This window comes from Promicromonospora sp. NPDC090134 (assembly GCF_044746965.1).
Lineage (GTDB): Bacteria > Actinomycetota > Actinomycetes > Actinomycetales > Cellulomonadaceae > Promicromonospora.
The window spans coordinates 226522-282123 of sequence record NZ_JBIVCZ010000008.1; the positions used below are offsets into that span (position 1 = coordinate 226522).

General features: G+C 72.8%; 55 protein-coding genes (2 of these 55 cut by a window edge). 39 read left to right on the forward strand and 16 right to left on the reverse strand.

The genetic code is table 11. From position 1 onward, the window contains the following. Positions 1-1688: the 5' portion of a DUF349 domain-containing protein gene (locus ACIPN7_RS21560; RefSeq protein WP_400547002.1), read on the reverse strand. The gene continues 421 nt to the left of window position 1, outside the view; 1688 of the gene's 2109 nt are visible here — the first part of the coding sequence; it begins with the start codon at positions 1686-1688; its stop codon lies beyond the left edge, outside the window. Beyond that, on the reverse strand, positions 1685-2479 hold the full coding sequence (locus ACIPN7_RS21565) for a peptidylprolyl isomerase (RefSeq protein WP_400547004.1): 795 nt from the start codon (positions 2477-2479) through the stop codon (positions 1685-1687). The genes ACIPN7_RS21560 and ACIPN7_RS21565 overlap by 4 nt, the downstream gene beginning before the upstream one ends. Positions 2480-2683: 204 nt before the next feature. Here ACIPN7_RS21565 and ACIPN7_RS21570 point away from each other — a divergent pair, with 204 nt between their 5' ends. The 3 genes from ACIPN7_RS21570 to hisS are packed head-to-tail and all read left to right on the forward strand — an operon-like array spanning position 2684 to position 5433. Further along, a complete protein-coding gene (locus tag ACIPN7_RS21570) occupies positions 2684-3346 on the forward strand; it encodes an MBL fold metallo-hydrolase (RefSeq protein WP_400547006.1) in 663 nt (220 codons plus the stop codon). Continuing rightward, positions 3343-4023: a hypothetical protein gene (locus ACIPN7_RS21575; RefSeq protein ID WP_400547009.1), complete on the forward strand. Its 681-nt coding sequence runs from the start codon at positions 3343-3345 to the stop codon at positions 4021-4023. The genes ACIPN7_RS21570 and ACIPN7_RS21575 overlap by 4 nt, the downstream gene beginning before the upstream one ends. A 30-nt stretch (positions 4024-4053) precedes the next feature. Continuing rightward, positions 4054-5433, forward strand: coding sequence for a histidine--tRNA ligase (hisS, locus tag ACIPN7_RS21580; RefSeq protein WP_400547011.1), 1380 nt, complete (start codon positions 4054-4056; stop codon positions 5431-5433). 82 nt (positions 5434-5515) lie between these two features. Here the strand turns inward: hisS and ACIPN7_RS21585 are convergent, their stop codons facing one another. Together ACIPN7_RS21585 and ACIPN7_RS21590 are read right to left on the reverse strand one after the other, a co-directional pair. Then, the gene (locus ACIPN7_RS21585) at positions 5516-6667 is read right to left on the reverse strand and encodes an endonuclease (protein ID WP_400547014.1); all 1152 of its coding nucleotides are present in this window, start codon (positions 6665-6667) and stop codon (positions 5516-5518) included. A 73-nt stretch (positions 6668-6740) separates the two neighbouring features. After that, positions 6741-8129, reverse strand: a complete 1389-nt coding sequence (locus tag ACIPN7_RS21590; protein WP_400547017.1) for an SMI1/KNR4 family protein — start codon at positions 8127-8129, stop codon at positions 6741-6743. Between the two features lie 425 nt (positions 8130-8554). On the opposite strand from ACIPN7_RS21590, the gene ACIPN7_RS21595 reads away from it, so the two are divergent. The 4 genes from ACIPN7_RS21595 (at position 8555) to ACIPN7_RS21610 (ending at position 12023) form a co-directional block, all read left to right on the forward strand. Beyond that, entirely contained in the window at positions 8555-9184 is a 630-nt protein-coding gene (locus ACIPN7_RS21595; protein ID WP_400547020.1) for a hypothetical protein, read from the forward strand. A gap of 65 nt (positions 9185-9249) precedes the next feature. Beyond that, entirely contained in the window at positions 9250-10374 is a 1125-nt protein-coding gene (locus ACIPN7_RS21600) for an Rv2578c family radical SAM protein (protein ID WP_400547023.1), read from the forward strand. Further along, on the forward strand, positions 10374-11333 hold the full coding sequence (locus ACIPN7_RS21605) for a phosphotransferase family protein (RefSeq protein ID WP_400547026.1): 960 nt from the start codon (positions 10374-10376) through the stop codon (positions 11331-11333). Before ACIPN7_RS21600 ends, ACIPN7_RS21605 begins: the two co-directional genes overlap by 1 nt. Positions 11334-11384: 51 nt before the next feature. Continuing rightward, positions 11385-12023, forward strand: a complete 639-nt coding sequence (locus ACIPN7_RS21610) for a GNAT family N-acetyltransferase (RefSeq protein ID WP_400547029.1) — start codon at positions 11385-11387, stop codon at positions 12021-12023. A gap of 29 nt (positions 12024-12052) precedes the next feature. Here the strand turns inward: ACIPN7_RS21610 and ACIPN7_RS21615 are convergent, their stop codons facing one another. After that, the gene (locus tag ACIPN7_RS21615; protein ID WP_400547032.1) at positions 12053-13267 is read right to left on the reverse strand and encodes a pyridoxal phosphate-dependent aminotransferase; all 1215 of its coding nucleotides are present in this window, start codon (positions 13265-13267) and stop codon (positions 12053-12055) included. A 189-nt stretch (positions 13268-13456) separates the two neighbouring features. Here ACIPN7_RS21615 and ACIPN7_RS21620 point away from each other — a divergent pair, with 189 nt between their 5' ends. The 3 genes from ACIPN7_RS21620 to ACIPN7_RS21630 are packed head-to-tail and all read left to right on the forward strand — an operon-like array spanning position 13457 to position 17915. After that, positions 13457-14425: a hypothetical protein gene (locus tag ACIPN7_RS21620; RefSeq protein WP_400547035.1), complete on the forward strand. Its 969-nt coding sequence runs from the start codon at positions 13457-13459 to the stop codon at positions 14423-14425. Next, on the forward strand, positions 14422-16158 hold the full coding sequence (locus ACIPN7_RS21625) for a hypothetical protein (RefSeq protein ID WP_400547037.1): 1737 nt from the start codon (positions 14422-14424) through the stop codon (positions 16156-16158). Before ACIPN7_RS21620 ends, ACIPN7_RS21625 begins: the two co-directional genes overlap by 4 nt. Then, a complete protein-coding gene (locus ACIPN7_RS21630; protein ID WP_400547040.1) occupies positions 16155-17915 on the forward strand; it encodes a M16 family metallopeptidase in 1761 nt (586 codons plus the stop codon). The genes ACIPN7_RS21625 and ACIPN7_RS21630 overlap by 4 nt, the downstream gene beginning before the upstream one ends. A gap of 21 nt (positions 17916-17936) precedes the next feature. On the opposite strand, the gene ACIPN7_RS21635 is transcribed toward ACIPN7_RS21630, so the two are convergent. Further along, on the reverse strand, positions 17937-18407 hold the full coding sequence (locus ACIPN7_RS21635) for a PPOX class F420-dependent oxidoreductase (RefSeq protein WP_400547043.1): 471 nt from the start codon (positions 18405-18407) through the stop codon (positions 17937-17939). Between the two features lie 109 nt (positions 18408-18516). On the opposite strand from ACIPN7_RS21635, the gene aspS reads away from it, so the two are divergent. The 6 genes from aspS to ACIPN7_RS21665 all read left to right on the forward strand — a co-directional run bounded on the left by aspS (position 18517) and on the right by ACIPN7_RS21665 (position 23989). Continuing rightward, entirely contained in the window at positions 18517-20316 is a 1800-nt protein-coding gene (gene aspS, locus ACIPN7_RS21640) for an aspartate--tRNA ligase (protein WP_400547236.1), read from the forward strand. Beyond that, entirely contained in the window at positions 20313-21089 is a 777-nt protein-coding gene (locus ACIPN7_RS21645) for a GNAT family N-acetyltransferase (protein ID WP_400547046.1), read from the forward strand. The genes aspS and ACIPN7_RS21645 overlap by 4 nt, the downstream gene beginning before the upstream one ends. A gap of 101 nt (positions 21090-21190) precedes the next feature. Further along, positions 21191-21817 carry a DUF4190 domain-containing protein gene (locus tag ACIPN7_RS21650; protein WP_400547049.1) on the forward strand — a complete coding sequence of 209 codons (627 nt, stop codon included), beginning with the start codon at positions 21191-21193 and terminating at the stop codon, positions 21815-21817. Positions 21818-21949: 132 nt separating this feature from the next. Next, entirely contained in the window at positions 21950-22516 is a 567-nt protein-coding gene (locus ACIPN7_RS21655) for a DUF4190 domain-containing protein (protein WP_400547052.1), read from the forward strand. Positions 22517-22641: 125 nt separating this feature from the next. Beyond that, positions 22642-23331, forward strand: a complete 690-nt coding sequence (locus tag ACIPN7_RS21660) for a DUF4190 domain-containing protein (protein ID WP_400547054.1) — start codon at positions 22642-22644, stop codon at positions 23329-23331. 61 nt (positions 23332-23392) lie between these two features. Continuing rightward, entirely contained in the window at positions 23393-23989 is a 597-nt protein-coding gene (locus ACIPN7_RS21665; RefSeq protein ID WP_400547057.1) for a DUF4190 domain-containing protein, read from the forward strand. A 26-nt stretch (positions 23990-24015) separates the two neighbouring features. Here ACIPN7_RS21665 and ACIPN7_RS21670 read toward each other — a convergent pair whose 3' ends face one another. Next, positions 24016-25422, reverse strand: a complete 1407-nt coding sequence (locus tag ACIPN7_RS21670; RefSeq protein ID WP_400547060.1) for an FAD-dependent monooxygenase — start codon at positions 25420-25422, stop codon at positions 24016-24018. A gap of 107 nt (positions 25423-25529) precedes the next feature. On the opposite strand from ACIPN7_RS21670, the gene ACIPN7_RS21675 reads away from it, so the two are divergent. The 6 genes from ACIPN7_RS21675 (at position 25530) to ACIPN7_RS21700 (ending at position 32431) form a co-directional block, all read left to right on the forward strand. After that, complete coding sequence (locus ACIPN7_RS21675) at positions 25530-26102, forward strand: TetR family transcriptional regulator (RefSeq protein WP_400547063.1); 573 nt, start codon at positions 25530-25532, stop codon at positions 26100-26102. A gap of 115 nt (positions 26103-26217) precedes the next feature. After that, entirely contained in the window at positions 26218-26685 is a 468-nt protein-coding gene (locus ACIPN7_RS21680) for a DoxX family protein (RefSeq protein ID WP_400547066.1), read from the forward strand. Between the two features lie 234 nt (positions 26686-26919). Next, a complete protein-coding gene (locus ACIPN7_RS21685) occupies positions 26920-28509 on the forward strand; it encodes an ABC-F family ATP-binding cassette domain-containing protein (RefSeq protein ID WP_400547069.1) in 1590 nt (529 codons plus the stop codon). Positions 28510-28596: 87 nt separating this feature from the next. Further along, positions 28597-29610 carry a chitinase gene (locus ACIPN7_RS21690; protein ID WP_400547072.1) on the forward strand — a complete coding sequence of 338 codons (1014 nt, stop codon included), beginning with the start codon at positions 28597-28599 and terminating at the stop codon, positions 29608-29610. A 194-nt stretch (positions 29611-29804) separates the two neighbouring features. Then, positions 29805-31136, forward strand: coding sequence for a ricin-type beta-trefoil lectin domain protein (locus ACIPN7_RS21695; protein WP_400547074.1), 1332 nt, complete (start codon positions 29805-29807; stop codon positions 31134-31136). Further along, a complete protein-coding gene (locus tag ACIPN7_RS21700) occupies positions 31136-32431 on the forward strand; it encodes an alginate lyase family protein (RefSeq protein WP_400547077.1) in 1296 nt (431 codons plus the stop codon). Before ACIPN7_RS21695 ends, ACIPN7_RS21700 begins: the two co-directional genes overlap by 1 nt. Before the next feature lie 35 nt (positions 32432-32466). On the opposite strand, the gene ACIPN7_RS21705 is transcribed toward ACIPN7_RS21700, so the two are convergent. Next, positions 32467-32937 carry a DUF6314 family protein gene (locus ACIPN7_RS21705; protein ID WP_400547080.1) on the reverse strand — a complete coding sequence of 157 codons (471 nt, stop codon included), beginning with the start codon at positions 32935-32937 and terminating at the stop codon, positions 32467-32469. Positions 32938-33027: 90 nt separating this feature from the next. Between ACIPN7_RS21705 and ACIPN7_RS21710 the strand changes: the two genes are divergently transcribed. Then, on the forward strand, positions 33028-35142 hold the full coding sequence (locus tag ACIPN7_RS21710; RefSeq protein ID WP_400547083.1) for a M3 family metallopeptidase: 2115 nt from the start codon (positions 33028-33030) through the stop codon (positions 35140-35142). 60 nt (positions 35143-35202) lie between these two features. Further along, on the forward strand, positions 35203-36552 hold the full coding sequence (locus ACIPN7_RS21715) for a M20/M25/M40 family metallo-hydrolase (protein WP_400547086.1): 1350 nt from the start codon (positions 35203-35205) through the stop codon (positions 36550-36552). A 63-nt stretch (positions 36553-36615) separates the two neighbouring features. On the opposite strand, the gene ACIPN7_RS21720 is transcribed toward ACIPN7_RS21715, so the two are convergent. Further along, positions 36616-36831: a DUF5703 family protein gene (locus tag ACIPN7_RS21720; RefSeq protein ID WP_400547089.1), complete on the reverse strand. Its 216-nt coding sequence runs from the start codon at positions 36829-36831 to the stop codon at positions 36616-36618. A gap of 117 nt (positions 36832-36948) precedes the next feature. Here ACIPN7_RS21720 and ACIPN7_RS21725 point away from each other — a divergent pair, with 117 nt between their 5' ends. Then, positions 36949-37281 (forward strand): primosomal protein, encoded by a 333-nt coding sequence (locus ACIPN7_RS21725; RefSeq protein ID WP_400547092.1) that lies wholly within the window; start codon positions 36949-36951, stop codon positions 37279-37281. A 34-nt stretch (positions 37282-37315) separates the two neighbouring features. On the opposite strand, the gene ACIPN7_RS21730 is transcribed toward ACIPN7_RS21725, so the two are convergent. Beyond that, a complete protein-coding gene (locus tag ACIPN7_RS21730) occupies positions 37316-38290 on the reverse strand; it encodes an aldo/keto reductase (protein WP_400547095.1) in 975 nt (324 codons plus the stop codon). 68 nt (positions 38291-38358) lie between these two features. Between ACIPN7_RS21730 and ACIPN7_RS21735 the strand changes: the two genes are divergently transcribed. The 3 genes from ACIPN7_RS21735 to ACIPN7_RS21745 all read left to right on the forward strand — a co-directional run bounded on the left by ACIPN7_RS21735 (position 38359) and on the right by ACIPN7_RS21745 (position 40992). Further along, positions 38359-39279: an undecaprenyl-diphosphate phosphatase gene (locus ACIPN7_RS21735; RefSeq protein ID WP_400547098.1), complete on the forward strand. Its 921-nt coding sequence runs from the start codon at positions 38359-38361 to the stop codon at positions 39277-39279. A gap of 64 nt (positions 39280-39343) precedes the next feature. Beyond that, a complete protein-coding gene (mshC, locus tag ACIPN7_RS21740; protein ID WP_400547100.1) occupies positions 39344-40654 on the forward strand; it encodes a cysteine--1-D-myo-inosityl 2-amino-2-deoxy-alpha-D-glucopyranoside ligase in 1311 nt (436 codons plus the stop codon). 122 nt (positions 40655-40776) lie between these two features. Beyond that, complete coding sequence (locus tag ACIPN7_RS21745; RefSeq protein ID WP_285102381.1) at positions 40777-40992, forward strand: hypothetical protein; 216 nt, start codon at positions 40777-40779, stop codon at positions 40990-40992. A gap of 77 nt (positions 40993-41069) precedes the next feature. Here the strand turns inward: ACIPN7_RS21745 and ACIPN7_RS21750 are convergent, their stop codons facing one another. Both ACIPN7_RS21750 and ACIPN7_RS21755 read right to left on the reverse strand, forming a co-directional pair. Then, positions 41070-41948 carry a PAC2 family protein gene (locus tag ACIPN7_RS21750; RefSeq protein ID WP_285102380.1) on the reverse strand — a complete coding sequence of 293 codons (879 nt, stop codon included), beginning with the start codon at positions 41946-41948 and terminating at the stop codon, positions 41070-41072. Positions 41949-42053: 105 nt separating this feature from the next. After that, the gene (locus ACIPN7_RS21755; RefSeq protein ID WP_397396417.1) at positions 42054-42341 is read right to left on the reverse strand and encodes a hypothetical protein; all 288 of its coding nucleotides are present in this window, start codon (positions 42339-42341) and stop codon (positions 42054-42056) included. 132 nt (positions 42342-42473) lie between these two features. Here ACIPN7_RS21755 and ACIPN7_RS21760 point away from each other — a divergent pair, with 132 nt between their 5' ends. Both ACIPN7_RS21760 and ACIPN7_RS21765 read left to right on the forward strand, forming a co-directional pair. Further along, positions 42474-43235 carry a helix-turn-helix domain-containing protein gene (locus ACIPN7_RS21760; RefSeq protein WP_400547105.1) on the forward strand — a complete coding sequence of 254 codons (762 nt, stop codon included), beginning with the start codon at positions 42474-42476 and terminating at the stop codon, positions 43233-43235. Continuing rightward, entirely contained in the window at positions 43235-43708 is a 474-nt protein-coding gene (locus tag ACIPN7_RS21765) for an NUDIX hydrolase (protein ID WP_400547108.1), read from the forward strand. The genes ACIPN7_RS21760 and ACIPN7_RS21765 overlap by 1 nt, the downstream gene beginning before the upstream one ends. A gap of 15 nt (positions 43709-43723) precedes the next feature. On the opposite strand, the gene ACIPN7_RS21770 is transcribed toward ACIPN7_RS21765, so the two are convergent. Next, positions 43724-44284: an HD domain-containing protein gene (locus ACIPN7_RS21770; protein WP_400547111.1), complete on the reverse strand. Its 561-nt coding sequence runs from the start codon at positions 44282-44284 to the stop codon at positions 43724-43726. Positions 44285-44414: 130 nt separating this feature from the next. Next, complete coding sequence (locus ACIPN7_RS21775; RefSeq protein ID WP_400547114.1) at positions 44415-44816, reverse strand: hypothetical protein; 402 nt, start codon at positions 44814-44816, stop codon at positions 44415-44417. A gap of 583 nt (positions 44817-45399) precedes the next feature. Between ACIPN7_RS21775 and ACIPN7_RS21780 the strand changes: the two genes are divergently transcribed. Next, positions 45400-45942 carry a hypothetical protein gene (locus ACIPN7_RS21780; protein ID WP_400547116.1) on the forward strand — a complete coding sequence of 181 codons (543 nt, stop codon included), beginning with the start codon at positions 45400-45402 and terminating at the stop codon, positions 45940-45942. Between the two features lie 48 nt (positions 45943-45990). Here the strand turns inward: ACIPN7_RS21780 and ACIPN7_RS21785 are convergent, their stop codons facing one another. Then, positions 45991-46551: an HD family hydrolase gene (locus ACIPN7_RS21785; protein WP_400547119.1), complete on the reverse strand. Its 561-nt coding sequence runs from the start codon at positions 46549-46551 to the stop codon at positions 45991-45993. A 92-nt stretch (positions 46552-46643) separates the two neighbouring features. Between ACIPN7_RS21785 and ACIPN7_RS21790 the strand changes: the two genes are divergently transcribed. Continuing rightward, positions 46644-47348, forward strand: coding sequence for an HAD family hydrolase (locus ACIPN7_RS21790; RefSeq protein WP_400547122.1), 705 nt, complete (start codon positions 46644-46646; stop codon positions 47346-47348). 56 nt (positions 47349-47404) lie between these two features. On the opposite strand, the gene ACIPN7_RS21795 is transcribed toward ACIPN7_RS21790, so the two are convergent. Beyond that, positions 47405-48322, reverse strand: coding sequence for a RecB family exonuclease (locus ACIPN7_RS21795; RefSeq protein WP_400547125.1), 918 nt, complete (start codon positions 48320-48322; stop codon positions 47405-47407). Between the two features lie 92 nt (positions 48323-48414). Between ACIPN7_RS21795 and ACIPN7_RS21800 the strand changes: the two genes are divergently transcribed. The 7 genes from ACIPN7_RS21800 to prcA form a co-directional block, all read left to right on the forward strand. Beyond that, positions 48415-49608 (forward strand): site-2 protease family protein, encoded by a 1194-nt coding sequence (locus ACIPN7_RS21800; protein WP_400547128.1) that lies wholly within the window; start codon positions 48415-48417, stop codon positions 49606-49608. Positions 49609-49666: 58 nt separating this feature from the next. Further along, a complete protein-coding gene (locus ACIPN7_RS21805; RefSeq protein ID WP_400547130.1) occupies positions 49667-50680 on the forward strand; it encodes a tRNA (adenine-N1)-methyltransferase in 1014 nt (337 codons plus the stop codon). A 141-nt stretch (positions 50681-50821) separates the two neighbouring features. Next, positions 50822-52483 carry a proteasome ATPase gene (gene arc, locus ACIPN7_RS21810; RefSeq protein ID WP_400547132.1) on the forward strand — a complete coding sequence of 554 codons (1662 nt, stop codon included), beginning with the start codon at positions 50822-50824 and terminating at the stop codon, positions 52481-52483. A 105-nt stretch (positions 52484-52588) separates the two neighbouring features. Then, complete coding sequence (gene dop / locus ACIPN7_RS21815; RefSeq protein ID WP_400547239.1) at positions 52589-54250, forward strand: depupylase/deamidase Dop; 1662 nt, start codon at positions 52589-52591, stop codon at positions 54248-54250. 109 nt (positions 54251-54359) lie between these two features. Further along, positions 54360-54557 (forward strand): ubiquitin-like protein Pup, encoded by a 198-nt coding sequence (locus tag ACIPN7_RS21820; RefSeq protein WP_400547134.1) that lies wholly within the window; start codon positions 54360-54362, stop codon positions 54555-54557. Then, complete coding sequence (gene prcB, locus ACIPN7_RS21825; protein ID WP_400547136.1) at positions 54554-55393, forward strand: proteasome subunit beta; 840 nt, start codon at positions 54554-54556, stop codon at positions 55391-55393. Before ACIPN7_RS21820 ends, prcB begins: the two co-directional genes overlap by 4 nt. Further along, positions 55390-55602, forward strand: partial view of a proteasome subunit alpha gene (gene prcA / locus ACIPN7_RS21830; RefSeq protein ID WP_400547138.1) — the 5' portion only. Its footprint extends 687 nt past the window's final position; the window shows 213 of its 900 coding nt (coding positions 1-213); it begins with the start codon at positions 55390-55392; the stop codon falls past the right edge of the window. Before prcB ends, prcA begins: the two co-directional genes overlap by 4 nt.

Genomic DNA, 55602 nt, shown 5'->3' on the forward strand with positions numbered 1-55602 from the left:
GCGTCGATGACGGCGTTCTCGGCGTCCCGGGCCTGGAAGAACCGGTCCTGCGCGGCCCGGAACCGGGCCCACAGCGCGTCGTCGTCCTTGCGGGACGCCCGGCCCGCCGCCTTCCAGCGCGTCATCAGGTCGCGGTACGCACCCGCGGTGTAGCCCCAGTCGGTGCTGTTCGACAGCGCCTCCGCCTCGGAGACCAGCTTCTCCTTCTCCGTCTTCGCGGCGCTGTTGCGCTGCTCCAGGTCGGCGAAGAAGTGCCGGCGCTCGCGGTCGAACGCCGTGCGGGCGTGGCTGAACCGCTTCCAGAGCGACTCCTCCGTGGGGCGGTCGATACGCGGCCCGGAGCGCTGGGCGTCCTTCCACCGGTCCAGGAGCGCGCGCAGCTCCTCGCCCGCCGGGCGCCACTGCATCTTGCTCGGGTCGGTCGCCGCGATCTTCTCGGCGGCCTCCACGATCGAGGTACGCGACGCGACGGCCTCGGCCTTGGCGGCGGAGCGTGCCTGCTCCAGGGCGGCGCGGCGCTCCGCGGCGCGACCCCGCAGGTCCTCGACCCGGGTCCGCAGGCCCGCCAGGTCGCCGACGGCGGCGGGCTCGGCGGTCTCCTCGCCGAGCTTCTGCAGCGTCTGGTCGATCTCGCGCACCGACAGGTCCGCGCTCTCCAGCCGGGCCTCGAACAGGCCCACCTTCGCGCTCAGGTCGAGGTAGCGGCGCACGTACAGCGCGAGCGCCTCCTCGGTGGTGACACCGGGGAACTGGCCCACGACGCGCTCGCCGTCGCCGTCGTTGACGTAGACGTTGCCCTCGTCGTCGACGCGGCCGAACTTCTCCGCCTCGGCGTGCGCGACCGCGTCGGCGGCGGCAGGCACCACGGGTGCGGGCGCCGTCGCCGGGGCGGACTGCGCCACGGGGGCCGACGGCGTGCCCGGCTTGGGTGCACGCGGCCGGGCGAGCGCGGCCGGCGAGGGGATCGCCGACGGCTTCGGGGTCGCGGGCTTCGGGGCGGGGGCAGCAGCCGCGGCGGGGGCCTCGGCCTCGGCGGCCGGAGCCTCCTCGGCGGGTGCCTCGGTCTCGGAGGGTGCCTCGGTCTCGGAGGGTGCCTCGTCCGCGGCGGCCTCTTCGGCGGGGGCCTCAGCCTCCGCGGCCGGAGCCTCTTCGCCGGCCGGAGCCTCTTCGCCGGCCGGGGCTTCCTCGGCAGCGGCCTCGGCCTCGGCAGCCGGAGCCTCCTCGGCGGGAGCGTCCTCGGCGGGCGCCTCGGCCTCGGGGGCAGGAGTCTCCTCGGCAGGAGCCTCGGTCGGAGCGGCGTCCTCCGCGGGTGCCTCGGCCTCCGCGGCGGGCGTCTCCGCGGCGGGAGCGTCCTCAGCGGGAGTCTCGGCCTCCGCGGCGGGCGTCTCCTCGGCGGGAGCGTCCTCCGCGGGAGCTTCAGCCTCCGCGGCGGGCGTCTCCTCGGCGGGAGCGTCCTCCGCGGGAACCTCGGCCTCGGCCACGGGAGCCTCCTCGGCGGCCGGCTCCGTCGCGGGGGCCTCGGGGGTCGCCTCGGCGGCGTCCTCCGTCGCGTCCGCCCCGGCGGCTGCCTCGGTCGCCTCGCTGACCGCCTCGGCGGGTGCCTCGGCTGCGGTCGGAGTCTCGGCCACGGGCTCGACGGGCGCGTCCTGCTGGACGGGCTCGGTCGAGCGAGAAGTGGGTTCGCTCACTGGGTCTCAACTCCTTCGATGGTGACCGGGGTGGCAGGCTCACCGTCTGGTGCACCGTCTACCGCGCCCGTGTCAGCGACTGCTTGGACAAAGTCCAGGCCGGATGTGATCTTGCCGAAGACCGTGTACCCGCCGGCTGTGTCGGAGGGGATGGTCGAATCCTCGTAGACGAGGAAGAACTGGGAGCCCATGGACTCGGCGTCGTCGCCGCGCCGCGCCATCGCGACGGTGCCGGCGGGGTAGAGGTCGTCCTCGGGGGCGTTCTCGATGGGCCCGAAGGAGTAGCCCGGGCTGCCGGAGCCCGTGAAGGTCGGGTCGCCGCACTGGAGCACGAAGATGCCCTGCGTCGTGAGGCGGTGGCAGCCGGTCCCGTCGAAGTACCCGCCCTGCGCGAGCGTCACGAAGCTGGCGACGGCCTGCGGCGCGGCCGCGCCGTCGAGCTCGAGCACGATGTCGGCGGTCGTGTCGCCCGAGCAGGCCTGCAGCGTGACGGTCCAGGTGCGGTCCTCGGCCACGGACGGGTCGGCGAGCTCGTAGGTGTCCCGCGCCTCCTCGACGCCGGCCGGGCAGGCTCCGGTGGCCGCGCCCGCCTCGGTGTCGTCGCCCGCCTCGGGCGCACCCGAGTTGACCAGCGCGGCGATCACGAAGGCGCCGACGAGCGCCAGCACCGTGAACAGTGCGACCAGGGTCCACAGGCGCTGCTTGTGCGCGCGCTTGGCCGCCTGCCGCTGCGTCCGCTTCTCGGCCTGCCTGGCCTGCTGCGCGCGCTGCCGCTGCTTGGTGGAAGCCACCGCGTTCCCTTCCCCGTGCTCTCTCGTGCTCGCCCCGACCCGGGGCGCGGTCACGCTCGACCGATTCACCTGATGGATCCGGGGCGAATCACCCCGTGCGGGGACAGTGTAGGCATCGGATGCCAGGTCATACTGTCTGAGCGCCGCCGGCGACGGGTGAAGAAGCCTCTGCCAGGGCCGACGCGAGCCGTTAGCGTGGGCCGCGTGGAGCTTCGTGTCGTGGTCGCGCCGGTCTTCGGGACCAACTGCTGTGTCGTGTCCGCGGGCGCGGACTGCGTGGTGGTGGACGCCGGCGCGGGGGTCGCCGACGCTGTCGGGCGCCTGCTCGACGACACCGGCCTGACGCCGCGCGCCGTCCTCGCCACGCACGGCCACGCCGACCACACCTGGGACGCCGGAGCCCTGTGCGCGCGGTACGGGATCCCGATGCGCCTGCACGAGGCCGACGCCTACCGCCTCGCCGACCCGTTCGGCACGCTCAGCCCCGCCCTGGAGACAGCGCTCGGGCTGCACCGCGACGACTACCGGGCGCCCGACCTGGTCGAGCCGTTCACCACGCCCGGCGGGTCCGCCGTGCTCACGTTCGGCGACGTCACGCTGCACGCCGTGCATGCGCCGGGCCACACCGAGGGGTCCACGCTCTACCGACTCGACGACGAGGTGGTGCTGACCGGCGACGTCCTGTTCGCCGGCTCCGTCGGCCGCACCGACCTGCACGGCGGCTCGGACCAGGAGATGGGCGCGACCCTGCGCGGCGTCGTGCGCGGCCTCGACCCGGCGCTCGCCGTCGTCCCCGGGCACGGGCCCGCCACCACGGTGGCCCGCGAGCTGGCGACCAACCCGTTCCTCGCCGGGGACGGCACGTGAGGGCGTACGTCGACACGCGCGCGGGGATGGCCGAGGACGGCTGGTCCGCCGCGTGGACGTTCGACCTGGCGCACTGGGGCACCTGCGGCCAGGGGCCCGACGACGCCGCCGCGCTGGCCGACCTCGCCGACCGGTGCGGGCTTGGGGCCGACGGCTCCGGGGCGGACTCGATCGACGTCGTCGAACGCGTGGTCCGGGCCGAGAGCGGGGACGAGACGGTGTTCGAGCGGGACCTGGCGCCGGCGTCGGACACGGAGCGCGGGGCGACGCTCGCGATCCTGGCCCGCACCAGGGCCAGGACGCTCGACCTGGTCCGGGCCGCCCCGCCGGGCGTGCTGGGCTACCGCGATCCCGGACGGCGGCTCCCGGCCTACGCCTCCTGGCACACGGTGGAACAGCTCGCGTTCCACATCGCGGACACCGAGTCGCGCTACTACCTGCCGCTGCTGGGGCTGCCCGCGCGGGAGCGGGCGGGCGACGTGGTGACGGAGCTCGAGGAGTCCGGCGCACACGTGCGGCGCGTGGTCTCCACGATGGCGCCTGACCTGTCCCGGGTCTGGCCCGAGCACGGGAGCTGGACCAGCGTGAAGGTGCTGCGCCGGCTGGCGTGGCACGAGCGCGGCGAGCTGGACGTGCTCGCCGGGCTGGTCGACCAGGCTGTGGAAAACCCGGGCTGACGGGTCGCCGCTCGTGGGAAGATCTGAGGCATGGCAAAGCCCACTCCTCTCTCCGGTTTCCCCGAATGGCTCCCTGACGGTCGCATCGTCGAGCAGCACGTCCTCGACACGCTGCGGCACACCTTCGAGCTGCACGGGTTCGCCGGGATCGAGACGCGGGCCGTGGAGCCGCTGGACCAGCTCCTGCGCAAGGGTGAGACCTCCAAGGAGGTCTACGTCCTGTCCCGCCTCCAGGAGGAGGACGGCGCCGCCCGCTCCGGCTCCGAGAAGCAGCTCGGCCTCCACTTCGACCTGACCGTCCCGTTCGCCCGCTACGTGCTGGAGAACGCCGGCCGCATCGCGTTCCCGTTCCGCCGCTACCAGATCCAGAAGGTGTGGCGCGGCGAGCGCCCGCAGGACGGCCGCTTCCGCGAGTTCGTCCAGGCCGACATCGACATCGTGGGCGCGGGCGAGCTGCCCTACCACTTCGAGGTCGAGGCGCCGCTGGTCATGGCCGAGGCGCTCGGCGCGCTGAGCGAGATCGGCCTGCCGCCGGTCCGCATCCTGGTGAACAACCGCCGGGTGGCTGAGGGCTTCTACCGCGGCGTCGGGCTGGACGACGTCGAGGGCGTGCTGCGCCAGATCGACAAGCTCGACAAGATCGGCCCGGGGAAGGTCTCCGAGCTGCTGGTGACCGAGTGCGGTGCCACCGACGACCAGGCCAAGGCCTGCCTCGCGCTCGCGTCGATCTCGGGGTCGGACGTCGGCGTGATCGACGAGGTGCGGGCGTTGGCCGAGTCCTATGGCGCCGTGACCGAGCTCCTGGAGACGGGCCTCGCCGAGCTGGGCGCGCTGATCGCCGCGGCGGCGCAGCGCGCGCCGGGCGTGGTCGTGGCCGACCTGAAGATCGCGCGCGGCCTCGACTACTACACCGGCTCGGTGTACGAGACGGTGCTGGTGGGGCACGAGCAGCTCGGTTCGGTCTGCTCGGGCGGCCGGTACGACACGCTCGCGTCCGACGGCAAGAACACCTACCCGGGTGTCGGCCTGTCGATCGGCGTCTCGCGCCTCGTCTCGCGGCTGCTGTCCGCCGGCCTGGTGGAGGCGACACGTTCGGTGCCGTCCGCCGTGCTGGTCGCGGTGGCGTCCGAGGAGGAGCGCGCGACGTCCGACGCCGTGGCCGCCGCGCTGCGCGCCCGGGACATCCCGGTGGAGGTCGCGCCGAGCGCCGCCAGGTTCGGCAAGCAGATCAAGTACGCCGACCGGCGCGGTATCCCGTTCGTCTGGTTCCCGGGCTCCGCGGGGGAGGACGGCGTCGTGGGCGCCGACCAGGTCAAGGACATCCGCTCCGGCGACCAGGTCGATGCCGACGCCGCGACGTGGGCCCCGCCGGTCGAGGACCGCTGGCCGCGGGTGGTCCCGCAGGGCTGACCGCCGGCCGGCCGGTGCCCCGCCGGCCGACCTGAACCTTGCGCACCCGCCTCGGATGACGAGGCGGGTGCGCACCCGCCGGTCACCAGATCGACTCGGCCCACTCCGGGTGGTCGATGAACGGGTTCCGGTTGTGCTGCCAGTCGTCGTAGATGATGTCGTTGCGACGGATCTCTGCCGCTGACACGGGGTCGGCGGCGTGCCAGGCGAGCAGTACGGAGATCTTCCCGTGCAACGGCACCGAGCCGTTCGAGGTCGACTCGTTCAGCTCCAGGTTCGGCCAGCCGTCATCGCCCTCGTACCTGATCGCCATGTAGAAGAGCGCGCGTGCGACGTCGCCCTTGAACTGGTCGGCGGGTTCGAACGAGTTGGAGTCGGTGAAGCAGTCCGGGCACTCGGAGACGGCCGAGCCGCCGTTGTCGAAGTCCTTGTTGCCCCGGGTCGAGTTCACGGTGACGTCAGTGGGCCGCAGGTGGTGCAGGTCGGTGCCCGGGCCGGTGGCCGTGCCGAAGTCGCCGTGGCTCTGGGCCCAGGTGTGCTCTCGGTTCCAGTCGTCGGGGTCGCCGCCGTTGAGCGTCTTCGAGATCGACTCGCCGGAGTAGAACTCGATGACGTTGTCCGGGTTGCTCGGGTCCTCGTCGGTCTCCTGGAGCGCGGTCCAGACGGTCGCGTAGCTCACGCCGGTGTGATCGTCGATGATGCCGTGCAGGGCCGAGCGCAGCGCTGTGCCGGTCCTGCCCGCCGCCGCGTCGTAGTAGCCGGTGGGGATCGCGCCGCCACCGCCACCCCCGCCGTTGCCGACGACGGCGAACGTGGTGCCGTCCTTGAGCCCCGGGTGGGCGAAGTACGACGTCAGGGCACCCGTGACGTCGAGCTGCCTGCCCATCAGGGCCGGGTTCGACGCGAGACCGAAGCTGCTACGGAATGCGGCGGGGATCTGGACGTAGACCATGCGCGAGGTGCTGCTCTCGCCAGGGGCGTCGGCCAGGGCAAGTGCGTAATCGTTCGGGAACCCGCTGGTGACGACTGTGCTGGTGGCAGTCGGTTGCCCGACGACATACCCGCGCACCGTTGCGGACGAGCCGTTCTGGGTGGCGATCGCCGACGCGACCGTGATCGGGGTGGCCGCCTGGCCGGACGCGGCCAGGCGGACCTGGGCTGCCGTGACCAGCACCAGGGTCAGGGCGAAGCACACCAGGGCGAGCGCCGTCGAACGCGCGGTCACTTTCTGCATTGCTCGACCGTAGCGGGGTAAATGATGGCAGTCATGGCTTATAGGTAAAATCTGCGCAAAAACAACTCGGGCGTCAGAGGTTGCCCTCGATCGTCACCGTGCGCAGGCCCTCGCCGCCCCACAGCCGGATGAGCGTGTCGTAGACCGCGTCGACCTCCGCCCGGTCGAGGTCGGACCCGGAGATCCCGGCGGCGAGCAGGGACTTGGGGACGGCATCTGCGGCGATCAGTGCCTGCCATTCGTCCAGGCCGATCTCGAGATACTCGAGGTGGTCGAGCCGCCCGATGACCAGGGGGTCGGCGACCGTGCCGGGCTCGGCGGTCACCGTGCGCAGCGCTGGGAGCCCGACGAGTGGAGAGAGGTCCGACGGTGCGGTGTCCCAGTGCCCGATCCCCAGTACCTCGAGCTCTTCGGTCGCGGCGGCCTCGACGGTCATGCCCTCGGCACTGTTGACCATCACCGCTGCGGGCGGTTCCGTGACGGTCTCGCCCTGAGGCGAGGCGTTTTCGCCGTGGAGCACGAGGTCGGTGATCGAGTCGGCCAGCAGCCAGGCGCCGACGTCGGACTCGTGGCTGAGGACGACGAGCTGGCCGACGTGGCCGGCGGGGCCCGGCGCCAGGTCGATGGCCACCCAGTCGCCGGTCCCCCCGAGGTCGCCGATCACGATCCACTCCGACGGGGCCACCAGGCCCTGGACCGGCGAGTCGGGCCAGGTGACCACGGCCTCGCGGGCGAGGAAGTCGAAGGGCAGGCCCTTGCGGACGTCAGCCACTGAGGCGCGTTCGATGCCGTCCGTCTCGAACTGCTCGATCCCACCGAGCGCGGTGGTGTCCCGCTCGTAGCGGTCGTCCTCGCCGTACGGGCCGTAGTCGCCGTACTTCGCCCGCGTCACGGTCAGCACCGCGCGCAGCTCGGGCGGCAGCGGCATGCCGAGCCGCTTCTCCAGGGCGGTGAGCTCCTGCTCGGTGGCCCCGACCGCGTCGGGCATCCGTTCGCGCAGCACCCGTTCCAGCAGCTCGGGGTCGGCCGACGGGGCCGGCCCGCGTCCTGGGTATGTCCGGGGCTCGCGCCGGACGGGCTCGGGCACCGCGCCGTCGACCAGGACCACATGCCCGGCGGTGTTCGACCCGAAGGCACGGTGGACCTTCGTGGTCGGCGACTCGGCTGCCGGCGTCACGACGGTGTGTCCGTCCGGCGCGAACCGGACCGAGAAGCTGATCGAGCTCCTGCCGGCATCCTTGAGCGCTGAGCTCAGCGGCTCGGTCGCGTCCATGAGCGCCAGGGTGTACTCGGACTCGTCGGAGGTCTTCGCCAGGGGGAGGCTGAAGGCCCCCGGACCGTAGTCGCCGGACCACGCGCACAGCTCCGGATGCTCGGCCCTGACGAGCTTCAGCATGGGTGCCCACGTCTCGAAGGCGTACAGCGCCGCGTCCTCGGGTGCGGTGCGAGCCGGTGCCGGCACGGATAACCCTTCTTGGCGGTCGGCTGCCGCCGGTGTCGGGGTGCAGTCCTCGGTGCTGCTGTGGCTCGCTCGGCCCGCCGACGGGCCGAGCAGGTGGATGATCACGATCGCGGCTCCTGCAGCGGCCACGAGGCAGGCCGTGACGGCAGAACCTTTGAGTCCGGCCTTTCGTTCTGGCCAGCCCTCTCGACGCGTGATCACCGGGGCAACCTACCCGAACGGGTTCGCTCCGATCGCGGGCCGCCCGGCTCGACGTCAGCCCGGTGGCGCGAGGGTGACCCAGTGGGTGAACTGGAGCAGGTTGTCCGGTTTGCCCGGAGTCCTGAACGTGCCTTCGGATAGCCTCGCGTCGGGTCGATGAGACCCGGTATGTGAACGACGCCGCCGGCCGCCTCTCGGCCCACGGCGGGCCGAGGGGACAGCCGATGACAGGTTCGGGACGCGTCGACGACGGGGTGCTCGGCGAGCACTGGGAGCAGTCGCTCGTCGGGGTGACGGGCGTGCCCGGCGCGGCGCCGATGAGACGACGTCGCATCCGGGCTGCCGGAAGGCTGGTCCGGACGCGGTGGGCGCGGAACCCGCACCGCACGGTGCGCGAGCACGCGGACGCCCCGGACGACAACCGGCTGCACGCGCCGCGCCGGGTATGCCGCCGGTTCTCCGCGCCTGCCATCGTGCTCGGCGCGAGCCTGGCGGGGTCCACCGCGGTGCTCGCGCTCAGCCCGGTCGAGGCCGAGCACGTCGTGCTCGTCTGCCCGGCCGGCGTGTCCGTCGGCTGGGTGGACCAGTACCGCGACGTCCTCGGCCTGCGCCTGCCGGACCCGCGGGACCACCTCGCGGTCACGGCGCCGGCTGGCTCGGCCGTGGCGGTGACCTTCACCGACGCCACTGGTACCGCCTACCCGACCGTCCGCGACGCCGTCCCCGGCGACGGCATCCTGACCGTGGAGCCGCCGCGCGCCCTGTCCGCGGCCGAGCGCGCGCAGTGGCGCGTCGCGGCCGTCGTGTCGGCCGACGGGGTCCCGGCGGCGACGTGCGAGGCGCCGCTGCCCTGACGGGCTGTTCCGGGTGAGCCTGTGGACAGCTTGACGTCTCCTCGAACGAGTGTTCGAATCGGGTCATGCGTTGGAACGGTCAGGCAATCTCGAACGACGACGGCGCGCTGCCCGGGCTGGAACTACCCGGTCTGCGCGGCGCCGGGCTCCTGCGCACCGTCCGGTCACCCGAGTTCGCGGGCGTGACCTTCCACGAGGTGCTCGCCAAGAGCGCGCTGTCGAAGGTGCCGGCGGCGTCCCAGATGCCGTTCCGCTGGACGGTGAACCCGTACCGCGGATGCAGTCATGCCTGTTATTACTGCTTTGCCCGAAATACCCACGAATATCTCGACCTCGACGCCGGACACGACTTCGACTCCCAGGTGGTCGTCAAGGTCAACGCCGACCAGGTGCTGCGAGCCGAGCTGGCCAAGCGCACCTGGACCCATGAGGCCGTCGCACTCGGCACCAACACCGACCCGTACCAGCGGGCCGAGGGCCGCTACCGGCTCATGCCGGGCATCATCTCGGCGCTCGCGGACTCGGGCACGCCGTTCTCCATCCTGACCAAGGGCACGCTGCTCCGGCGCGACCTGCCGTTGCTCGTCGAGGCCGCGCAGAAGGTCGACATCGGCCTCGGCGTCTCGCTCGCGTTCGCCGACACGCCGTCGGGCAGGGAACTGCAGCAGGCCGTCGAGCCCGGCACCCCCACGCCGAAGGCCCGCCTCGACCTGATCCGCGCGATCCGGGCGGCGGGCCTGCCGTGCGGCGTGATGGTGGCACCGGTGCTGCCGTGGCTGACCGACTCCCTCGCGCACCTCGAACGGCTGCTCGACAACCTGGTCGAGGCCGGCGCGACCGGCGTCACCGTGCTGCCGCTGCACCTGCGACCCGGCGCCCGCGAGTGGTACCTCGGCTGGCTCGCACGGGACCACCCGCACCTCGTCGACGGCTACGGCCGCGTCTACGCGCGGGGCGCCTACGCGCACCGGGGCTACCGCGACTGGCTCTGGGAGCGGGTACGTCCCCTGATCCGCGAGCGCGGGCTGGGCGGGGCCGCGATGCATCGGACGCGCGACGTGTCCGGGGACCTGTCCGGCGACCAGCACGCCGAGGGGGACTACCCGCGCGGTGCGTTCACCGGGGTGCGGTCCGACGGCGCCGGCGCGGCATCCATCGGCGCGGACGTCGGGAACGAGACCCTCTTCTGATGCAGCCCCCGACCCCGCGCGTCGACCCGCGCCTGCCCGGCCATCTCCTGGAGCCGCTGACGGGCGGGTGGTCGGGGGAGACGTTCCTCGCGACCCCGTCGCCCGCGGCGAGGGGAGGGGACCGGCTCGTGGTCCGGTTCTTCGCCGACGCGCGGCACGCCCCGGACGCCGCGCGGATCCAGGCGGCGCTGCTCGACCGGGTCCGCGCCGTCCTTCCGGTCCCGGCCGTCCGCGAGGTGCACGACGGCGACAGTGCGCTGCCCGGGCTGCTGGTCACGGAACTGCTGCCGGGGGAGCGCGGCGACCTGGTGCTCGCGCGCCTCGTCGCGGAAGACCGGGAGGGCGGGCGCCGAGCCGTCGCGCTCCGCGCCCTGGGCACCGGGCTCGGCCGGGCCGCGGGAACGCTCGCCGCGACGCCGATGCCGCGGACCGGGCTGTTTGCCGGCGCGGACCTGCGGATCGACCCGTTCGACCTCTGGCTGCCCGACTGGGTCGACGCCCACGCGCCCGGCCTGGTCGGCGGCGGCTGGTCCGACAGCGAGGTCGCCGGCCTGCGGAAGGTCGCCGAGCGGGCCGCCGTCGACCTGGAGGGGGCCGCGCCGTGCCTGGTGCACAGCGACCTGAACCCCAAGAACGTGCTGGTCGACCCGGCCACGCTCCAGGTCACGGGCGTGCTCGACTGGGAGTTCGCGCACGCGGGCCACCCGGCCACGGACCTGGGCAACCTGCTGCGGTTCGACCGGGAGCCGCCCTACGTCGAGGGCGTCCTGGACGGGTGGTCCGAAGCCGTCGGCGCGGGCGGCCCCGACCGGCGACGTGCCGTCCATCTCGCCCGGTCCGCCGACCTGGTCGCCCTGGTCGAGCTCGCCGCCCGCGCGGAGACGAACCCGGTGGTGCACCAGGCGCGGGCCCACCTGAGCGCCATCGCCCGTACCGGCGACGTCCAGGCCACCCCGTGACCGGTCGCACCGCGGACCGTTCGTGGCCCGGCGGGAACCTATCGTGCTGGCATGGCTGAACTCGCCCCGTACACGATCACCCCGGGCACCCTGGCGGAGCTGGCGCAGCCCACGCTGCCCCTGACGGACGGCGCAACGATGCGTCCCTGGCGTGACACGGACGCCGTCGCCCTCCAGGCCGCCTACGCGGATCCCGACATCCAGCGCTGGCACGTGCGCCGGATCGACTCGCCGGACGAGGCGCGCGGGATGATCGCGGGCTGGCAGCGGGCCTGGGCGCAGGAGCGTCGCCTCGAGTGGGCGGTCGCCGCAGCCGACGGGACACTGCTCGGGCGGCTGGCGCTCAAGGACCTCGAGCTGTTCGACGGCGTCGCCGAGATCGCCTACTGGACCGTCCCGGCCGCCCGGGGCCGGGGCGTGGCGCCGCAGGCGGTCACGGCGTCGAGCGCCTGGGCGTTCGACGCCGGGTTCCGGCGGCTGGAGCTGGAGCACTCGACGTTGAACCCGGCGTCCTGCCGCGTCGCGGAGAAGGCCGGGTTCGTCTGGGAGGGGACCCGGCGCGGTGCCGCCCGGCACGCGGACGGGCACCACGACATGCACGTCCACGCCCGGCTGGCCGGCGCCGAGGGCGCTCTCCCTCTCGAGACCTCAGTTTCTTCGCTGTGCGGCCCCGCAAGGCGAAGAAACTGAGGTCTCAAAGGGGAGGTCGGCCGCGAGCGTCAGGCCCGCTCTTCCTCCAGGTACTCCGCGATGCGGCCGATAGCCTCGGTGAGCACGTCGACGTCGGGCAGCGTCACCAGGCGGAAGTGGTCGGGCTCGGGCCAGTTGAAGCCCGTCCCGTGCGTCACCAGGATCTTCTTGGCCCGCAGCAGGCCGATCACGAAGGCCTCGTCGTCCTTGATCGGGTACATCTCCGGGTCCAGGCGCGGGAAGCAGTACAGGGCGCCGCGCGGGCGCACCGAGGTCACGCCCGGGATCTCGTTGAGCAGCTTGTCCGCGAGCATGGCCTGCTCGTAGAACCGGCCGCCGGGCTGCACCAGGTGGTCGATCGACTGGTAGCCGCCCAGCGCCGTCTGGATGGCGTGCTGCGCCGGCACGTTGGCGCACATGCGCATGTTCGAGACGAGGGTCAGGCCCTCGATGAAGTCGGTCGCGCGGTGCTTCGGGCCGGAGATCATGGCCCAGCCCGACCGGTAGCCGCAGATCCGGTACGCCTTGGACAGTCCGCTGAACGTGATGCACAGGACGTCGTCGGCGGCGAACGTCGCGGTGTGGTGGTGGGTGGCGCCGTCGAACAGGATCTTCTCGTAGATCTCGTCGCTCAGGAGCACCAGGTCGTGCTTGCGCGCCAGCTCCGCCAGTCCCTTGACCGTGCTCTCGCTGTACACCGCGCCCGTCGGGTTGTTCGGGTTGATGATCACCAGCGCGCGCGTGGCGGGTGTGATGCGGGACTCGATGTCCTCCAGGTCCGGGTTCCACCCGTTGGACTCGTCGCAGCGGTAGTGCACCGGCGTGCCGCCCTGCAGGCTCACGGCCCCGGTCCACAGCGGGTAGTCCGGCGCCGGGACCAGCACCTCGTCGCCGTCGTCGGTCAGGGCCTGCAGCACCATGCTGATCATCTCGGAGACGCCGTTGCCGATGTAGACGTCGTCCACGTGCGTGTCGATGCCGTGCGACTGGTAGTAGTGCGCCACGGCCGTGCGCGCCGAGTAGATGCCGCGGCTGTCGCTGTACCCCTGCGCCTGCGGCAGGTGGTGGATCATGTCCGCCAGGATCGCCTCGGGCGCCTCGAACCCGAACGGCGCGGGGTTGCCGATGTTCAGCTTGAGGATCTTGTGACCCTCGGCCTCCAGCCGGTACGCCTCCTCCAGGATCGGACCCCGGACGTCGTACCGGACGGACTTCAGCTTGCGGCTCTGCCTGATCTCTCGCACCCGCTCATGTTCGCAGGTCCGGTGCCGTGCCCGCGCACCCTCGCTCCGGGGCGAGATGACCGTTCCGAGTGCTTTCGGGAAGTTCACCCGGGTCGTGGCCCGTTTTCGCCCGGGCGGCGCCCGCGGCGCCAGTAATCTCCGGTCGGGCACCGACGCCCCCCAGGATCTCGACCCCCGGACAGGTAACCGATGGCCACCACACGCGACGCGGCGCCGACCGCGACCTTCTTCGACCCGCTGGCCCACGTGCCCGACGGCGCCGCCCTGCGGGCGGCCCGGGACGCGCGCGACCCGGCGGCGGCGCTCGCCGTCGTCCGCGGGCTCATCGCACCGGACGACGTCATCGCCGCGCTGTGGGCGATCTGTGGCGACGCCTCCGAGGAGGATCACCTCCCGCTCACTGCGGCGATCGACGCGGCCGACGACGGCACGCCGCTCACCCGGACGCTGCGCGCGTTGCGCTACGTCGTGGTCGGCTGGTCGATCCGCTCGCACGCCCGCGCGGAGCACGTCTCGGCGAACCAGTTCGAGCAGTTCCACGACTGGCTGCGGCGGGCCGAACGGCTGCTGTTCGACGTGTGCGCGGAGCACCCCGGGTTCGTGCCCGCCTGGGAGGCCCGGATCACGACGGCCCGTGGCCTGGAGCTGGGGCACGGCGAGGCACGCCGTCGGTACGACCGCCTCGCCGCGCTCGACCCGCGGGTGTTCGCGGCGCAGCAGGTGTACCTCCAGCAGATCCTGCCCAAGTGGAGCGGGTCGTGGGAGGAGACGTCGCGGTTCGTCGCCGAGTGCGCAGACGGCGCGGCCCCCGGGGCGCTCGGCCCGGCCCTCGTCGTCGACCTCGCGATCGAGCGGTACGTCGACGGCGAGAAGGCCACTCCGCCCGAGATGATCGACCGGGTCCGCGGCGTGGCCGCGAGCACGGTGCTGCACCCCGACCACGTCCGCACGGCGGCGACGGCGACGGTGCACGCGAACCTCGCGCTGTTCTTCTCGCTCGCCGAGCTGCCCGCCGAGGCGCGGCCGCACTTCGAGGCGCTCGGTGACGTCCCGGTCCAGGGTATGTGGGGCTACTACGAGCCCGGGGCCGAGCGGCTGTACCGCAAGCACCGCGACACGGCCGCGAAGGCGGCCGCACGCTCGGGCGCGCGAGCATGACCGCCCTGACGCTCCCGGACCTGGCGGACTTCCCGGGCGTCACCGCGACCGAGGTCGACGGGGTACCGGTCCTGCTCGCGCCCCGGGAGGGGAACGTCGGTGCGGGGATCGTGTTCCGGGTCGGCTCGGCGGACGAGACGCTGGCCCTCACGGGCATCACACACCTGATCGAGCACCTCGCCCTGCGCACCCAGGTGCTCAGCGAGGCGCACCTGAACGGGCAGACCCGCTCCGACGTGACGCTCTTCCACGTGGCCGGTACCGCGGGCGACGTCGTGAGCTACCTCAACGACGTGTGCGCGTCGCTGCGTGACCTGCCGCTCGACCGGTTCGAGACCGAGAAGGACATCCTGCGCTCCGAGGGCGACGGGCGGAACCCGGGAGTCGTCGGCCGCCTGAGGCTGAACCGGCACGGTGCCCGCGACCACGGGCTCGTGGGGTACGGCGAGCGCGGGCTCGACCGGATCACCGCCGACGAGGTGCGCAGCTGGGCGGACACGTGGTTCACGCGGGAGAACGCCGTCGCCTGGATCACCGCCGACGCGGTGCCGGAGGGTCTCGACCTGACGCTGCCCTCCGGGCGGCGCATGTCTCCGCCCGCGGTCAGCGACGTGCTCCACGGCACCCCGGCCTCTCTGGGCGGCCTGCGGGACGGCGTCGCGCTCGACGCGCTGGTGACCCGCGGGGCCGCCGCGGACGTGGCGACCCACGTGATCCGCGAGGTCCTGCACCGTGACCTGCGCCGGGACGCCGACATCGCGACGACGGCGGACGTGTCCCACGACGCCCTGGACGCCGAACGGGCGCGGCTGTCGGTGGTGGTCCAGGCCGAGGGCCGCCCGGACGCCGCGGTCGGCGGCCTCGCCGACGCGCTGAACGGGCTCCGCTTCCACGTCGCGCACGACGACCTGGCCGAGGCGCGGGCCGCTGTGGCCGAGGAGCTGGCCCAGGTCGCGGCGGCGCCACCGGCCGACCTGCTGCCGTCGCTGGCCTACCGGACGGTCACCGGGCGCCCGCACGAGGGGCCCGCGCGGATCGCCGCCCGCGTCGAGCAGGTCACCGCGGACGACGTCCGCGGCGTCGCCCGCGAGCTGTGGGGCAGCGCCCTCTGGTACGGGCCGGGAGCCCTCGACTGGGCGGGGATCGTCCCCGCCCCGGAATGGTCGCAGGGGACCATCCACGGGCGGACGTTCGCGCGGATCGATGCCCCCGACGTCTCGCTCGTCCTCGCCGTCGACGGCGTCGGCCTGGTCACCTCCCGCGGCACCGTCGTGGTCCGGTTCGCGAGCTGCGTGCTGCTGGAGACCGTGCCCGACGGCGCACGGGTGCTCACCGGCGCCGACGGGTTCCGGGTGGTGATCGAACCGACGCTGTACGAGGGCCTGACCGCCGAGGCCGTCGCGGAGCACGTGGACGCGCACGTGCCCGCCGACGTCGTCGTGCACCTGCCGGGGCGCGACCCGGGCGACATCCCGGTGCCGCGACCCAGCTCGCCCGAGAAGCCGACGAAACGGCAGCGGGCGACGAAGGACGCCGGGCCGCGCTCGGTCCCCGCGACGGTGGCCCTCGTCGTGGGCCTGTGGGTCGCCGGGCTGCTCGTCCTCGGTGGCGGCCAGGTGCTGCTGCGGGAGGTCTTCGACGTCGACCTCTCGTTGGGCTTCCTGCCCGTGCTCGCCCTCGGCTGGGCGACGTTCGGGCTGATCAAGAAGCGACACCCGAAGGAGCGCCGATGACCGCGACCACCCCGACCCGTGCCCGTGTGCTCTACGCGCAGCGGCCCGGCCGCACCGTGGGGGGCCTCGTGTTCCGCGTCGGGTACGCCGACGAGACCCTGCCGACCAGCGGGACCACCGCCCTGGTGGTCGCCCTCGCCCTGCGCGCGGTGGAACGGCCCGGCCTCGACATCTCCGCCTCGGTGGGCCCCACCGTCACCCACGTCCAGGTGAGCGCCGCCGACGAGCGGGTCCGCAGCACGCTCCGTGAGCTCTCCCTGGCTCTCGCCGACCTGCCGGTACGGCACCGGGCGACCGAGACCCGGGCGCTGGAGGAGCGCACCGACGACGGCGCGGTGCAGCCCTGGCGGTTCGGGCTCCGGGCCTACGGCCTCGGGCCCAGCCAGTTCCTGGGGCTGCACAGGGTGACGGACGACGAGCTGCGCGGCTGGGCGCGGGACCGGTTCGCCGCGGCCAACGCCGTCGTGTGGGTCACCGGCGAGACCGCCCCCGACCTGGACCTCGCCCTGCCCGCCGGTCCGACCGGCACGACGCTGCCGCCGCCCGAGGTCGTCGGGCCGGCGGCCCCGCTCCCGGCCGAGGCGCTTGCCGGCGGCTCGCGGGTCCTGTGGGACGCCGTCGTGCCCGACACCCCGGCGCTGACGGTTCTCGCCGAGGTCGCCCGACGGGCGTTGTTCCAGGGGCTGCGGCAGGACCGCGGCTGGACGTACGACGTGTCCGCCGTGATCGGGACGCTCGACGGGCGCCAGGCCAGCCTCCAGATCGCCGCCGGGCTCCGGCCCGAGACCGCCGCTCAGGCGACCGGCGAGTTCCTGGACACGCTCGGACGGCTGCGGTTCGCGGTGGCCGACGACGAGCTGCAGTCGGCGCGCGCCCACCTGCTGGCGGCGTACGAGGAACCGCACCAGGACGCCATGTGGCTCCACGACGACGCCGTGCTGACCCTGCTCGGCCGGCCCGTCCCCGCACCGGCCGAGCGCCGGTCCGCCGTGGCGCGGGTGACCGTCGAGGACGTCCGTGAACTGGCCCGCCAGGTCTGGGACTCCGGCCTGCTGGTGACGCCGGTCGGGTCCGGCTGGGCGGGGACCGAGGTGCTCCGGACCGGGGCGGGCGAACCGCTCCCCGGCAAGGCCTTCGAGCGCGTCGACGTGGACGCGACCATCAGGGTGGGGGAGGACGGCGTCACGCTCCGCGACGGGCGGCGCACCACCACCGTCCGGTTCGACGAGACGGCTGCCCTGGTCGCCTACCCGGACGGCGGGCGGCTCCTGGTCGGCCTGGACGGAGCGCGCGTCCCGTTCGAACCGACGCTGCACGACGACCTGCGCGTCACGGACCTCGGCCGGCTCGTGGACGAGCACGTGGACGCCGCCCTCGTCGTGCCCGTGCCCCGACCGGCGGCCCCCGGGCGCCCGGACCAGGAGGTGATCAAGCAGGCGAGCCAGGCCCGTGCGGCCCGGGAGGTGGACGAGGACGGCCTCGGGCGCACCACCGGTCTGCTCGCCCTCGCGGTCGGGAAGGTCGTGGTCGTCCTCGCCCTGGTCCTCGTGCTGCTCGCCGCGATCGGCGGCACGCTCTTCTCCGGCGCCGTCGCCCTGGGCGAGGTGGGTGCCTGGCTCGACGGCGACGGGACCTGGGACACGCTCGCCGTCGTGATCCCGACCGGCCTCGTCAGTGCCGGCGTGACCTGGCTGTCCTACCGGGGGATCCTGCGCCTCGGCGGCGAGGACAAGGACAAGAACGAGGCCGCCGGCTGACGCCCGGCGGCGACAGGCGGGTCAGCCCTCGGCGAGACGCGCCGGGAACCCGCCCGTCGCCACCGGGCCCCACCGCTCGATGGTGATCCGCACGAGCGACTTGCCCTGCTCGACCATCGCCGCGCGGTACTCGTCCCAGTCCGGGTGCTCCTTGCCGGCCGCCGCGCGGAAGTAGTCGACCAGCGGCTCCACCGACTCCGGGACGTCCAGCACCTCGGCCGTGCCGTCCACCTGCACCCAGGCGCCGCCGAAGTCCTCGCCGAGCGCCAGGAACGACGCTGCGGGCCGCGCCCTCAGGTTCCGCGCCTTGGCCCGCTCCGGGTACGTCGAGACGACGACGCGGCCCTGCGGGTCCACACCGTACGTCACGGGGCTGAGCTGCGGGGCGCCGTCGGCCCTGCTGGTCACGAGGATCCCGTCGCGGCGCGAGCGCAGGAACTCCAGCAGCTCGTCCCGGGACACGGTCGTGTTGGTCGCGATAGTCCTGGCCATGGGCGTCAGGCTACGCGCCACGGCGCCCACCACGGCCGGGCGGCGCCAAGGGGCCTCGGCGGTGACTAGAATTCTCGGGACCCTCAACCCACGCTGGAAGGACTTCTTCGTGCTCCGCACCCACACGGCCGGCTCACTGCGGGCCGAGCACATCGGCCAGACCGTCACCCTCACGGGCTGGGTCGACCGCCGCCGTGATCACGGGGGAGTGGCGTTCATCGACCTGCGCGACGCGTCCGGCATCGCCCAGGTCGTCATCCGCGACGAGGAGATCGCCCACCCGCTGCGCGCCGAGTTCGTGCTCCAGGTCACCGGCGAGGTCGGCCGCCGCCCCGAGGGCAACGCCAACGCCAACCTCGCCACCGGCGAGATCGAGGTCGTCGCCACCGAGGTCGTCACCCTCAACGAGTCCGCGCCGCTGCCGTTCCAGGTGTCCACGGCGCTCGCGGACACCGAGGTGATCGGCGAGGAGGCGCGCCTCAAGCACCGCTACCTCGACCTGCGCCGTCCGGCACCCGCGCACGCCCTGCGCCTGCGCGCCAAGGCCAACCAGGCCGCGCGCCGCGTGCTCGACGAGCAGGACTTCGTCGAGATCGAGACGCCGACCCTGACCCGGTCCACCCCGGAGGGTGCCCGCGACTTCCTGGTCCCGGCCCGCCTCGCGCCCGGCTCCTGGTACGCGCTGCCGCAGTCGCCGCAGCTCTTCAAGCAGCTCCTCATGGTGGGCGGCATGGAGCGCTACTACCAGATCGCGCGCTGCTACCGCGACGAGGACTTCCGCGCGGACCGCCAGCCGGAGTTCACGCAGCTCGACGTCGAGATGAGCTTCGTGGACCAGGAGGACGTGATCGCCCTCGGCGAGAAGATCCTCCAGGCGCTCTGGGCCCTGGTGGACGTCGAGATCCCGACGCCCATCCAGCGCATCACGTTCCACGAGGCGATGCGCCTGTACGGCACGGACAAGCCCGACCTGCGCTTCGAGAACCCGATCGTCGAGCTCACCGACTACTTCAAGGCCACGCCGTTCCGCGTGTTCCAGGCCGAGTACGTGGGCGCCGTCGTCATGGCCGGCGGGGCGGCCCAGCCGCGCCGCCAGTTCGACGCCTGGCAGGAGTGGGCCAAGCAGCGCGGCGCGCGGGGCCTGGCGTACGTGACCTTCACGGAGGAGGGCGAGCTCGGCGGCCCCGTCGCCAAGAACCTGTCCGACGACGAGCGCGCCGGCCTGGCGGCCGCGACCGGCGCCCAGCCCGGCGACGCCGTGTTCTTCGCCGCGGGCAAGACGTCGGAGGCGCGCGGCCTGCTCGGCGCCGCCCGCCTCGAGATCGCGCGGAAGCTCGGACAGATCGGCACGCCCGAGACGGATGACGCCTGGTCCTTCGTGTGGGTCGTGGACGCGCCCCTGTTCAAGCCGGCCGGCCAGGATGACGACGTCGACCTCGGCTCGTCCGCCTGGACCGCCGTGCACCACGCGTTCACGTCGCCCACGCCCGAGTGGATCGACACCTTCGAGAAGGAGCCGGGCGAGGCCCTGGCCTACGCCTACGACATCGTCTGCAACGGCAACGAGATCGGCGGCGGCTCGATCCGTATCCACCGCCGGGACGTGCAGGAGCGCGTCTTCGAGGTGATGGGCATCGGGCACGAGGAGGCGCAGGAGAAGTTCGGCTTCCTGCTCGACGCCTTCGCGTTCGGCGCCCCGCCGCACGGCGGCATCGCGTTCGGCTGGGACCGCATCGTGTCCCTGCTGACGAAGTCGGCCTCGATCCGCGACGTCATCGCGTTCCCGAAGTCGGGCGGCGGGTTCGACCCGCTGACGGCGGCGCCGGCGCCGATCACGCCGGAGCAGCGCAAGGAAGCCGGCGTCGACTTCACGCCCGAGGCCGCACCCGTGGCGGCCCCCACGGCGTGACCCGGCTCGGCGGCCACGGGCTCGACCACGTCTTCCACCGGGCGCGCTCCGACTTCTTCGAGGTCATGCGGGCCTGGACGGACGAGGCGGGTCCGGACGACGCCGGCGCGGCCGCCGTCGTCGAGCTCGCCGACCCGACGGGGGAGCAGCCCGGCCGGTGGCTGAACGCCGTCGGCCGGGCCGACCGGCTGGCCCGCCTCCTGACCACGGTGGTGCCCGACGGCGACGTCGTGGCCGCCACGGTGACCCGTGGCACCGGGACCCTGGCCGGCGAGACCCTCGCCGGCTGGGGCCTCGTGCCGGACTCCACCTGGGACCGCATGGTCACGGAGGTGGCGCCGCCGGTGCGCGCCGGGTCGCCGGGCGTCGAGGTGCTGGACCTCGACCGGCACACCGACGAGATCGTCGACCTGCTCGCCCGGGCCAACCCGGGCACGCGTTCCGGTGCCCAGGGACCCCGCGCGCGCCTGGCCCGCTGGTACGGGGTGCGTGCCCCGGCGTCCCCCGGGGCGCGCGCCGGCGCGCTGGTCGCCGTCGGATCGGCGACCCCGACCCCGACCGGGTCCGTCCACCTGGGGTCGATCGGGACGGACCCGGCGCGCCGAGGGCAGGGGCTGGGCAGCGCCCTGACGGCCCGGATGACGGCGGACGGCGTCACGGAGCGCGGGCTGGTGACGCTCGGCCTCTACGACGACAACGCGCCCGCGCGCCGCGTCTACGAGCGCCTGGGCTTCGTGCTGGCGCACGAGGTGGAGACCTGGCGGCGCGGGTGAAGGCCCTGCCGCCCGGGCAGGTCCGCGTCATCCCTGGTTAGGTGGAGGTGGGGCACCGGTCCCGGCGCCCCAGCTCCCTGACTGGAAGGGAAGGCAGCCTCATGACCGAGAACGAGGGCGGTACGCCGCGCGATCCCCAGCCGGAGACGCCGCCTACGCAGCCGTTGCCCGGGTCGACCCCCGCACAGGGTCCGGACCCGACGCCCACGCAGCCTCTTCCGGGTGAGCCGTACCGCGCGGAGCAGCAGCCCACCCCGCCGCAGCCCGCCGGACAGCAGCCCCCACCTCCTCAGCAACCCACCCCGCAGAATCCGAACCCGGTCCCGCCGTCCGGTCCCGACGCGGGCCCACCCTACGGACAGCAGGGCGTCCCGACGCCCTACGGCCAGCCCGGCGCACCCGCCGCACCGCAGTACGGCTACGGGCAGACGCCGCCCAAGAACGACCTGGGCGTGTGGGCGCTGATCACGGGCATCCTCAGCTACGTGTTCTGCCCGCTCCTGCTCGGGATCGCGGCGATCATCACGGGCACCATGAGCCGCAGGGCCGCCGACCAAGGCCTGGCGAACAACCGCGGCATGGGCACCGCGGGTCTGATCCTGGGCTGGATCAACGTGGCGCTGGTCGTGCTCGCCATCGTGTTCTTCGTCATCGCGCTGGCGGTCGGGCTCTTCTCCGGCGGCCTGAACGGATGGGAAGACATGGACCCCAACGACTGGAACTACTGACCTGGAAACCGTGCGAACACGGGTAGGTCTCCCCGCGCGGTTTTCCTGCCGCGCGGGGCGTCCTACCTGTAGGTTTGGCACCTCCGGGCCGGACCCGTCCCCCGGCTCACCGTAAAGCAGAGAGGTAGCACGATGACCCAGCCTGACGGCGGCCAGTCGCCCTACGACCCGCCGCAGCAGCCGCCCGAGCAGGGACAGCCGGCGACGCCCGCGCCGGGCTCGGTCCCCGGTCAGCCCGCCCCGTACCAGCAGGCGCCGTACGGACAGCAGCCGTACGAGCAGCAGCCGCCGGTCTACGCACAGGGCGGTCAGCCCGCCTACGGCGCGCCGCTGCCGAAGAACAGCCTCGGCGTCTGGTCGCTCGTGCTCGGCATCCTGTCCGTGCTCGGCTGCGGTCTGCTCACCGGTATCGCGGCGATCATCACCGGTACCAAGTCCCGGCAGGCGCAGCGCGAGGGTCTCGCGGACAACGGCGGCATGGGCCTCGCCGGCCTGATCATGGGCTGGATCGGGACGGTGCTGGTCACCCTCGGCGTGATCGCCTACATCGCGTTCGCGGCCTTCCTCGTGTCGACGCCGGAGTTCCAGGAGGGCTTCGAGCAGGAGTTCCAGGACAGCTACGAGCAGGAGCTCGGCGACTCCGGCGCGACCATGGACCCTGAGCTCCAGGAGCTCATGGACGAGCTCGAGAACAGCTGAGCCCGCTCCGCAGCAGCCGGTCAGCCCGCCGCACCCGAGGTGAGAACTCCCTCCGTGGTGCGGCGGGCTGACCTGTCGTCTCCCGCCTGCGCCGTGTGGCGCGCCCGAGCATGGAAGGCAGCACGATGACCCAGCCCGACGACGGGCCCGGCCCGCAGGACCCGAACGACCAGCCGGCCGCCCCGCAGCAGGCGGTGGAGCAGACGGCGCCGGACCAGCCGACGGAGGAGCAGACGGCGGTGGATCAGCCGACGGTGGACCTGCCCGCGGTCGCGCCCGCACCCCCGGCGCCGCCCGCCGGACCCGCCTACGGGTACCCCGCGCAGCCGCCGTCGGGCCAGCCGGTCCAGTACCCGTCCGGCCCGTACGCCTCGGGCCAGGGGCAGTATGCGTCCGGCCCGTACGCCTCGGGCCAGGGGCAGTACGCCTCGGGCCAGTACCCCTCCGGTCAATACGCCTCCGGTCAGGTGCAGCCGTACCCGCCGCAGGGCCCCGCGCCGTACCAGTACGGCGCGCCGCCGCAGTACGGCTACCCCGTCGCGCCCCCGAAGAACGACCTCGGCGTCTGGTCGCTCGTGACGGGCATCCTGAGCTGGATCCTCTGCCCGCTCATCCTGGGCATCGTCGCCATCGTGACCGGGAACGCCAGCCGCAAGGCGGTCCGCGAGGGCCTGGCGAACAACCTCGGTATGGCGACGGCGGGGCTGGTCCTGGGCTGGATCAACGTGGCGCTGACCGGCGCCGCGGTGCTGGTCTGGATCCTCTTCCTGGTGGTCGGGCTCCTCGGGGCGGCGTTCTCGGTGACCCAGGTATGACCGCGCTCCGGTCGCTCGCGGCAGCACACGGCATCCCGCGCACCCCGTGGAAGGGGGAGGCATGACCCAGCCCGACGAGTGGAAGTCGCCCTACGACCCGCCGAAGCAGCCGGACGCCCCGCAGCCCGGCCCCGGCCCCGCCTATGGGCCGGGACCCGGCCCTGCGCCGGGCCAGGCCGAACCGCAGAGTCCCTACCAGCAGCCGTACGGTCAGCCGTACCAGCAGCCCGAGCAGCAGTGGGACCAGCAGGGACAGCCCTACCCGGCCCAGCCCTACCCGGCTCAGCCCTACCCGGCCCAGCCGTACCCGGGGCAGCCCTACTCGTACGGCGCGCCCTACGGGTACGCGGCCCCGCTCGAGAAGAACGCACTCGGGGTCTGGTCCCTCGTGCTGGGCATCCTCAGCGTCTTCCTGCTGTTCACCTGCGGCATCGGGGTCCTGGCCGGCATCCCGGCGGTCATCACCGGCCACCTGAGCCGCAAGGCGCAGCGGGAGGGCCAGGCCGACAACGGCGGCATGGCACTGGCCGGCATCATCACGGGCTGGGTGACGATCGGCCTGACGCTGCTCGCGGTCGTCGGGCTCGTCGTCCTGTTCAGCATCCCGGAATTCCGGGAGGGCTTCTTCAGCGAGTCCACCTCCAGCTACGAGTACTGAGCCGGCACGCGGCCCGCGGCCGCGGGTCACGCACCCGCGGTCGCGTCGGCCACGTAGCCGTCCGGGCGCACCAGCAGGGCGGTCGCGCCGCCGTCGGACCGGCGGACGACGACGCGCTCGGCCGGGTCGACCTCGCCGGGCGCGGCCGGCAGGCCGGGAGCCGGCGCCCCCGCCGGGGCGACCAGGACGAACCGCCCGGCCCGGAGCGCCTCGGCGAGTCGCGACCCGCCCTCCAGCGGGAGGTCCCGCGCCCTGGTGCCGACCAGCGGGTGCGCCCCGCGGGGGCGCGGGTAGGCGACGCCGAGGGCGGAGATGGTCAGCGCCGCCCGACGCCGGACCGGCGCCACCCGGGAGACCAGGCCGACGACGCCGCGCCGCACCGCTGCGACCAGCGGCCCCGGAAGTGTGGCGACGCGCAGGATCCCGCCGCTCGTGCGCAGTACCTGCTTGCCCACGGGGTGCCGCTCGGCCTCGTAGCCGTCGAGCACGGCGTCCGCCGCGTCGGTCGGCAGGCGTAGCGCGGCGGCGAGGCGCCAGCCGAGGTTCGCGGCGTCCTGCATGCCGGTGTTCATGCCGAGCCCGCCCGCGGGGCTGTGCACGTGCGCGGCGTCGCCGGCGAGGAAGACGCGGCCCGCGCGGTAGGTGGGGGCCTGGCGCTCGTCGGCGTGGAAGCGAGACAGGAACCTCGGCTCGCTCATGCCGTAGTCGTCGTGCAGCGTGGCGCGGGCGATGGCACGCACCTCGTCGAGGTCGACCGGCTCGTCCTCGCTGACGTCGCGGCTGCCGTGCCAGCCGATGAACCGGTACCAGCCGTCGCCGAACGGGGCGAGGAACCCGAGCGAGTCGTTCGCGGCGGCGACCGTGAGCAGGTCGGCGGGCTGCCGCGCCAGCCGGACGTCGGCCAGGACCATCGACCGGATCACGGCCCGGCCGGGGAACGGGATGCCGACGGCGTCGCGCACCGTGGACCGCGCGCCGTCGGTGCCGACGACGTACCGGGCGCGCAGGTGAGGGCCGTCGGCGGTGGTGACCGTGACGCCGTCGTCGTCCTGGGCCAGGGCCGTGACCCGGGTGTCGTGCCGGAACACGGCGCCCGCCTCCTCGGCGCGGCGGCGCAGCAGCCGCTCCACCTCGTACTGGGGCGTGACGAGCACGTACCGGAACCGGGACGGCAGGCCCGCCAGGTCGACGGTGAGCCGCTGGAAGAGCCGGAGGCTGCCGACCCGCTGCCCGCGCGTGAGCAGCTCGTCCGCCAGGCCCCGGGCATCGAGCACCTCCAGGCTGCGCGCGTGCACGGCGAACGCGCGGGTCAGGTTGCTCAGCCCGGCCGGCCGCTGCTCCAGGACGGTGACGGGCGCCCCGGCCGTGGCGAGGTCCCCGGCGAGCAGCAGGCCGGTGGGTCCGGCCCCGACGACTACGACGTCCGTGTCCATGATGTCCTCCTGGGGTACGGGGTCAACGAGTGTTTGCCAACGCTTGTTGACCAACGTAGCGGACCGGTTCGGCAAAGGTCAACGGATGTTGGCATACAGTTGTTGGCATGACAGACACGGATGCTCCGCGGCGCCGGTCGGACGTGACCCGCGCGTCGATCCTGGACGCGGCCCGCGGGCGGTTCGCGGCCGACGGCTACGAGCGCGCCACGGTGCGCGCCATCGCGCAGGACGCCGGGATCGACCCGTCGATGGTGATGCGCTACTACGGCTCCAAGGAGGGCCTGTTCGCGGCGGTCATCGACGTGGAGCTGGTGCTCCCGGACCTGGCCGCGATCCCCGTGGACGACGTCGGGGCGGTGCTCGTGGGGCACTTCCTCGACCTCTGGGAGCACGACAGCGTGCTGCAGACCCTGCTGCGCGTGGGGGTGACGAACGAGGCCGGGGCCGCACGGATGCGCGACGTGTTCTCCGGTCAGATCCTGCCGCTCGCCGAGCGGTTCGTCGTGACCCGCGAGGACGCGGCGCGGCGCGCCGCACTGGTCGCCTCGCAGGTGCTCGGCATGGCGCTGGTGCGGTACGTGCTGCGGTTCGGCCCCGCCGCGGACCTGACCCGGGCGGACGTCGTCGCCTGGCTGGGGCCCACCGTGCAGCGCTACCTTACGGCGCCGGAGCCCTGACCTCGCGGCCCCGCGATCTGCCGCTGTTAAACGGCTAGCGCCGTGTTCTCCGGGCGGGCCGCGCCGTACGTTTCCGGGACCGCGCCGCCGACGTCGCAGAAACGGAGACCACGCCATGTCCCTCGATACTTCCGGCTCCACGCGCACTCCCGCCCGCACCCCCGCCCGGACCGTCCGGCCCGTCGTCCGGCGGGCGATGCCCGTCGTCCGGCGAGCGGCGCCTGTGCTCGGGTGGGTGGTCACGCTGGCCGTCGCGGCCCAGCTCGCCCAGGGCGCCTACGGCCAGCTCACCGAGTCCGAGCGGTCGGTCGGCATGTTCGAGGCCATCGGCTATCCGGCCTCCGCGGTTCTCCTGATCGGCGTGCTGCAGGGGGTCGCGGTGCTGCTCTACGTGGTGCCCTGGACGGCGTTCCTCGGTGCGCTGCTCCTGACCGCCTACCTGGGCGGGGCCGTGGCTGCGCACGTCCGCCTGGAGGACTCCCTGGCGTACACGCTCACGCCCGTCCTGTTCGCCGTGGGCATCTGGGCCGCGCTGTTCCTGCGCAGCGAGCGGATCCGCCGGGCCGTGCTCACCGGACGGTGACCTCGTCGGGGCGTGCCGTGATTCACGTTGCGCCCCGGCGTCGTCCCATGTCAGGCTGTGTGCGCTCCTGCGGGTGTGCCGCGCGTGTGAGGGAGCTACGGACAAGGACTGTGATGACGGGCATCTCCCGGTACGAGAACACCTCGCGCTGACGCCTGCCCTCCACGAGGGCACCGGGCGTCGGCACCATGCCACCTCCCGGGAGTCCCTGCTGTGTTGTCCAACCCTTCTGTCGTGCTGCACGACGTCACCTTTGCCTGGCCCGACGGCGCCGTCGCGCTCGATCACGTCTCCGGTGCCTTCGGCCGCGGCCGTACCGGCCTGACCGGCCTCAACGGGGCCGGCAAGTCCACCATGCTGCGCGTCGTCGCCGGCCTGCTCGCGCCCACCTCCGGGCGCGTCGCGCTGAGCGGCACCGCCGACTACCTGCCGCAGCGCATCACGCTCGACGTGCACGCCACGGTCGCCGACCTGCTCGGCATCACGCCCGTCGTGCGGGCGCTGCGCGCCATCGAGTCGGGTGACGTCGACGAGGCGCACTTCGACGTCGTCGGCGACGACTGGGACGTCGAGGAGCGGGCCGTCGCGCTGCTGGCGTCCACCGGCCTGCCCACCGGCCTCGACCGCTCGGTCGCCACGCTGTCCGGCGGCGAGACGATGCTGACCGCGATCACCGGCGTACGGCTGCGCCAGTCCAGCGGGGCCGCCGCCGTCGCGCTGCTCGACGAGCCGACGAACAACCTGGACGGCGCCGCGCGCGAGCGCCTGTACGAGCTGGTCCGCGGCTGGCGGGGCGCGCTCGTCGTGGTCTCGCACGACCTGGCCCTGCTGGAGCTGATGGACGACACGGCCGAGCTGCGTGCCGGGTCGCTGACGACGTTCGGCGGCCCGTACTCGGAGTACCGGGCGTGGCTCCAGGTGCAGCAGGAGGCGGCGGCGCAGACGTTGCGCGCGGCCGAGCAGACGCTGCGCCGCGAGAAGCGGCAGCGGATCGAGGCCGAGGAGCGCATCGCGCACAGCGAGCGCAAGGGCCGCAAGGACGCCGCGAACAGCAAGTACGTCAAGGCCGTGATCAACGACCGGCGTAACAGCGCGGAGAAGTCGGCCGGGTCGCGCCGCGGGATGCTGGACGACAAGGTGGACGCCGCGCGCGCGGCCGTCGACCTGGCGGAGCGCGCGGTGCGCGACGACGACCGGATCTCCGTGGACCTGCCGGACCCGGGGGTGCCGGCCGGGCGGCGGCTGGCGGTGCTGCGGGGCGCGGACGGCCGGGAGGTGGTGATCCAGGGTCCGGAGCGGATCGCGCTGACGGGCCCGAACGGCGTCGGCAAGACGACCCTCCTGGAGCGCCTGCTGTCGGGTGCGGACGGCGAGCAGGCGGGTGCGTCCGGGGAGCTGCTGATCGAGCGCGCGGCGTACCTGCCGCAGCGGGTCGACGTGCTGCCCGACGCGGCCTCCGTGCTGGACGCCGTGCGGGAGGGCGCGCCGCACGTGCCGCCGGGGGAGCTGCGCAACCGGCTGGCGCGGTTCCTGGTGCGGGGCGCGGCGGTGGACCGGCCGGTGGCGACGCTGTCGGGCGGCGAGCGGTTCCGGGTGGCGCTGGCGCGCCTGCTGCTGGCGGACCCGCCGGCGCAGCTCCTGGTGCTGGACGAGCCGACGAACAACCTGGACATCGCGAGCACGGACCAGCTCGTGGACGCGCTGTCGGCCTACCGGGGTGCGCTGCTCGTGGTGAGCCACGACGGCGCGTTCCTGGAGCGGCTGGGCCTGGACGCGGAGATCCGGCTGGACGCGGAGGGGAACCTGACGCAGGTGCGGCGGTGACGTGTACGGGTTAACCCTGATGCGCCATTTTTCACCCGCTGTGTACGGTCTCCGTACGAATCCGACCGACATCTTCGGGAGACGACGATGAAGACCAACCCGAGGCGCCTCGCCCTGCTCGGCTCAGTGACCGCGATGGTCCTGGCTGCCGGCGGCATGGTCGGCGCCGCCGCGACGGAGGTTGCCGGAGCCCGGGCCGCCGGGCCGGCCGAGCCGCAGGCCGTGGCGGAGAAGCTGCCTGGTGCGCCCTACCTGTACCTGGGCTGGGGCGACCCGCAGAGCGCCACCTCGGTGATGAGCGAGACCGGGGTCTCGGCGTTCACCATGGCGTTCATGCTGTCGTCCGGCGGCTGCACGCCCGCGTGGGACGGGCAGCGGCCGCTGACCGGCGGTGTCGACGAGCAGACGATCGACGCGATCCAGGCGGCCGGCGGCCAGGTGCAGATCTCCTTCGGGGGCTACTCGGGCAACAAGCTGGGCCCGAACTGCGCCGGCCCGGAGGCGTTCGCGGGGGCCGTGCAGCAGGTCATCGACGCGCACGGCCCCGACGTCGTGGACTTCGACATCGAGAACACCGACGAGTACGAGGACTACGCCGTGCAGGACCGGATCCTGCAGGGGATCGCGATCGTCAAGCAGAACAACCCCGGTGTGAAGGCCGTGGTGACGATCCCGACCACCACGACCGGCCCGGGCGGGGCCGGCTCGCGTCTCATCACGCGGGCCGCCGAGCTGGGCACGCCGATCGACAACTACACGATCATGACGTTCGACTTCGGCGGCTCCGACATGGTGGCCGACACGATCAGCGCGGCCCAGGGCCTCAAGGACCAGCTCAAGGCGGCGCACGGCTGGTCCGACGCCGAGGCCTACTCGTACTCCGGGATCTCCGGCATGAACGGGCTGTCCGACGTCGGCGAGACCACGACGCCCGCGCAGTGGACCGAGATCAGGGACTGGGCCGACGCCAACGGCCTGACCCGGTTCGCGTACTGGGCCGTCAACCGCGACCGGGGCTGCGAGGGCGGCGGCGTGACGTCCAACTGCAGCGGCATCGCGCAGCAGGACCTCGAGTTCACGCGGATCACCGCGGGATTCTGACACCCCGCCCCGCGGTCGTCGGGCACCGGTTCGCGGTGAGCGAGCCGGTGCCCGACGTCGTCCGGCCGGTGCCCGCCGCCGTCGGGGCCCGAACCTGTGTGGTCCCTGTACGGGTTAGCCCCAATGTTGCAGGTGGCAAAGAAGTCGTACGTTCTCCTCACTTACAGGCTTGAAAGTTCATGAGGAGGACGACCATGCAAGCACGTCTACGGCGCCGTGTCCTCGGCGGCCTCGCGACACTGTCCCTGGCCCTCGCCACCGCGCTCGCGCTCGGCGCGGGCGCGCTGCCCGCGCAGGCGGCGACCGGAGCGATCACCGGGTACGGCGGCAAGTGCGTCGACGTCGCGGCGGCGAGCTCCGCGAACGGCACGCAGATCCAGCTCTACGGCTGCAACGGCACGAACGCGCAGAGCTGGGACGTGCGTACCGACGGCACGGTCCGCGCGCTCGGCAAGTGCCTCGACGTCGCGGACGCGAGCACCGCCAACGGCACCCGCATCCAGCTCTGGGACTGCAACGGCAGCGCCGCGCAGACCTGGACGGCCGGCGCGGACGGCACGCTGCGCGCGCTCGGCAAGTGCCTGGACGCGACCGGGCCGAGCTCCGCGGACGGCACGCCGCTGCAGCTCTGGGACTGCTTCGCGGGCGCCAACCAGCGCTGGACGCTCCCGTCCGGCGGCGGCAATCCCGAGCCCAACCCGGCGAAGATGCCGGGTGCGCCCTACCTGTACCTGGGCTGGGGCAACCCGCCGAGCGCCACGTCGGTGATGAGCCAGACGGGCGTGCGGGCGTTCACCATGGCGTTCATCCTCTCGTCCGGGGGCTGCAACCCCGCCTGGGACGGCAGCCGGCCGCTGACCGGCGGCGTCGACCAGCAGACCATCAACGCGATCAAGGCCGCCGGCGGCCAGGTACAGATCTCGTTCGGCGGCTGGTCCGGCAACAAGCTCGGGCCCAACTGCTCGACGCCGGCCGCGTACGCCGGGGCCGTGCAGCAGGTCATCAACGCGCACCAGCCGAACGTCGTCGACTTCGACATCGAGAACTCCGACGAGTTCGAGAACACAGTCGTCCAGGACCGCATCCTGCAGGGTCTGACCATCGTCAAGCAGAACAACCCCAGCGTGAAGATCGCCGTCACGATCGGCACGGGCCGCGGCGGCCCGGAGGGTGCCGGCACCCGGCTGATCAACCGGGCCGCGCAGCTCGGCGTCCCGATCGACAACTACACGATCATGCCGTTCAACTTCGGCTCCTCGAACATCGCGCAGGACACGATCAACGCGTCCGAAGGGCTGAAGAACCAGCTCAAGTCGGCCCGCGGCTGGACGGACGCCCAGGCGTACGCCCACATGGGCATCTCCGGCATGAACGGGAGCTCCGACCAGGGCGAGATCACCACCACCGCGGCCTGGACGCAGATCCGTGACTACGCGCGGAACAACGGCCTCACCCGGCTGGCGTTCTGGTCCGTCAACCGGGACCAGCCCGGGTTCGAGTTCACGCGCATCACGGGAGGCTTCTGATGAGGATCCGCAGCCGTAGGACGTCCGCCCGCACCCTGGTCGTGCTCGCCGTCGCCGTGGGGCTCGCCCTGCCGGCGGCCGCCGCGGGCACGGCGAGCGCCACACCCGGGCCGCGCACCGCCGTCGGGCAGCAGGCGCCCGCCCTCCCGGACGCCGTGCCGGACGCCGGTGCCGACGCCGCTCCGGCGGACGTGCCCGCGGCGTTCACGCACCCGGGCGTGCACGTCAGCGCGCCGCAGCTCGACTTCATCCGGCAGCAGGTGCAGGCCGGCGCCCAGCCCTGGCGCAGCGCCTACGACTCGATGATGGGCAGCCGGTACGCGTCGCTGTCCTACACGCCGCACCCGCGGGCCGTGGTCGAGTGCGGGTCGTACTCCAACCCGAACTACGGGTGCACCGACGAGCGGGAGGACGCCATCGCGGCGTACACCCACGCCCTGGCGTGGTCGGTCACCCGGGACACGCGGTACGCGCAGAAGGCGATCTCGATCATGAACGCCTGGTCGCCGGTGATCCGGGACCACACCAACTCCAACGCCCCGCTGCAGACGGCGTGGGCCGGGTCGGTGTGGCCGCGCGCCGCGGAGATCATCCGGTACACGGGCGCGGGCTGGGCCGCGGCCGACGTCGACAGGTTCGAGACCATGCTGCGCACGGTCTACCTGCCCGAGGTGATCAACGGGTCCAACAGCAACGGCAACTGGGAGCTGTCGATGATGGAGGCCGCCGTCGGCATCGCGATCTTCCTCGACGACCGCACCGCCTACGCGTCGGCGCGGCAGCGGTTCCTGGTGCGGGTGCCCGCGTTCATCTACCTGACCTCCGACGGGTCGGTGCCGCGCACCGTGCCCGGCTCCGGCCGGGACACGCCGGACCAGATCTTCGCCTACTGGCACAACCAGCGCACCCTGGTCAACGGGCTGTCGCAGGAGACCTGCCGGGACTTCACGCACACCGGCTACGGCATCTCGGCGATCTCGCACGTGGCCGAGACCGCCGCGATCCAGGGCGACGACCTGTACCCGCAGGTGGGGGAGCGACTGCGGCACGCGCTCGGGTTCCACTCGACCTACCAGCGGGGCACCGCGGTGCCGTCCTGGCTCTGCGGCGGGTCGGTGCACCTGGGCCTCGGCCCGGTCACCGAGGTCGGGTTCAACGCCCTGCACAACCGGCAGGGGTTCGCGATGAGCAACACGCAGGCCCTCACGGAGTCCACCCGCCCGGCGGGCACCAACAACCTGTTCGTGGCCTGGGAGACCCTGACCCACGCGAACAACCCGAACGTGCTGCCCTGACGTCCCACTCCTTCGAGACCGGGGTTTCTCCGCTTTCACGTGGTCGAAAGCGGAGAAACCCCGGTCTCGAAGGGGCGTGAGTACCAGGTGTGCATCAGGTAGTCCTTCTCCGGGCCGGTCACGTGCCAGCTCAGCTCCCAGGACGACCCCGGCTGCGCCGGGGCCGCCACGCCACCCTGGTACAGGTCCCGGCCGCACAGGTGCTCGACGGCGCCCGCCGTCCACGGGTGGAAGTCCCGGCCGTCCTCGAAGGTCACGCGCCAGCCCGTCCCGGGCCCGACGGCGACCGGCTCGGCCCGGGCAGTGCTGTCCCGGACCAGGAACAGCGTGCGCGACACCGGCGTGCTGCCCGCGGCCCAGCGCAGGGTGCCCTGCTCCGCCCAGCGCACGCGGCCGTCGTCCTCCAGGAAGAACCGGGCCGCGCCGTCGGCGGTGTACCCGGCGCCGTCGGCGTGCCGGATCTCCCGCCGGAACTCCCAGGTGCCGACGAGCCGCAGAGGATCCACGCCCCGACCCTAACCGCTCCGACGCGCGGACCTGCCGACCCCGTGGAAAGCGTGCGGCCCCGGGGCGACCGATCGGCGAGGATGTTCCCCATGACCTCGACCCATGAGACCACCGCGCCCGCGGAGCTGGACCCGGCCAACCCGTTCGCCGCCCCGTCCACGCTGCCGTACGGCCTGCCTGACTTCGCCGCGATCCGCGAGGAGCACTACGAGCCGGCGATCCTGGCCGGCATGGCCGCCCACCGCGCCGAGGTCGAGGCGATCGCCACGAACCCGGAGCCCGCCACCGTCGAGAACACGCTCGAGGCGCTGGAACGGGCCGGGCAGCTCCTGGGCCGGGCCGCCCGGGCGTACTTCAACCAGCTCCCCTCGGACTCGACCCCCGGCCTGGAGGACGTCCAGGAGCGGCTCGCGCCGCAGTTCGCCGCCCACCAGGACGCGATCAACATGGACGCGCGCCTCCACGCACGCGTGCGCTCCCTGGCCGACGCAGCCGCCGCGGGCGACCTCGACCTGGCGCCCGACACCGCGTACCTGGTCGAGAAGCTCATGAAGCAGTTCCAGCGCTCCGGCATCGAGCTGTCGCCCCAGGACCAGGACACGCTGCGCGACCTCAACGCCCGCATCACGACGCTGGAGGCGAGCTTCGGGCGCAAGCTCCTGGCCGGCGCCAACGAGGCGAGCGTGCTCGTGACCGACGAGGCGGAGCTCGCCGGCCTCTCCGCCGACGCCCGGGCGGGCGCCCGGGCCGCCGCCGAGGCACGCGGCCAGGACGGCTGGCTCCTGGAGATGCAGCTCTTCACGCACCAGAACGTGCTGGCCTCGCTGGAGAACCCGACCACGCGCGAGCGCGTGCAGAGCGCCTCCATGGCCCGGGGCGCCACGGGCGGTGACAACGACACCCGCGAGGTGCTGCTGGAGCTCGCCCGGCTGCGCGCCGAGCACGCGCAGCTCCTCGGTTACGAGCACCACGCGGCCTACATCGCCGCGGACGCGACCGCCGGCACCACGGCAGCGGTCAACGAGATGCTCGGGCGCCTCGCGCCCGCCGCCGTCGCCAACGCCCGACGCGAGGCGGGCGAGCTCGCGAAGGTGAGCGGGGCGCCGTCGGGCAGCGGGAGCGCCGACGGCGTGGCCGCCGCCGACTGGTCCTACCTCAACGAGGCCGTGCGCAAGGAGCGCTTCAACCTGGACGACGCCGCCCTGCGCCCCTACCTCGAGCTCGAGCGCGTGGTGCACGACGGCGTGTTCCAGGCCGCCGGCCTGCTGTTCGGGCTCTCCTTCACCGAGCGCGCCGACCTGCCGGGCTACCACCCGGACGTCCGGGTCTTCGAGGTGTTCGACTCGGTCGAGCCGGGGGAGCCGGGCACCGGTCTCGGGCTGTTCCTCGCCGACTTCTACACGCGCGAGTCCAAGCGGGGCGGCGCCTGGATGGACAGCCTCGTCGTGCAGAGCGACCTGCTGGGCGAGAAGCCCGTGGTGGTCAACAACCTGAACATCGTCAAGCCGCCGGCGGGCGAGCCGACGCTGCTCGTGTGGGACGAGGTGACCACCCTGTTCCACGAGTTCGGGCACGCGCTGCACGGCCTGCTCAGCGACGTCCGCTACCCGTCGCAGTCCGGCACCTCCGTGCCGCGCGACTTCGTCGAGTACCCCTCGCAGGTCAACGAGATGTGGTCGTGGGAGCCGCGGATCCTGACGTCGTTCGCCGTCCACCACACCACCGGCGAGCCGATGCCGGCCGAGTGGGTCGACACCATGCTCGCGTCCCGGGTCTGGGGCGAGGGCTTCTCGACCACCGAGTACCTCGCCGCCGCGCTGCTCGACCAGGCGTGGCACCAGCTCACGCCGGACCAGGTGCCGACGTCGGTCGAGGACGTGCTGCCCTTCGAGGCGGCGGCGCTCGCCGCGGCCGGCGTCGACTTCGCCTCCGTGCCGCCGCGGTACCGCAGCACCTACTTCAACCACATCTTCGGGGGCGGGTACTCGGCCGGGTACTACTCGTACATCTGGTCCGAGGTGCTCGACGCGGACACGGTGCAGTGGTACGCCGAGAACGGCGGGCTGACCCGGGAGAACGGCGAGGCGTTCCGGCGCAAGCTGCTCGCCCGCGGCGGCTCGCAGGACCCGCTGGCCTCGTTCGAGGACCTGCGGGGGCGCGCCGCCGAGATCACGCCGCTGCTCGAGCGGCGCGGCCTGGTCTGAGTCGTGAGACGCCGGGCCGCGGTGGACCGGCCGCCTTGTGCGGCCGGTTACCGTGGCCCTGTGACTGAGACTGTTCCCACCGCCGCGCCCGTGCCCACCGCCGCCGACGAGGTCATCCGGATCTGCCAGGAGCTGATCCGGTTCGACACGTCGAACTACGGCGACAACGAGGGTCCGGGGGAGCGTGCCGCGGCCGAGTACGTCATGGAGCTGCTGCACGAGGTGGGGCTGCAGCCCGAGCTGTTCGAGTCGAGCCCGGGGCGGGCCTCCGTCGTCGTCCGGCTGGAGGGGCAGGACCGCAGCCGGCCCGCGCTGGTGCTGCACGGGCACCTCGACGTGGTGCCCGCCGCGAAGGACGACTGGAGCGTGGACCCGTTCGGCGCCGAAGTGACTGATGGGCCGACCGGCAGCCTGATCTGGGGTCGCGGCGCCGTCGACATGAAGGACATGGACGCCATGATCCTGGCCGTCGTGCGGCAGATGGTGCGCGAGGGCCGCAGGCCCGCGCGCGACGTGGTGGTCGCGTTCTTCGCCGACGAGGAGGCGGGCGGCGTGTACGGTGCCCGGTGGGCCGTGGACCACCGCCCCGACCTGTTCGAGGGCGCCACCGAGGCGATCTCCGAGGTGGGCGGCTACTCGGTCGAGGTGGGCGGCAAGCGCGCCTACCTGCTGCAGACGGCGGAGAAGGGCATCGCCTGGCTGCGGCTGATCGCCGACGGCCGTGCCGGGCACGGCTCGCAGGTCAACGAGGAGAACGCGGTCACCGAGCTCGCCGCCGCCGTCGCGCGGATCGGGCAGCACGCCTGGCCCACCACGATCACCCCGACCGTGGACGCGCTGCTGCGCGGCGTCGGCGACCTGACGGGGCTGCCCGTGGACTACGAGGACCCGGCCACGATCGACGCCCTGGTGGCCGCACTCGGCCCGGTGGCGAAGTTCGTGGGCGCCACGGTGCGCAACACGTCCAACCCGACCCAGCTCGCCTCCGGCTACAAGGCGAACGTGATCCCGGGCCGCGCCGAGGCGACCGTGGACGTGCGGCTCCTGCCGGGCCACGAGGAGGCGGGGATGGCGACGCTGCGCGAGCTGGCCGGGCCCCGGGTGCGGATCGAGCCGATCCACCTGGACACCGCCCTGGAGGTGCCGTTCGGCGGGTCGCTGGTCGACGCGATGGTCGCCGCGATCGACGCCGAGGACCCGGGCGCCACGGTGCTGCCGTACACGCTCTCGGGCGGCACCGACAACAAGTCGCTGCACCGCCTGGGCATCACCGGCTACGGCTTCGCGCCGCTGCAGCTCACGAACGACCTGGACTTCGCCGGCATGTTCCACGGCGTGGACGAGCGCGTGCCCACCGAGGCCCTCAAGTTCGGCACGCGCGTGCTGGACCGCCTGCTCGCCACCTGCTGACCTGCCCCCGCGCACGTGTCAGACGCTCAGGGCACCCGGGTGACCTGAGCGTCTGACACGGGGTCAGAGGGTCGAGGAGACCTTGATGATCTTGCGGCGGAGCCAGACCTTGCGTCTGCCGCCGATGTAGAGAAGGGTCCGGGCCAGTTCCCAGCGGCCGTACTCGGCCTCGTCGGTGAGCGCCCTGCGGGCGTCCGGCACCGTGGTGTCCGGCTCGAAGGTCACGACGCGGTACTCGTACTGACTGTTCTTGCGGAACACGGAGCCGTCTCTCGCCATCTGATGCACCGTCCTCGGGTCGCGGGTGAGGTCAGTTTATGCCGGTTTGGTTGCAGACCGGTGACAGCAATGAATTTCGTCTGCCCATTGTGGCCCATGGGGCGCTACCTTCAAGGCATGACCGTTGAACCGCGTGCCGCGCTCGACCGCCTCGTAGCCGCACTCGAGGCCCACCACCACGCGGTCGCCACTCGCCGGAGTGACGACGACCCCGCCGTCGACGACGCCTACGACGTGCTTGCCGACGCCTACGAGGTGTACGAGGACTCCCTGGCCACCGTGTTCGGCGAGGTGACGCCGTTCTACCTGGCCGACGAGGTGGACGAGGACGACGACGAGGACGACGAGCCGGACGAGGACCTGGAGGATCTGGAGGATCTCGACTTCGACGACGACCTGGGCGAGGTCGAGGAGTCGGAGGACCAGCCGCAGCCTGCGCAGCAGCGCTGACCCGGCGCGGGCTCAGGCCCGGGCGGTCGCACGGTCACCAGCGTTCCGGATAGCCGATCTCCGGGGCGGAGACGTCGTCGAGCGCGGCGTGCACCTCGTACGGCAGCTCGAGGGACACGGCCGCCAGCGACGAACGGAGCTGGGCGGGCGTCCGTGCGCCCACGATCGCCGACGCGATGCCCTCGCGCTCCAGGAGCCAGGCGAGCGCCACCTCCCCGGCGGCGCGGCCCAGTCCCTCGGCCGCGGTCGCCACGGCCTCGACGACGGCGGACGCCGGCCCCTCCAGGTACGACTGGACGAAGCCCGCCAGCGCCCCGGCGGCCCGTGAGTCGGCGGGGATGGCCCGCCGGTACTTGCCGGTGAGCACGCCGCGCCCGAGGGGCGACCAGGCCAGCAGCCCGGCACCCAGGGCGTCGGCGGCCGGGACGACGTCGCGCTCCACACCGCGCTGGAGCAGCGAGTACTCGAGCTCCACGGCGGCCAGGCCGACGTCCGGCTCCAGCAGCGTCGCCACGCGCGCCGTCGCCCAGCCGGGGTGGTTGCTCAGGCCCACGTACCTGGCGCGCCCGCTGGTCACCGCGATCCGCAGCGCGTTGCAGGTCTCCTCCAGCGACGTGTTGGGGTCGGGGCAGGCCACGAGGAACAGGTCCACGTGGTCGGTGCCCATGCGCGCCAGCGACTCGTCGAGGCTGTCGAGCAGGGCGCCGCGGGAGGCGTCCACGACGCGGCCCGGGCCGCCGTCGGGCCGCGACTCCGACCGGATGCCCGCCTTGGTGGCCAGCACCAGCTCGTTGCGTGCGACCTTGCCGGACAGGAGCGTGCCGATCACGCGCTCGGAGTCGCCGTCGGCGTAGCTGGCCGCGGTGTCGACAAGGGTGCCGCCGGCGTCGAGGAAGTCCCGTACCTGCTCGGCCGCGTCGATCTCGTCGGTGTCGCGGCCCCATGTCATGGTGCCGAGCCCGAGCTCCGAGACCCGCAGGCCCGACCTGCCCACCCGGCGTCGTTCCATGTGCGGCAGGCTACCTGCGCCTCCCGCGGGTGCGTCAGGAGGCGCGCCGTGGGGTAGTGTCACCGCCCGTGACTGCGTGGGAAGCCATCCTTCTGGGCCTGGTCCAGGGCCTGACCGAGTTCCTCCCGATCTCCTCGTCGGCGCACCTGCGGATCGTCGGTGAGCTGATCGGGTCGGGCGACCCCGGCGCGGCGTTCACCGCCATCACGCAGATCGGCACCGAGCTCGCGGTGATCATCTACTACCGCAAGAAGATCGGCGTCATCCTCGTCGCCTGGTTCAAGGCCCTGACGGGCGCCTACGGCAAGGGCTGGCGCGCCCGCACGGGCCTGGGGCCGCGCCCCGGCTCCGTCGAGGTACGGCACGGCCGCCCCGGCGTGATCGCCAACCCGGACGCCGCGATGGGCTGGTACATCATCCTCGGCTCGATCCCGATCGTGGTGCTGGGCCTGCTGTTCGAGGAGCAGATCGAGTCCACGTTCCGGAACCTCTGGCTCACGGTGTTCACACTCACGTTCTTCGGGCTCCTGCTGCTCCTGGCCGACGTGTTCGGTCGCCAGGAGCGCGAGCTGACGTCGCTCACGGGGGCCAGCGCCATCGGCTTCGGCCTGGCCCAGGCGCTGGCGCTGGTGCCGGGCGTGTCCCGCTCCGGCGGCACGATCACCGCCGGCCTGACCATGGGCTTCACGCGGAAGGCGGCGGCGGACTACTCGTTCCTGCTCGCCCTCCCCGCCGTGCTCGGCTCGGGCTTCTACCAGCTCGTCAAGACCGTGGGGGAGCCGATCCCCGAGGGGGCGCCCGGCTGGGGCGCCACGATCATCGCCACCATCATCGCGTTCGGCGTGGGCTACGCGGTGATCATCGGGTTCCTCAAGATCATCGGCAACTACTCCTACAAGCCGTTCGTGTACTACCGGTTCGCGCTGGCCGGGGTGGTCGTGTGGCTGCTGCTGTCGGGCACGATCGACGCCACCGGCGGCGTCGCGTAGAACACACGCCCCGGGGCCCTGACATGGTCGGGGAGTGTCACAGCCTGCGGTTATCGTTGGTCGCGTGCACGCCTGGCCCACACCCCAAGTCCCGCTGCTCCCCGCCCCTGAGGCCGTCGCCCCGGTGCGGGTCCACGACTCGTCGACGGGTGAGCTCGTGGAGGCGGCGCCGGGCCCGCAGGCGCGGCTGTACGCGTGCGGCATCACGCCGTACGACGCCACCCACATCGGGCACGCGAACACCTACGTGACGTTCGACCTGCTGGTGCGCGCCTGGCGCGACGCCGGCAAGGACGTCACCTACGCCTCGAACGTGACCGACGTCGACGACCCGCTGCTGGAGCGTGCCGAGGCGACCGGCATGGACTGGCGTGAGCTCGCGGCCTCGCAGATCGCGCTGTTCCGCGAGGACATGACGGCGCTGGGCGTGATCCCGCCCGCGACATGGACGGGCGCCGTGGAGTCGGCCCAGGACGTCGCGCGCGCCGTGGCGGCGATGCTGGAGTCGGGTGCCGCGTACCGGGTGTCGCTGGAGCCGGGGGCCGGCGGGTCCACGCCGGAGCTGGGCGACGTCTACGCGGACCTCACCGCCGACCCGCGCTTCGGCGCGGTCGCGCACCTCGACCGCGAGCAGGCGCTGGCCACGTTCGCGGAGCGCGGCGGGGACCCGGACCGTGAGGGCAAGAAGGACCCGCTGGACCCGCTGCTGTGGCGGCGTGAGCGCCCGGGCGAGCCCGCATGGGACGGCGGGCCGCTCGGCACCGGCCGCCCGGGCTGGCACATCGAGTGCGCGGTGATCGCGCGCGACGGGCTCGACGTGGCGGCGGGGGAGCGGTTCGACGTGCAGGGCGGCGGCTCGGACCTGCTGTTCCCGCACCACGAGATGTCGACGTCGCACCTCCGTGTCCTGTGTCCGACGTCCGGCGACGGCGAGCCGGCCGGCGCCCGCACGCACGTCCACGCCGGCCTGGTCGCCTACCAGGGCGAGAAGATGAGCAAGTCGCTGGGCAACCTCGTGCTGGTCTCGCGGCTGCGGGACGACGGGCACGAGCCGATGGCGATCCGCCTGGCGCTCCTGGCCCACCACTACCGCACCGAGTGGGAGTGGGACGAGAGCTCGCTGCCTGTCGGCGAGGCGCGGCTCGTCCGGTGGCGCGACGCGGTCTCAGGAAACGGCGGTCCGTCGGCTGACGCCACCTTGGCCGCGGTCCGCGCGGCACTGGCCGACGACCTCGACGCGCCTGCCGCGCTGGCCGCCGTCGACGCGTGGGCTGAGAGTTCCCTGGACCCGTCGCGGGACACCTCCGCCGACGAGGAGGGTGCTCCCGGGATCATCGCGCGAACGGTAAACGCCCTGCTCGGAGTGCGTCTTTGACCCCTCGGGCGCCCCAGTCCGACCCGGTTTCGGCGAGGTAGGCCAGAACCGCGCCGGGCGCCCAACAGGTTAGTTTTGGCCCCTGCTTCCGTTTGCATTTAACCCGGGGCAGGATGGGGAGCATGACGGAGTACGAGGAAGACTTCACGGGTGAGACCCGGGTCACCGTCACGACGGCGCCCAGGTGCAGCACGCGATACCGAGTGGTACGTAACGGACCGGGATACGCACCGGTCTACGACCGCGTCGAGGACGCCGCACGGTGTCTCGAGACATGGGTGGGCTTCCACGGGCCGGACGCAGGAGTGCGGATCGAGCCCATCTCCAGCAGCGCGTGACCGTCACGCCGGACAACATGTCAGAGGCCTGAACCCCGCGGGGGCTCAGGCCTCTGTGCTCTTTCCGGGACCCGCGCTCAGAGCCGTTCGGGCCCGCTGTCCTTGCCGCCGCCGTCGCGCCGGCGCAGGTAGCGCTCGAACTCGCGCGCGATGGCGTCGCCGGACGCCTCGGGCAGCTCGGCGGTGTCCTTGGCCTCCTCGAGCTGGGCCACGTACTCGGAGATCTCCGAGTCCTCGGACGCCAGCTCGTCGACGCCGTGCTGCCAGGCCGCGGCGTCGTCGGGCAGCTCGCCCATCGGGACCGTCTCGCCCAGGATCTCCTCGACGCGCGTGAGGATCGCGAGCGTCGCCTTGGGCGACGGCGGGTTGGCCACGTAGTGCGGTACGGCCGCCCACAGGCTGACGGACTGCAGGCCGCGCTCCGCGGCCTCGTGCTGCAGCACCCCGACGATCCCCGTGGGGCCCTGGTAGGTGTTGGCCTCGATGTCCAGCACGGACTGCAGGCCCACGCTGTCCGAGGTGGCGGTCATCGGGATGGGCCGCGTGTGCGGGACGTCCGCCAGGAGCGCGCCGAGCGTGATCACGGTGCGGACCCCCAGCTCGTCCGCCACGCGCAGCAGCTCCTCGCAGTACTTGCGCCAGCGCATCGACGGCTCGACGCCGTGCACTAGCACGACCTTGCGCTCGCCCACCTGCGCCACCGAGATCGTGGTCGTGGGCCAGGTGATGGAGCGTTTTCCGTCGTCGTCCAGCGAGATGTACGGGCGGTTGACCTGGAAGTCGTGGAACTCCTCGGGGTCGAGCTCGGTCACCTTCTCGGCGCCCCACACCTCGGCCAGGTGCGTGAGCGCCGTCGTGGCGGCGCTCCCTGCGTCGTTCCAACCTTCGAAGGCAGCGAGGAGCACGGTCTGGCGAGGCGAGGCCTGCTCCGGCTGCTCGTGATGCGCGTCGGTCATCCCCCCACCCTAGGGTGTGCGGCGCTCGACGTGACCAGGGGCGCGGCCGCGTTCGCGGACGGGCGAATCCACGGCGCGACGGCGTGTCGGTGCCGGGCCGACGGCTCAGAAGACCGGCACGCCGGCCCGCAGCGCACCGCGTACCTGCACCTCGACACCGCGCCACTCGCCGGACCACAGCGTGTAGCCAGGGTTCATCATCCGCTGGTCGATGGCGTGGTCCAGGCCCAGCGCCCGCGCGATGCTCTCGCCGTCGTCCAGGTGCCAGGGCTGCAGGCACACGCGCTCGGGCGTGACCGTCAGGACCTCGATCCAGTCCGCGCGGACATGCCGCAGCAGGTCGATGACATCGCCAAGACGTTCTGTGACCGACTGCGAGGCAATGGGGTTCACGAGGCTCTCCGGGACACGGGTCGGACAGGTGGACTGGCTGATACCACTGTGCGCCGGGCACATGGGACGTGCCATCGGCAGCGCCCGGGACGTTTCGGTGATAGATACGTCCCTGAGGGGGTGAGATGACACGTGAGAAACCAACGACTGGTCGCGGCGATGAGCCAGGCCGGCCTGAGCCAGGTCCGGCTCGCGGCCGCCGTCGGCGTCGATCCGAAGACCGTGGAACGCTGGGTGGCTCAGGGGCGCACGCCGCACCCGCGCCATCGCGTCGCGGTCTCGGAGGCGCTGGGCTGCGACGTCGCGGCGCTGTGGGGCGACGTCGACCGGGCGGAAGCCGCCGCCCAGGAGATCGTCGGCGTCTACCCGGCGCGGCGCGCCGTGCCGTCCGGGACCTGGCGGGCCTTCCTCGCCGGCGTGGAGCAACGCTTCGAGCTGCACGCGTTCGCGGCGACTTTCCTGCCGGACCAGACACTGGACCTGACCACCGAGATCGTCACGATGGCGGCCCGTGGCGTGCAGGTGCGCCTGCTGCTGGGCGACCCGGAGGGCGGCGCCGTCACCGTGCGCACGGCCGAGGAGGGCGGCACGGGCCTCGCCGGGCGCATCGCCCTGGTGCTGGCCTACCTGGCCCCCGCGCTCGGCACGCCGGGCGTCGAGGTGCGGCTGCACGACAGCACGCTGTACGCCACGACCTTCCGGTTCGACGACGACCTGCTGGTCAACACGCACGTCTGGGGCTCGCCCGCGGGCGCGAACCCGCTGCTGCACCTCAAGGACGGTCCCGAGTCGTCGATGGCGCCCGCCTACCAGGCGGGCTTCGAGCGGGTATGGAACGCCGCGACGCCGTTGACGGTCTGGCCGCGGACGGAGGACCCGGACGAGGTGTCGTGATGACGCGGCTCGACTACTTCGACGACCCGGCCGCACCGGCGGTGAACTCGGTGGTGCCCTCGGTCACGGTGGCCGTGCGCGACGGCGGCGGGCGCCTGCTGCTCATCCACCGCACCGACAACGACCTCTGGGCGCTGCCGGGCGGGGGTATCGACCCGGGGGAGACCGTGCGGCAGGCCGGCGTCCGGGAGACCGAGGAGGAGACCGGCTACCGCGTGCGGATCACGGGCCTGGTAGGCATCTACACGGACCCGCGGCACGTGATCGTCTACTCGGACGGCGAGGTCCGCGCGCAGTTCTCCATCTGCATGCGTGCCACGGTCACCGGCGGCGCCGTCCGGACCTCGCACGAGTCCAGCGAGGTGGTGTGGCAGCCGGTGGACCGGCTCGGTGAGCTGGCGATCCACCCGTCGATGCGGCTGCGCATCGACCACGCGATGGACCTGTCGCGCACCGAGCCGTTCCTGACCTGACCGGTCAGGCGCTCATCAGCGCCGGAGGCGATCGTCGACCGCGGACACGAGCCGCCGGAGCTGCGGCTCCGCGCGGTGGATGCTGCGCGAGACGAGGTGGCCCGGGGCGTAGCGGTCGTAGATGCAGTCCAGCCGCTCGTCCACGGTGACGCGGCGGCCCTGGGCCGAGGTGGTCATGTCGCAGTAGGTGAGCAGGTCCAGCAGGTCGCTGTCCGTCGGCACGGGGAACTCGCCCCGCAGGTGCGCGTCGAGGTGGCGCTCGCCCGCCTCGACCAGGGCCGACGTGTGGTGCGCGACCAGGCTCGTCAGCTCGTCCGGCGCGCCCAGGCGGCGCAGGTAGCGGGCGCCGTCGAGCTGGTGCAGCCCGGTGTCGCGGGCGGCGGCGGCGTAGCCGATGTCGTGCAGGTACGCCGCGGACACGAGCAGGTCGGACCGGCCCAGCACGCGGGCGACGCGCTCGGCCCGCCGGCCGACCCCGAGCGAGTGGGCCAGGCGGTCGGTGCTGGGCTCGAAGACCTCGGCCAGCAGCGCTCGCGCGCCCGCGGGACCGAAGTCCCGCGGGGTGGTTCCGTGCATCGGTTCACCGTAGGCCGGTGGGCCGTGGACGGCGCGGCGTGCGGCACGCCGCCCGGTGAAGAGGGCGGTCAGAGAACGCGTGCTGGTCTGCATCATGGCTCCCCCTGCGTCGTCGTCAGAGCTGCGGTCGTCAGAGCTCCGGGCGGCCCTTCGCGATCCACTCGCGCACCAGCGCCGTCGCACGCCGGTGCCCGGCCAGCGCGTCCTCCCGCGTGGCGTGCATCTCGGCGTACTGCTCCGTGCAGTCGAGCAGCTCGTCCTCGGAGAGCACGCCGTCCGGGTCGAGGCGTTCGACGAAGACCATCGTCTCGTAGATGAGCGGGGTGTGGTCGTCGTCGTCCTCGAGGGGCGCGGCGGTGTCGATACCCGTCCACACGGTGGACACGTGGTAGATCCCGAGGTGGTCGCGGGCGATGTGCGCGGCCCCGGCGCCGAGCCGCAGCACCGACCACTGGTCCTGGGTGATCGGGTGACCGTCGAGGTCGTAGTACATCCGCTGCGAGAGCCGCTCGAAGAAATCGGGTCCGAACACGGTCTGTCTCCCCTTTGGTCGCTGCCGGGACTCGGCGGCCGAAACCGTCGATCGAGGGCCAGCATCGCGCAGGACGGCGCGACGCGCGCGGCGGGGGCGTGGTGGGTGTGCCCGCGGGGCCGCCCGCTTCCCGGCGGTCCGCGCGATCGAGGCGTTTTCCCAGCGCACGGGCCTGGCCGGGCTCTTGCGTCGGTGCGGACGTCGGCACGATCATGGCTGGTGCCGTTGGTCGGGCGGGTGAATCTGGGGGCCGGTGTGGAGCAGGAACGTCGTACGGTCCGGCAGCGCAGTCACGACCGGTGAGGACTGCACGTGGTCCGCCTTCGAGCTCTCGTTCTACGGTCCGGAGGGCGAAGGGACGTACCGGATCGAGCCTGACGGCGGGAACCGTTCGAGGCTCGAGGCGTCGCGACGGACGCCGACACCTTCTTCGTCTACTACGACGACGGCGGTCCGGACATCTGTGCCGATCCGCTCTGGTGAAGCGGATCAAGGGCGATATCAGGTGATATGCCCGTTAGTTCCGTCGCGGATCACACTCGCCGGCGCGCGGAACGCCCCAGGTCCGGGTGACGATGAACTAATGCTCAACCTGCGAAATCACCGGGTCCTGCTCTCCGCCGTCGGTGCGCTCGTCGTCGCCGGCGCCGGCAGCGGCATCGCCTGGTCCCAGGCCGAGCGCACCAGCGAGCCCGCTGACGTGCTGCTCGACGCCGTGGAGCACAGTGAGTCCACGATGCGCGACTACATCGACGAGGTCAGCGGACGGTTCGACGAGATCGAGGCCACGTCCGACGTCGACAAGAAGGAGGAGCTCGCCGCGGCGCTCATGACCGAAGTGCCCGACCTCGCCGAGGAGGCCCGGTCCGGCGTCCTGTCCGCCAAGGAGGACGCCCAGGCGGTGCCGCTGTCCGACGGCGGCAGGCTCGACGCGGCCCGCGACGCCTACGTGGCGCACATGGACGCCTGGATCGCGGAGTACGAGCGGGCCATCGTCACCCCGGCGAGCGTCGTCGAGATCGAGCCGCGGGTGAACCGAACGTTCGACAAGGCCGTCGCCGCGTTCGAGCGGACCGACCTCGACGCCGGCCAGGAGGAGCGCGCCGAGGAGCTGCTCGCGGACTGACCGTCCGGCCCACCGGACCCGAGCCGGCACGGCCCCCGGCCCGCCGGCTCAGTCGCGCCAGCTCATCGGGGACTGCGTGAGCGCGGCGTCCGCCACCCGCTTCGCGGCGTCCGTGCCCAGCGCCGCGTAGGACGAGTCGATCCACTCCTGCACGCCGTCCTGGCCGCCGTGCCGGTACTCGACGGCCTGGACGAGGCACTCCAGCTTGTCCGCGTCGCGGGCGCACCGCGCTTCCGGCGTCTCCTGCGCCTCGAACTCGGTGACCGCGCCGAGCACGGTGGCCGCCGCGGCGTCCGGCAGCGGGGCGACCTGGTCGCGTGTGACCGCGACGTTGTCCGGCTTGGTGAGGTACGGCCGGGCCGTGTGCGGCAGGTCCGTGATGCGCGTCTCCTGGGAGTCGTGCCACAGCGCGAGGTAGGCGGCGCGCGCCGGGTCGGCGCCCTCCTCGGCTGCCAGCAGCGCGGCGAGCTGCGCGACGCGCAGGCTGTGCTCGGCCACGGACTCCGGGTCGCGCACGCCGACCTGCCACCAGCCGGCGCGGCGCAGGCGCTTGAGCACGCCCATCTCGAAGGTGAAGGCTGCGATGCCGGAAGCGGCGGTGTGCGTCATGGCGCTATCGTCCGGCATCCGGCCGGTCGGGACCCGCCTGGGCGTTCCCCGCTCGTTACCGGCCGTTCCCTGTCGGCACCTAGCATGTGTCGGTGCCCCACGAATCGTCTGCCCTGCCCGCCGCCGTCCTGTTCGACATGGACGGCACCCTCGTCGACTCCGAGGCCTACTGGATGCGCGCCGAGCACGAGATCGTCGTCGCGCACGGGGCCACGTGGACGCACGAGGACGCGCTCGGCGCCGTCGGGCAGGCGCTGCTCACCACGGGCGGCATGCTGCACGACGCCGGCGTCCCGCTGGAGCCGGCCGAGATCGTGGCCTGGCTCGTGGCCCGGGTCAACGAGCAGCTGCGCGAGGCCGTGCCGTGGCGCGCGGGCGTCCTGGAGCTGCTGGAGGACCTGCGCGCCGCGGACGTGCCCTGCGCCATCGTGACCATGTCCTACCGCAGCCAGGCCCAGGTCGTGGCCGACGGCGCCCCCGCCGGCACCTTCGCCCACCTGGTCACCGGCGACGAGGTGACGCACGGCAAGCCGCACCCCGAGCCGTACCTGGTGGCCGCCGGCCTGTTCGGCGTGCGGGCCGAGGACTGCGTGGCGATCGAGGACTCCGGCCCCGGCATCACGTCCGCGCTCGCGTCGGGTGCCCGCACCCTCGGCGTGCCCGCCGAGGTGCCGGTGCCGCCGCGTCCGGGGCTGAGCCGGGCGGCGTCCCTCAAGCAGGTCGACCTCGACCTGCTCGGCCGGATCGCGTCGGGCGAGGTGGTCGACCTGCTCGGCGCAGGGGACCTGCCCGGCTGAACCGGGCTCGCCCGAGCTGACCCGGGCTCACCCGGACCGACCCGGCGGGCCGCGCTTCAGCCCGTGATGCCGAGCCGCAGCGCGACGGCGCCCTCCGGGATCTCCGGCGGCGTGCCCCCGAACTCGGGGCACATCGCCTGGTGCGCGCACCAGCCGCACAGCTTGGACCGGCGGGGCTTCCACTCGCCCGTCCGGGCGGACTCCTCGATGCCCGACCAGATCGCGCGGATCTTCTGCTCCGTGTGCTCCAGGTGCTCGGTCGTCGGCTCGCCGCGCAGCACCTGGCCGTCGCCCAGGTACACGAGCTGGAGCATCTTGGGCAGCACCCCGCGCTCGCGCCACAGCACCAGGCCGTAGAAGCGCATCTGGAACACGGCCGACGTCTCGTAGCCGGGCCGCGGTGACTTCCCCGTCTTGTAGTCGACCACCCGCAGCGCGCCGTCGGGCGCAACGTCCAGCCGGTCCACGATGCCGCGCAGCAGCGGCCCGCCGTCGAGCTGCGACTCCACCAGGAGCTCCCGCTCGGCCGGCTCCAGCCGGTTCGGGTTCTCCAGCGTGAAGTAGGTGCCCAGCAGCGCGCCGGCCCGGGCGAGCCAGCCCGCGCGGTCCTGTCCGTCCGGGCCGATCCCGTCGGTGAACAGCGACGTGTACCGCTCGTCGGCCTCCAGGAGGCGGTCCCACTCGCCGGGCAGCAGGTCGTGCGCAGCGGCCAGCGTGCGCTCGCCCAGCGGCGCGTCGTACAGGCGCTCCAGCACCGAGTGCACCAGCGTGCCGCGCGCCGCGGCGGCCGACGGCGGCTCCGGGAGCCGGTCCACCGTGCGGAACCGGAACAGCAGCGGGCACTGCATGAAGTCGTTGGCGCGCGACGGGGACAGGGCCGGCGGTCGCGAGGGCGCGCGCACGGCCGGTGCGGCAGCGGCCGCCTCCGTCGCCACGTCCTGCCCCAGCCCTTCGGTCAGCTCCGTCGTCGTCATGCCCCAACCCTAGGGGCGGGCACTGACATCCCCCGGGAGTTGTCCACAGCGTGCCGTCACCCGCACGCCCCGCGGCCGGTTAAGTTTGTCCGGTGACCACTTCGGAGCCCGCCTCCACGCCTGCACCCGCCCCACAGCGCTCGAAGGGTTTCGTCATCGGCCGCGTCGCCGGCGCGCCCGTGATCGTCACGCGGTCCTGGTTCCTCGCGGCCCTCGTCTTGACCATCGTGTTCGCGCCCGCCATCCAGGCGCGTGCGCCGGGGCTCGGCGCGGGCGTCTACCTCGCCGCGTTCGTGTTCGTGCTGCTCCTGTTCGGGTCGGTGTTCCTGCACGAGGCCGCGCACGCGCTGGTCGCCAGGGCACGCGGCCAGAACGTGACCGAGCTCGCCGTCACGCTCTGGGGCGGCCACACGGCCTACACCGGCGGACTCGGACGGCCGCTCGACGGCTTCCTGGTCGCCGTCGTCGGACCGGTGACGAACCTGGTGCTCGCGGCCGGGTTCGGGTTCGCCTATCAGTTCGCCAGCCAGGCTGCGCCGGTGCAGAACCTGCCGACCGTCCTGCTGGGCCTGGCGGCCGTCTCCAACGCGTTCGTCGGCGCGTTCAACCTGCTCCCGGGCCTGCCGCTGGATGGGGGGCAGATCCTTGAGTCCCTCGTCTGGGCCGTGACGGGCAGGCGCGCGACCGGCACGGTCGTGGCCGGCTGGGTGGGCCGCGTCGTCGCCGTCGGAGTGCTGGTCTGGGCCCTGGCGGTGCCGTTGATGCTGGGCGCTCGACCGAGCTTCACCAACGTCCTGTGGTCGGCCCTGATCGGCGCGTTCCTCTGGGCGGGCGCGGGGGCCGCGATCTCCAACGGCCGCCGCCGGGAGGCCGTCGCGGCGCTGGCCGCCGGCCGGCTCGCGCACCCAGCACTCTCGGTCGCGTACGGCTCCACGGTCGACGAGGCGCTGTCCGCCCGGGCGGCGGCGGTCGCCGCCGGCGTCGTGGACGCGGCCGGCTACCGCCTCGTCGTGGTCGGGCAGGGCGACGAACCGATCGCGGTGCTCGACGACGACGCCGTCGCCGCGGTGCCCGCCGCCGCCCGGCAGACGACGCCGGTCGACGCCGTCGCGCTGCCGTTCGTGGAGGGCAGCGCCGTCCACCCCGCCCTGTCGGGCACCGACCTGCTGAACCACCTGGCCACCCGCTCCGTCGGCGCGCGGCTGGTCCCGGTGGTCGAGGGCGGCCGGGTCACCGGTGTGCTCGACCTGGCCGACGTGGCACGGGCGGTGCGCGGCACGGCGTGACCGCCGGCACCCGCCCGGCGGACGCGGCCCTCCGGGCCTGCACCTAGACTGGTCGGTCGTGACCACACCCACCGATGCCCCTACCGCCACCGGCGCCGAGCTGCGCCGCGGCCCGTTCCGCGTGGGCGACAAGGTCCAGCTGACCGACCCCAAGGGCCGCCTGCACACGATCACCCTGCAGCCGGGCGGCACCTTCCACACGCACAAGGGCTACTTCAAGCACGAGCAGATCATCGGGCAGCCGGAGGGCTCGGTGGTCGTGAACACGGCCGAGATCGAGTACCTCGCGCTGCGCCCGCTGCTGGCCGACTACGTGCTGTCGATGCCGCGCGGCGCCGCCGTCGTCTACCCCAAGGACGCCGGGCAGATCGTCGCCATGGCCGACATCTACCCGGGCGCCCGGGTCGTCGAGGCAGGCGTCGGATCCGGCGCGCTGACGATGTCCCTGCTGCGCGCCGTCGGCGACGCCGGGCACGTGCACTCGATCGAGCGGCGCGAGGACTTCGCCGCGATCGCACAGGGCAACGTCGAGACCTTCTTCGGCGGCCCGCACCCCGCGTGGAACCTGTCCGTGGGCGACCTCGCCGACGTGCTGCCCGGGGTGGCCGAGCCCGGCACCGTGGACCGCGTGGTCCTGGACATGCTCGCGCCGTGGGAGAACGTCGACGCCGTCGCCACCGCGCTCGCGCCCGGCGGGGTCCTGGTCTGCTACGTGGCCACCACGACCCAACTTTCGCGCACAGCGGAAGACCTCCGTTCCGACGGCCGGTTCGCCGAGCCGGCCGCCTTCGAGACGATGGTCCGGGGGTGGCACCTGGAGGGTCTGGCGGTCCGTCCCGAGCACCGGATGATCGGGCACACCGGCTTCCTCATCACCACCCGTCGCCTGGCCGACGGCGTGGTCCCGCCCGAGCGGAAACGGCGTCCTGCCAAGGGTGCGTACCCCGTGACGGCCGAGGCCGAGTGGTCGCCGGAGGAGCTGGGGGAGCGGGCCATATCGGACAAGAAGATCCGAAAGGTGCGACGTGACCTGGGGGTTGCGCCCGAGGCGGGGAACACCCCGTCTGCGTGAACGGGCTGTAACGATCGGGTACCCCGGACGTCTCAAACTGGTGTTCTTACTCCCGGACTGTCAGTGACTGTGCTTAGAGTGCTGTTCTCGGAGGCGATTGCGTCATATGGTCGCCTCTCGGGCACTACGAGAGGGGATGTCATGACCGAGAACACGTCAGGATACAACCATCCCGAGCACGAGCCTTTGCCAAACCGCGACTACGAGCGCCAGATTGCCCTCCTCTCAGCAAAGAACGAGCGCCTCGCGGAAGCACTCCGTGCGGCGCGTGATCAGATAGTCGAGCTGAAGAAACAGCTCGACGACCTGGCCAAGCCCCCGGGCACCTACGCCGTGTTCCTGGGGGCTCATGCCGACGGCTCGGTGGACATCTCGTCCGCCGGTCGCAAGATGCACGTCTCCGCGAGCCCCAGCCTGGACGTGACCCGGCTGAGTCCCGGCCAGGAGGTCAAGCTCAACGAGGCCATGACCGTGGTCGGGGCCGGCGAGTACGAGCGCACCGGTGAGCTGGTGACCGTCAAGGAGATGCTGGGCGGCGACCGCGTGCTCGTGGTGGGCCGTGCCGACGAGGAGCGCGTGGTGCGCCTCGCCGGCTCGGTGATGGACGTCCCGCTCCGGGTCGGGGACTCGCTCACGGTCGACACGCGCAGCGGCTTCGTGTTCGAGATCGTGCCCAAGTCCGAGGTCGAGGAGCTGGTCCTCGAAGAGGTCCCGGACATCGAGTACGAGGACATCGGCGGCCTCGGGCCGCAGATCGAGGCCATCCGGGACGCGGTGGAGCTGCCGTTCGCCCACCCCGACCTGTTCCGGGAGCACGGGCTGCGCCCGCCCAAGGGCGTGCTCCTGTACGGCCCGCCCGGCTGTGGCAAGACGCTCATCGCCAAGGCCGTGGCCCACTCCCTGGCCGGGATGGTGGCGCGCGCCAACGGGGGCAACCCCGAGGTGAAGAGCTTCTTCCTGAACGTCAAGGGTCCGGAGCTGCTCAACAAGTACGTCGGTGAGACCGAGCGGCACATCCGGCTGATCTTCGCCCGGGCACGGGAGAAGGCCAGCCAGGGCATGCCGGTCGTCGTCTTCTTCGACGAGATGGAGTCGCTGTTCCGCACCCGCGGCACCGGCCTCTCCTCGGACGTCGAGACCACCATCGTGCCGCAGCTCCTCGCGGAGATCGACGGTGTGGAGCGGCTCGACAACGTCATCGTCATCGGCGCCTCCAACCGCGAGGACATGATCGACCCGGCCATCCTGCGCCCGGGGCGTCTCGACGTGAAGATCAAGATCGAGCGGCCCGACGCCGAGGGCGCCAAGGAGGTCTTCGGCAAGTACCTCACCAAGGAGCTGCCGATCCACGCGGACGACCTGGCGGAGTACGGCAACAACGTCACCGAGGCGCTGGACGGCATGATCACCTCGGTCGTGGAGCGCATGTACTCCGAGGACGAGGAGAACCAGTTCCTCGAGGTCACCTACGCCTCCGGGGACAAGGAGACCCTGTTCTTCAAGGACTTCAACTCGGGCGCCATGATCCAGAACGTGGTGGACCGGGCCAAGAAGAACGCGATCAAGGACTTCCTGGCGTCGGGGCAGAAGGGCATCCGCGTGGAGCACCTGCTGACCGCCTGCGTCGACGAGTTCAAGGAGAACGAGGACCTCCCGAACACGACCAACCCCGACGACTGGGCGCGGATCAGCGGCAAGAAGGGCGAGCGCATCGTCTTCATCCGCACCATCGTGCAGAAGAAGGGCGAGGGCGCCACGCCCCGCACCATCGACACCGTCCAGAACACCGGCCAGTACCTCTGACCACACATCCGGGCAGGTCCGCGTCCGTCGAACGACGGGCGCGGACCTGCCCGACCATCGGGACTACTCCGGCATAGGGTGGTGGACGTGAGCGTACGTCGTGTGATGGGCATCGAGACCGAGTACGGAGTGCTGCAGCCTGGCCGCCCCCTGGCCAACCCCATGCTGCTGTCGAGCCAGGTGGTGACCACCTACCGGGCCATATCGACCCGCGCCGAGGGCTCGGGCGGCAAGGCGCGCTGGGACTACGACGACGAGGACCCGCTGCAGGACGCGCGCGGGTTCCACCTCGACCGCGCCTCGGCACAGCCGTCCATGCTGACCGACGACCCTGCCCGGCCCGCGCCGTCCGGCCCCGTCACGGGTCAGGTGCCCGTCGTGGAGCCCGGCCTGCCGGGCCGTGGCCGGCGCCGGGCGGGCTCGACCCAGGAGGTCGAGCGGCCCGCCCCCGACGAGTACGACGACCCGAGCGCCGCCAACGTGATCCTCACGAACGGCGCGCGGCTGTACGTGGACCACGCCCACCCCGAGTACTCCTCGCCCGAGGTCATGACGCCCGAGGACATCGTGCGCTGGGACGTCGCCGGCGAGCGCGTCATGCTCGCCGCCCTGCGGGAGCTGTCCAGCTTCCCCGGCAGCGAGGTGGTGCTCTACAAGAACAACGTGGACGGCAAGGGCGCCAGCTACGGCACCCACGAGAACTACCTCGTGGACCGCGCGCTGCCGTTCACCACGCTGGCCGAGCTCATCACGTCGTTCCTCGTCACGCGCCAGGTGTTCACCGGCTCCGGCCGGGTGGGCCTGGGCGCGACGAGCGGCACGGCCGGGTTCCAGATCTCGCAGCGCGCCGACTACATCGAGGCCGAGATCGGCCTGGAGACCACGCTGCGCCGCCCGATCGTCAACACCCGCGACGAGCCGCACGCCGACCGGCAGCGCTGGCGCCGGCTGCACCTGATCCTCGGGGACGCCAACCTGATGGAGGTGCCCACCTACCTCAAGACCGGCACGACGTCGCTGGTCCTGTGGGTGCTGGAGCACCTGGACGAGCTGGCGGACGCCGGGGTGGACGCGCGCGGCGAGCTGGGTTCCCTGCGGCTGGCGGCGCCCGTGGCCGACGTGCAGAAGGTCTCCCGCGACCTCGACCTGACCGCCGCGCTCGACCTCACGGACGGCCGCACCATGACGGCCCTGGAGATCCAGGGCGAGGTGGTCGACGTCGTGCGGCGCTCGCTCAAGGTGCTCGGTACCGACCCGGAGTCGGACGTGGTGCTCGACCGCTGGGCGTCCCTGGTCGAGCGGCTGGGCGCCGACCTGGCCGGGTGCGCGCGCGAGGTGGAGTGGGTCGCCAAGCTGCGCCTCCTGGAGCGCCTGCGCTCGCGCGACAACCTGGACTGGGACCACCCGCGGCTGCACGCGATGGACCTGCAGTGGTCGGACGTGCGCCCCGAGCGCGGCATCTATCACCGGCTGCTCGCCAAGGGCGCGGTGGACCGGATCGTCGACGAGGAGAGCGTGGCGCGCGCGGTGCAGCACCCGCCGACGGACACCCGTGCCTACTTCCGGGGCGAGGTGATGGCGCGCTACGGCAGCCAGATCTCCGCCGCGAGCTGGGACTCGGTGATCTTCGACGTCGACGGCGCGCAGGCGCTGCAGCGGGTGCCGATGCTCGACCCGACCCGCGGGACGCGGCGTCACATCGGCGCGCTGCTGGACGCGAGCCCGGACGCGGCGGCTCTGCTCGCCGGACTCTCCGGGCGAAGATGACCCTCCGTGTCGGTGTCACCGCCTAGGGTCAGTCTCTAGGGTCAACACCAAGCCTCAGGGCCTAGGCTTCAAGACCAGCACTACGTCAGAGGATCACCAGGAGGCGATCATGGCCGGTCAGGAAAGAATCAACCCGTCACACGAGGACCGCACTCCCGACGACGACGCCGGGACTCCGGCGCCCGCCGCTGCGGCAGCGCAGAAGGACGACGACGAGGTCGACGCCCTGCTCGAGGAGATCGACGAGGTGCTGGAGTCCAACGCCGAGTCGTTCGTGCGCGGATTCGTCCAGAAGGGTGGGCAGTGAACCTGAACGCAGACCGCACCGCAGGACGACTCCCGGACGCCTTCCTGCGTCCGGGATCGTCGTCCTTCGTGGACTTCCTGGCCGAGCACGCCCCCGACCGGCTGCCCGGGAACCGGAACCTGCCCGCGGGCATGACCGACCCGGCGACCCTGTCCCCGCACGCCACCACGATCGTGGCGCTGACCTTCGACGGCGGCGTCCTGCTGGCCGGTGACCGGCGCGCCACGGCTGGCCCGATGATCGCCAGCCGCAGCATCGAGAAGGTGTTCCCGGCCGACGAGTACTCGGCGGTCGGCATCGCCGGCTCGGCGGGCATCGGGCTGGAGCTGGTCCGGCTGTTCCAGCTCGAGCTGGAACACTACGAGAAGATCGAGGGCTCGCTGCTGTCGCTCACGGGCAAGGCGAACCGCCTGGCCACGATGCTGCGCGGCAACCTGGCCATGGCGATGCAGGGGCTGGCGGTCGTGCCCCTGTTCGCGGGCTACGACCTGGACAAGGACACGGGCCGCATCTTCAGCTACGACGCCACCGGCGGCCGGTACGAGGAGCACGAGCACCACGGTGTGGGTTCCGGCTCGCTCTTCGCTCGGGGTGCGCTGAAGAAGCTGTGGCGCCGGGGGATGGACGCGGAAGCGGCGGTCGCGGTCGCGGTCGAGGCGCTGTACGACGCGGCGGACGACGACTCGGCGACCGGCGGGCCGGACACCGTGCGCGGCATCTACCCGGTGGTGGCCACCGTGACCGTGGACGGTTACCAGCGCATCGAGGACGCGGAGATCGCCCGCGTGGCGGAGCAGATCGTGGCGCAGCGCCGCGAGAGGGGGTCGATCGCATGAACATGCCGTTCTACGTCTCGCCCGAGCAGCTGATGAAGGACCGGGCGGACTTCGCCCGGAAGGGCATCGCCCGCGGCCGGTCCGTGGTGGTGCTCGCCTACGAGGGCGGGATCGCCTTCGCCACGGAGAACCCCTCGCGGGCGCTGCACAAGATCTCGGAGATCTACGACCGCATCGCCTTCGCGGCCGTCGGCAAGTACAACGAGTTC

Coding starts and splice junctions, on each gene's coding strand:
- hisS (WP_400547011.1), top strand. CDS start 4,054: ATGGCAAAGCCCACTCCTCTCTCCGGTTTCCCCGAATGGCTCCCTGAC.
- ACIPN7_RS21585 (WP_400547014.1), bottom strand. CDS start 6,667: ATGCAGAAAGTGACCGCGCGTTCGACGGCGCTCGCCCTGGTGTGCTTC.
- ACIPN7_RS21595 (WP_400547020.1), top strand. CDS start 8,555: ATGACAGGTTCGGGACGCGTCGACGACGGGGTGCTCGGCGAGCACTGG.
- ACIPN7_RS21600 (WP_400547023.1), top strand. CDS start 9,250: ATGCGTTGGAACGGTCAGGCAATCTCGAACGACGACGGCGCGCTGCCC.
- ACIPN7_RS21605 (WP_400547026.1), top strand. CDS start 10,374: ATGCAGCCCCCGACCCCGCGCGTCGACCCGCGCCTGCCCGGCCATCTC.
- ACIPN7_RS21610 (WP_400547029.1), top strand. CDS start 11,385: ATGGCTGAACTCGCCCCGTACACGATCACCCCGGGCACCCTGGCGGAG.
- ACIPN7_RS21620 (WP_400547035.1), top strand. CDS start 13,457: ATGGCCACCACACGCGACGCGGCGCCGACCGCGACCTTCTTCGACCCG.
- ACIPN7_RS21625 (WP_400547037.1), top strand. CDS start 14,422: ATGACCGCCCTGACGCTCCCGGACCTGGCGGACTTCCCGGGCGTCACC.
- ACIPN7_RS21630 (WP_400547040.1), top strand. CDS start 16,155: ATGACCGCGACCACCCCGACCCGTGCCCGTGTGCTCTACGCGCAGCGG.
- ACIPN7_RS21635 (WP_400547043.1), bottom strand. CDS start 18,407: ATGGCCAGGACTATCGCGACCAACACGACCGTGTCCCGGGACGAGCTG.
- ACIPN7_RS21650 (WP_400547049.1), top strand. CDS start 21,191: ATGACCGAGAACGAGGGCGGTACGCCGCGCGATCCCCAGCCGGAGACG.
- ACIPN7_RS21655 (WP_400547052.1), top strand. CDS start 21,950: ATGACCCAGCCTGACGGCGGCCAGTCGCCCTACGACCCGCCGCAGCAG.
- ACIPN7_RS21660 (WP_400547054.1), top strand. CDS start 22,642: ATGACCCAGCCCGACGACGGGCCCGGCCCGCAGGACCCGAACGACCAG.
- ACIPN7_RS21665 (WP_400547057.1), top strand. CDS start 23,393: ATGACCCAGCCCGACGAGTGGAAGTCGCCCTACGACCCGCCGAAGCAG.
- ACIPN7_RS21670 (WP_400547060.1), bottom strand. CDS start 25,422: ATGGACACGGACGTCGTAGTCGTCGGGGCCGGACCCACCGGCCTGCTG.
- ACIPN7_RS21675 (WP_400547063.1), top strand. CDS start 25,530: ATGACAGACACGGATGCTCCGCGGCGCCGGTCGGACGTGACCCGCGCG.
- ACIPN7_RS21680 (WP_400547066.1), top strand. CDS start 26,218: ATGTCCCTCGATACTTCCGGCTCCACGCGCACTCCCGCCCGCACCCCC.
- ACIPN7_RS21690 (WP_400547072.1), top strand. CDS start 28,597: ATGAAGACCAACCCGAGGCGCCTCGCCCTGCTCGGCTCAGTGACCGCG.
- ACIPN7_RS21695 (WP_400547074.1), top strand. CDS start 29,805: ATGCAAGCACGTCTACGGCGCCGTGTCCTCGGCGGCCTCGCGACACTG.
- ACIPN7_RS21700 (WP_400547077.1), top strand. CDS start 31,136: ATGAGGATCCGCAGCCGTAGGACGTCCGCCCGCACCCTGGTCGTGCTC.
- ACIPN7_RS21710 (WP_400547083.1), top strand. CDS start 33,028: ATGACCTCGACCCATGAGACCACCGCGCCCGCGGAGCTGGACCCGGCC.
- ACIPN7_RS21720 (WP_400547089.1), bottom strand. CDS start 36,831: ATGGCGAGAGACGGCTCCGTGTTCCGCAAGAACAGTCAGTACGAGTAC.
- ACIPN7_RS21725 (WP_400547092.1), top strand. CDS start 36,949: ATGACCGTTGAACCGCGTGCCGCGCTCGACCGCCTCGTAGCCGCACTC.
- ACIPN7_RS21730 (WP_400547095.1), bottom strand. CDS start 38,290: ATGGAACGACGCCGGGTGGGCAGGTCGGGCCTGCGGGTCTCGGAGCTC.
- ACIPN7_RS21745 (WP_285102381.1), top strand. CDS start 40,777: ATGACGGAGTACGAGGAAGACTTCACGGGTGAGACCCGGGTCACCGTC.
- ACIPN7_RS21750 (WP_285102380.1), bottom strand. CDS start 41,948: ATGACCGACGCGCATCACGAGCAGCCGGAGCAGGCCTCGCCTCGCCAG.
- ACIPN7_RS21765 (WP_400547108.1), top strand. CDS start 43,235: ATGACGCGGCTCGACTACTTCGACGACCCGGCCGCACCGGCGGTGAAC.
- ACIPN7_RS21770 (WP_400547111.1), bottom strand. CDS start 44,284: ATGCACGGAACCACCCCGCGGGACTTCGGTCCCGCGGGCGCGCGAGCG.
- ACIPN7_RS21780 (WP_400547116.1), top strand. CDS start 45,400: ATGCTCAACCTGCGAAATCACCGGGTCCTGCTCTCCGCCGTCGGTGCG.
- ACIPN7_RS21785 (WP_400547119.1), bottom strand. CDS start 46,551: ATGACGCACACCGCCGCTTCCGGCATCGCAGCCTTCACCTTCGAGATG.
- ACIPN7_RS21795 (WP_400547125.1), bottom strand. CDS start 48,322: ATGACGACGACGGAGCTGACCGAAGGGCTGGGGCAGGACGTGGCGACG.
- arc (WP_400547132.1), top strand. CDS start 50,822: ATGACCGAGAACACGTCAGGATACAACCATCCCGAGCACGAGCCTTTG.
- dop (WP_400547239.1), top strand. CDS start 52,589: ATGGGCATCGAGACCGAGTACGGAGTGCTGCAGCCTGGCCGCCCCCTG.
- ACIPN7_RS21820 (WP_400547134.1), top strand. CDS start 54,360: ATGGCCGGTCAGGAAAGAATCAACCCGTCACACGAGGACCGCACTCCC.